This is a genomic window from Microcoleus sp. K5-D4, assembly GCF_036704575.1.
Classification (GTDB): domain Bacteria; phylum Cyanobacteriota; class Cyanobacteriia; order Cyanobacteriales; family Microcoleaceae; genus Microcoleus.
Genome location: NZ_JAUBSD010000010.1, coordinates 1 through 57671, shown reverse-complemented (window position 1 = coordinate 57671; position 57671 = coordinate 1). Strand labels below are relative to the sequence as shown.

At 45.8% G+C, this 57671-nt stretch carries 46 protein-coding genes (1 of these 46 running past the window's edge); 25 read left to right on the top strand and 21 right to left on the bottom strand.

Annotation, left to right across the window (positions count from 1 at the left end):
* Both QUA77_RS05330 and petL read right to left on the bottom strand, forming a co-directional pair.
* A protein-coding gene (locus QUA77_RS05330) for an AAA family ATPase (protein ID WP_333449480.1) crosses the window boundary here: on the bottom strand, positions 1–1942 show its 5' portion. 3521 nt of this gene lie to the left of the window's left edge; 1942 of the gene's 5463 nt are visible here — the first part of the coding sequence; it begins with the start codon at positions 1940–1942; the stop codon falls past the left edge of the window.
* Between the two features lie 723 nt (positions 1943–2665).
* Complete coding sequence (petL, locus tag QUA77_RS05325; protein ID WP_006633742.1) at positions 2666–2767, bottom strand: cytochrome b6-f complex subunit PetL; 102 nt, start codon at positions 2765–2767, stop codon at positions 2666–2668.
* Between the two features lie 77 nt (positions 2768–2844).
* Here petL and aroB point away from each other — a divergent pair, with 77 nt between their 5' ends.
* The gene (gene aroB, locus QUA77_RS05320; RefSeq protein WP_333039501.1) at positions 2845–3939 is read left to right on the top strand and encodes a 3-dehydroquinate synthase; all 1095 of its coding nucleotides are present in this window, start codon (positions 2845–2847) and stop codon (positions 3937–3939) included.
* 96 nt (positions 3940–4035) lie between these two features.
* Here the strand turns inward: aroB and QUA77_RS05315 are convergent, their stop codons facing one another.
* Positions 4036–4806, bottom strand: coding sequence for a tetratricopeptide repeat protein (locus tag QUA77_RS05315; RefSeq protein WP_333039503.1), 771 nt, complete (start codon positions 4804–4806; stop codon positions 4036–4038).
* A 191-nt stretch (positions 4807–4997) separates the two neighbouring features.
* Here QUA77_RS05315 and QUA77_RS05310 point away from each other — a divergent pair, with 191 nt between their 5' ends.
* Positions 4998–5837, top strand: a complete 840-nt coding sequence (locus QUA77_RS05310) for a stomatin-like protein (RefSeq protein WP_333039505.1) — start codon at positions 4998–5000, stop codon at positions 5835–5837.
* Here QUA77_RS05310 and folP read toward each other — a convergent pair.
* From folP to QUA77_RS05285, 5 genes are all read right to left on the bottom strand, one after another.
* Complete coding sequence (folP, locus tag QUA77_RS05305) at positions 5828–6697, bottom strand: dihydropteroate synthase (RefSeq protein ID WP_333039508.1); 870 nt, start codon at positions 6695–6697, stop codon at positions 5828–5830. The two genes, QUA77_RS05310 and folP, sit on opposite strands and share 10 nt — an antisense overlap.
* 177 nt (positions 6698–6874) lie before the next feature.
* Positions 6875–7393 carry a Uma2 family endonuclease gene (locus QUA77_RS05300; RefSeq protein WP_333449479.1) on the bottom strand — a complete coding sequence of 173 codons (519 nt, stop codon included), beginning with the start codon at positions 7391–7393 and terminating at the stop codon, positions 6875–6877.
* A gap of 115 nt (positions 7394–7508) precedes the next feature.
* Positions 7509–8234, bottom strand: a complete 726-nt coding sequence (tpiA, locus tag QUA77_RS05295; RefSeq protein WP_333039556.1) for a triose-phosphate isomerase — start codon at positions 8232–8234, stop codon at positions 7509–7511.
* A 75-nt stretch (positions 8235–8309) separates the two neighbouring features.
* On the bottom strand, positions 8310–8495 hold the full coding sequence (locus QUA77_RS05290) for a PCP reductase family protein (RefSeq protein WP_006633749.1): 186 nt from the start codon (positions 8493–8495) through the stop codon (positions 8310–8312).
* Between the two features lie 100 nt (positions 8496–8595).
* Positions 8596–9564, bottom strand: coding sequence for a hypothetical protein (locus tag QUA77_RS05285; RefSeq protein WP_333449478.1), 969 nt, complete (start codon positions 9562–9564; stop codon positions 8596–8598).
* An 850-nt stretch (positions 9565–10414) separates the two neighbouring features.
* Here QUA77_RS05285 and QUA77_RS05280 point away from each other — a divergent pair.
* Both QUA77_RS05280 and QUA77_RS05275 read left to right on the top strand, forming a co-directional pair.
* Positions 10415–11419, top strand: a complete 1005-nt coding sequence (locus QUA77_RS05280) for a PleD family two-component system response regulator (RefSeq protein ID WP_333039517.1) — start codon at positions 10415–10417, stop codon at positions 11417–11419.
* A 252-nt stretch (positions 11420–11671) separates the two neighbouring features.
* The gene (locus tag QUA77_RS05275) at positions 11672–17686 is read left to right on the top strand and encodes a response regulator (protein WP_333449477.1); all 6015 of its coding nucleotides are present in this window, start codon (positions 11672–11674) and stop codon (positions 17684–17686) included.
* Between the two features lie 312 nt (positions 17687–17998).
* Here the strand turns inward: QUA77_RS05275 and QUA77_RS05270 are convergent, their stop codons facing one another.
* From QUA77_RS05270 to psbD, 3 genes are all read right to left on the bottom strand, one after another.
* Positions 17999–21856 carry a GAF domain-containing protein gene (locus QUA77_RS05270; RefSeq protein ID WP_333449476.1) on the bottom strand — a complete coding sequence of 1286 codons (3858 nt, stop codon included), beginning with the start codon at positions 21854–21856 and terminating at the stop codon, positions 17999–18001.
* A 568-nt stretch (positions 21857–22424) separates the two neighbouring features.
* Positions 22425–23804, bottom strand: coding sequence for a photosystem II reaction center protein CP43 (psbC, locus tag QUA77_RS05265; RefSeq protein WP_333039523.1), 1380 nt, complete (start codon positions 23802–23804; stop codon positions 22425–22427).
* 156 nt (positions 23805–23960) lie between these two features.
* Entirely contained in the window at positions 23961–25019 is a 1059-nt protein-coding gene (gene psbD / locus QUA77_RS05260) for a photosystem II D2 protein (photosystem q(a) protein) (RefSeq protein ID WP_333040788.1), read from the bottom strand.
* Between the two features lie 89 nt (positions 25020–25108).
* Here psbD and QUA77_RS05255 point away from each other — a divergent pair, with 89 nt between their 5' ends.
* From QUA77_RS05255 to QUA77_RS05240, 4 genes are all read left to right on the top strand, one after another.
* The gene (locus QUA77_RS05255) at positions 25109–25288 is read left to right on the top strand and encodes a hypothetical protein (protein WP_333449475.1); all 180 of its coding nucleotides are present in this window, start codon (positions 25109–25111) and stop codon (positions 25286–25288) included.
* Positions 25289–25438: 150 nt separating this feature from the next.
* On the top strand, positions 25439–25708 hold the full coding sequence (locus QUA77_RS05250; RefSeq protein ID WP_190663726.1) for a hypothetical protein: 270 nt from the start codon (positions 25439–25441) through the stop codon (positions 25706–25708).
* A 23-nt stretch (positions 25709–25731) separates the two neighbouring features.
* Entirely contained in the window at positions 25732–26403 is a 672-nt protein-coding gene (locus tag QUA77_RS05245) for an energy-coupling factor ABC transporter ATP-binding protein (protein WP_281363590.1), read from the top strand.
* A gap of 152 nt (positions 26404–26555) precedes the next feature.
* A complete protein-coding gene (locus tag QUA77_RS05240; protein WP_333449474.1) occupies positions 26556–28310 on the top strand; it encodes a serine/threonine-protein kinase in 1755 nt (584 codons plus the stop codon).
* A 157-nt stretch (positions 28311–28467) separates the two neighbouring features.
* Here QUA77_RS05240 and QUA77_RS05235 read toward each other — a convergent pair whose 3' ends face one another.
* Together QUA77_RS05235 and QUA77_RS05230 are read right to left on the bottom strand one after the other, a co-directional pair.
* Entirely contained in the window at positions 28468–29256 is a 789-nt protein-coding gene (locus QUA77_RS05235; protein ID WP_333449473.1) for a DUF4058 family protein, read from the bottom strand.
* A gap of 129 nt (positions 29257–29385) precedes the next feature.
* Complete coding sequence (locus QUA77_RS05230; protein ID WP_333449472.1) at positions 29386–29628, bottom strand: hypothetical protein; 243 nt, start codon at positions 29626–29628, stop codon at positions 29386–29388.
* Between the two features lie 130 nt (positions 29629–29758).
* Between QUA77_RS05230 and QUA77_RS05225 the strand changes: the two genes are divergently transcribed.
* Genes QUA77_RS05225 through QUA77_RS05215 form a run of 3 tightly spaced genes read left to right on the top strand, consistent with a single transcriptional unit; the run spans position 29759 to position 30437 of the window.
* Positions 29759–29971 carry a helix-turn-helix domain-containing protein gene (locus QUA77_RS05225; protein ID WP_006635455.1) on the top strand — a complete coding sequence of 71 codons (213 nt, stop codon included), beginning with the start codon at positions 29759–29761 and terminating at the stop codon, positions 29969–29971.
* Between the two features lie 20 nt (positions 29972–29991).
* Complete coding sequence (locus QUA77_RS05220) at positions 29992–30204, top strand: helix-turn-helix transcriptional regulator (RefSeq protein ID WP_333449471.1); 213 nt, start codon at positions 29992–29994, stop codon at positions 30202–30204.
* 20 nt (positions 30205–30224) lie between these two features.
* Positions 30225–30437, top strand: a complete 213-nt coding sequence (locus QUA77_RS05215) for a helix-turn-helix transcriptional regulator (protein WP_333449470.1) — start codon at positions 30225–30227, stop codon at positions 30435–30437.
* A gap of 277 nt (positions 30438–30714) precedes the next feature.
* On the opposite strand, the gene QUA77_RS05210 is transcribed toward QUA77_RS05215, so the two are convergent.
* The 3 genes from QUA77_RS05210 to QUA77_RS05200 all read right to left on the bottom strand — a co-directional run bounded on the left by QUA77_RS05210 (position 30715) and on the right by QUA77_RS05200 (position 33035).
* Entirely contained in the window at positions 30715–31197 is a 483-nt protein-coding gene (locus tag QUA77_RS05210) for a DUF6887 family protein (protein WP_333449469.1), read from the bottom strand.
* A complete protein-coding gene (locus QUA77_RS05205) occupies positions 31181–31462 on the bottom strand; it encodes a DUF6888 family protein (protein WP_333449467.1) in 282 nt (93 codons plus the stop codon). Before QUA77_RS05205 ends, QUA77_RS05210 begins: the two co-directional genes overlap by 17 nt.
* Positions 31463–31526: 64 nt before the next feature.
* Positions 31527–33035 (bottom strand): UbiD family decarboxylase, encoded by a 1509-nt coding sequence (locus tag QUA77_RS05200; RefSeq protein WP_333449466.1) that lies wholly within the window; start codon positions 33033–33035, stop codon positions 31527–31529.
* A gap of 337 nt (positions 33036–33372) precedes the next feature.
* On the opposite strand from QUA77_RS05200, the gene pstS reads away from it, so the two are divergent.
* The 8 genes from pstS (at position 33373) to hppD (ending at position 42853) form a co-directional block, all read left to right on the top strand.
* Positions 33373–34401, top strand: coding sequence for a phosphate ABC transporter substrate-binding protein PstS (pstS, locus tag QUA77_RS05195; protein WP_333449465.1), 1029 nt, complete (start codon positions 33373–33375; stop codon positions 34399–34401).
* 201 nt (positions 34402–34602) lie between these two features.
* Positions 34603–35604 (top strand): phosphate ABC transporter permease subunit PstC, encoded by a 1002-nt coding sequence (pstC, locus tag QUA77_RS05190; RefSeq protein WP_333449464.1) that lies wholly within the window; start codon positions 34603–34605, stop codon positions 35602–35604.
* A 2-nt stretch (positions 35605–35606) separates the two neighbouring features.
* Positions 35607–36587, top strand: coding sequence for a phosphate ABC transporter permease PstA (pstA, locus tag QUA77_RS05185; RefSeq protein WP_333449463.1), 981 nt, complete (start codon positions 35607–35609; stop codon positions 36585–36587).
* Positions 36588–36642: 55 nt separating this feature from the next.
* A complete protein-coding gene (pstB, locus tag QUA77_RS05180) occupies positions 36643–37494 on the top strand; it encodes a phosphate ABC transporter ATP-binding protein PstB (protein ID WP_333449462.1) in 852 nt (283 codons plus the stop codon).
* A gap of 382 nt (positions 37495–37876) precedes the next feature.
* A complete protein-coding gene (locus tag QUA77_RS05175) occupies positions 37877–39148 on the top strand; it encodes an APC family permease (RefSeq protein WP_333449461.1) in 1272 nt (423 codons plus the stop codon).
* Positions 39149–39190: 42 nt separating this feature from the next.
* Entirely contained in the window at positions 39191–40600 is a 1410-nt protein-coding gene (locus QUA77_RS05170) for an NYN domain-containing protein (protein ID WP_333449460.1), read from the top strand.
* A gap of 83 nt (positions 40601–40683) precedes the next feature.
* Positions 40684–41391: an SDR family oxidoreductase gene (locus QUA77_RS05165; protein WP_333449459.1), complete on the top strand. Its 708-nt coding sequence runs from the start codon at positions 40684–40686 to the stop codon at positions 41389–41391.
* A 400-nt stretch (positions 41392–41791) separates the two neighbouring features.
* The gene (hppD, locus tag QUA77_RS05160) at positions 41792–42853 is read left to right on the top strand and encodes a 4-hydroxyphenylpyruvate dioxygenase (RefSeq protein WP_333040749.1); all 1062 of its coding nucleotides are present in this window, start codon (positions 41792–41794) and stop codon (positions 42851–42853) included.
* 20 nt (positions 42854–42873) lie between these two features.
* Here the strand turns inward: hppD and QUA77_RS05155 are convergent, their stop codons facing one another.
* Entirely contained in the window at positions 42874–43407 is a 534-nt protein-coding gene (locus QUA77_RS05155; RefSeq protein WP_333040748.1) for a GNAT family N-acetyltransferase, read from the bottom strand.
* The gene (locus QUA77_RS05150; RefSeq protein ID WP_333040747.1) at positions 43388–45517 is read right to left on the bottom strand and encodes a diguanylate cyclase domain-containing protein; all 2130 of its coding nucleotides are present in this window, start codon (positions 45515–45517) and stop codon (positions 43388–43390) included. The genes QUA77_RS05155 and QUA77_RS05150 overlap by 20 nt, the downstream gene beginning before the upstream one ends.
* Positions 45518–46017: 500 nt before the next feature.
* Between QUA77_RS05150 and QUA77_RS05145 the strand changes: the two genes are divergently transcribed.
* On the top strand, positions 46018–46704 hold the full coding sequence (locus tag QUA77_RS05145; protein ID WP_333040745.1) for an HAD family hydrolase: 687 nt from the start codon (positions 46018–46020) through the stop codon (positions 46702–46704).
* A 177-nt stretch (positions 46705–46881) separates the two neighbouring features.
* Here QUA77_RS05145 and QUA77_RS05140 read toward each other — a convergent pair whose 3' ends face one another.
* Both QUA77_RS05140 and pgeF read right to left on the bottom strand, forming a co-directional pair.
* Positions 46882–47493 carry a CPP1-like family protein gene (locus tag QUA77_RS05140; RefSeq protein WP_333040744.1) on the bottom strand — a complete coding sequence of 204 codons (612 nt, stop codon included), beginning with the start codon at positions 47491–47493 and terminating at the stop codon, positions 46882–46884.
* Positions 47494–47736: 243 nt separating this feature from the next.
* Positions 47737–48615: a peptidoglycan editing factor PgeF gene (gene pgeF / locus QUA77_RS05135; RefSeq protein WP_333040742.1), complete on the bottom strand. Its 879-nt coding sequence runs from the start codon at positions 48613–48615 to the stop codon at positions 47737–47739.
* A gap of 430 nt (positions 48616–49045) precedes the next feature.
* Here pgeF and QUA77_RS05130 point away from each other — a divergent pair, with 430 nt between their 5' ends.
* The 3 genes from QUA77_RS05130 (at position 49046) to QUA77_RS05120 (ending at position 54289) form a co-directional block, all read left to right on the top strand.
* Positions 49046–50821 carry a peptidoglycan DD-metalloendopeptidase family protein gene (locus tag QUA77_RS05130; protein WP_333040740.1) on the top strand — a complete coding sequence of 592 codons (1776 nt, stop codon included), beginning with the start codon at positions 49046–49048 and terminating at the stop codon, positions 50819–50821.
* Between the two features lie 167 nt (positions 50822–50988).
* Positions 50989–53268 carry a hypothetical protein gene (locus QUA77_RS05125; protein ID WP_333449458.1) on the top strand — a complete coding sequence of 760 codons (2280 nt, stop codon included), beginning with the start codon at positions 50989–50991 and terminating at the stop codon, positions 53266–53268.
* Between the two features lie 133 nt (positions 53269–53401).
* Positions 53402–54289, top strand: a complete 888-nt coding sequence (locus tag QUA77_RS05120; RefSeq protein WP_333449457.1) for a glycosyltransferase — start codon at positions 53402–53404, stop codon at positions 54287–54289.
* A 361-nt stretch (positions 54290–54650) separates the two neighbouring features.
* On the opposite strand, the gene ribE is transcribed toward QUA77_RS05120, so the two are convergent.
* Entirely contained in the window at positions 54651–55364 is a 714-nt protein-coding gene (ribE, locus tag QUA77_RS05115; protein WP_333449456.1) for a riboflavin synthase, read from the bottom strand.
* Between the two features lie 228 nt (positions 55365–55592).
* Here ribE and QUA77_RS05110 point away from each other — a divergent pair, with 228 nt between their 5' ends.
* Together QUA77_RS05110 and QUA77_RS05105 are read left to right on the top strand one after the other, a co-directional pair.
* Positions 55593–56099, top strand: a complete 507-nt coding sequence (locus tag QUA77_RS05110) for a bifunctional nuclease family protein (protein WP_333026715.1) — start codon at positions 55593–55595, stop codon at positions 56097–56099.
* Between the two features lie 5 nt (positions 56100–56104).
* The gene (locus tag QUA77_RS05105; protein WP_333040733.1) at positions 56105–57235 is read left to right on the top strand and encodes an aldo/keto reductase; all 1131 of its coding nucleotides are present in this window, start codon (positions 56105–56107) and stop codon (positions 57233–57235) included.
* Positions 57236–57671 lie beyond the last annotated feature (436 nt).

Below are 57671 nucleotides of genomic sequence, written 5' to 3'. Positions count from 1 at the left end.
GTTGTGAAACTATTGCCAAATTATGCAAATCGAACTGCGCCCCTATACAAGCAGCCAACTTTAAGACATCCTGAGTTGGAATTGGTAATTTCTGCAATTGCAACGCCATGAATTCAACAACATCATCAGTAATTGCCAAGGCTTTGATTTGGGCAATATCGCACTGCCAATGCTGGATATCCCAATTAAAGGTAATTAAGTTGTCATCGTGTAAAGCTTTGAGGAACTGAGTTGCAAAGAAAGGATTTCCCTGGGTTTTTTGATAGACTAATTTTGTCAAAGGCTGGGCAAGAGATAGTTCGCAATTTAGCGTATCTGCTACCAATCGATTAATATCCGATTCTCTTAACGGCGGTAATGTAATCGTATTTACCGTTGCCCCAGTTTTGAGCAGTTCATCTACGGTTAAGATAAATGGATGCACAGGGGAAACTTCATTATCTCGATAAGCACCTAATATCAATAGATGTCCTGTATCTTGTTGCGTCAATAATGAGAGCAAATTCAGTGATGCAGAATCAGCCCATTGCCAGTCATCTAAAAACATCACTAAGGGATGTTCTTTACTGGTAAAGACTTTGAGAAATTTTTGAAATAATAAATTAAATCGATTTTGGGCGGCTGTTCCTGATAACTCTAGGGATGGTGGCTGCTTATCGATGATATTTTCTAACTCAGGAATTACATCAATTAATACTTGCCCATTGTCTCCCACTGCTGCGATAATATTAGTTTTCCATGTTTGCAATTGTTCTTCTGATTCTGATAATAGTTGCCCCATCAAATCGCGAAAAGCTTCCACGAAAGCCGAAAAGGGGATATTCCGTTGAAATTGGTCATATTTCCCTTTAATAAAATAGCCCCGTTGCCGAACAATGGGTTTATGTACTTCATTAACTACTGCGGTTTTCCCAATCCCAGAAAAACCCGCTACTAGGACCATTTCTGTTGTGCCATTGGCGACGCGATCGAAGGAATTTAATAGTTGATTAACTTCGGCTTCTCTTCCGTAGAGTTTTTCGGGAAATAGGAAGCGATCGCTGATATCTCGCTTTCCTATTTCAAAAGGTTCTATTGTGCCTGTAGTTTGTAGTTGAGCTAGACAGATTTCTAAATCTTGCTTAATTCCCAAGGCACTCTGATAACGATCTTCGGCATTTTTTGCGATCAGCTTACTGACAATTTCTGACAAAGCTAGGGGAATTTCTGAATGAACTTGATGAATGGGTATCGGCTGTTTTGCCAGGTGACAATGTACCAATTCCATTGCATCTTCCGAACTAAATGGTAATGTTCCAGTCAATAATTCATAAAATGTGATTCCCAGAGAATAAAAGTCAGTGCGGTAGTCTATGCCTCGATTCATTCGACCAGTTTGTTCAGGAGAAAGATAGGCTAATGTGCCTTCTAAATTATTAGTATTCTGAATCTCTTGGGTTTCTCTTGGTAGGAGAGAAGCAATACTAAAATCAATTAATTTAATTTCTTTTGTTGCGGGATCGATCAGAATATTCGCGGGTTTTATGTCTTTATGTATGACTCTATTTTGGTATAAATAGTGCAAACTTTCTGTTATATTAAGAGAGATACTGAGAAATTCACCTAAAGGTAAATATTCATATTGGGGCTTTTCATCCGTGGCTGTTTGGAGATAATCAGATAGGGAAATTCCACCAAAGTCTTCCATAACTAAGGCATAGCCATTGCCATATACTTCTAGGGTTAAGGGTTTGATAATACTAGGAAAGTCGAGATTTTTGGCAATGGTATATTGGTTGCGGAATTGAACGAGTTCGTTAAAGTTTGGGTATTCATTTCGTAGTAATTTGATGGCGACGGGTTGTTGGTCGCTGGTACGGATGCCTCGATAGACAAGGGTGCGCGTACCTGTGTATAATTGCTCTGTGATTTGATAATCGGGTAAGTTGGCGATCGCATTCATAATTTTTTAAGCTAATCTTAAGTTATTTTGTATTGCTGCCCAAGTAGCAGGATTTACTTGTCTGGGATAAATTTCTAAAGAAGCTCGATCGTAGCTAACTACTCGGCAAATATTATCAGAGCGTTTGTTAAAACGCCCGCTTTGCAATAATTGTGACCTTATGTAAGTAGGTGCAGATATTTAAACAGAACTTACGCGACGGTGGCTGAGGATGGATAAACTGGCGACTACTCCCCGTACCTGCTCTGGTTTGACTTCTTTGTAGCGTCGCTTTGTTATTATTTGATTTGAGCGATTGCTTTATGGCAAACATAGTTGGATATTCCAATTAATTCAGATGCCAGGGTGAGAGTTTTCACCTATAACTTGTTGCAACCAATAGGTTTAGGTAAATTTAGTAACATATTTGAGTATCGGAGTCTTGCTCTTTTGATTCGCAACAACTTCCAGCCTTACTTTCGTTTCATTTTAGAAGATTTTTCGGGTCTGTTGCTTTGTGCCGAGAAGTATCTTCGGGGTTAGATTAATTAGTGTTCGTCCAGGAATTGTCAGTCAGCCAAGAGTCTCATTAAGCTAATTTAACTCTCAGGTTGTATCGACCGAAGCATTTGCGCGCAAAATCTCCTAGTTTAATCAGAGATTTTTGGGGCGCAAAGACTTCGGACGATCAATACTTTTACCAGAGGTTTCAATCTCTGAGTTCCAAGTCACAAAGCAGGCGAATTAGATGAGTTTCACAGCCCGCAAACCAAACATCAGCACTGTCGCCAAGCCGATCATGCCGCCGAAAATCCCAAAATAAGTTATTGCTCCGCTAAGAGTCATTGCAATTTCTCCAAAACAATCAATAAAAAGACCTATAAGAACTATAATCTAAAATCTAATATCTAAATTAGATAAATATGCAATCCATAATTAAAGTTGACTTGGGGCCACAATCTTACAATGTTTGCGTGCGATCGGGCGGTTTAGACGAACTCGGCAGTCTGATGGGCGATCTAAGTTTGGGCAAAAAAGTGCTGCTGGTGTCGAATCAGTCGATTTTTCGGCAGTACGGCGAAAGAGCAACAGCAGCCCTCGAATCGGCCGGTCTGGAAGTCAGTAGCTGCATTTTACCACCGGGAGAACAGTACAAAACTTTAAATTCGGTGCAGAAAATTTACGGTGCGGCTTTAGCAAACCGTTTAGAACGTTCCTCGACAATGGTGGCTTTGGGCGGCGGGGTGGTGGGCGATATGACAGGTTTTGCTGCGGCGACTTGGCTGCGGGGAATTAATGTCGTGCAAGTTCCGACTTCGCTGCTGGCGATGGTTGATGCTTCAATTGGCGGCAAAACGGGGGTAAATCATCCTTTAGGGAAGAATTTAATCGGGGCTTTTCACCAGCCGCGTTTGGTGTTAATTGACCCGGATGTACTCAAAACTCTGCCGGCGAGGGAGTTTCGTTCGGCGATGGCGGAAGTCATCAAGTACGGGGTGATTTGGGATGCTGAACTTTTTGGGAAGTTGGAGAATTGCAAGCGTTTGGATCAAATGCGCTATGTGAAGGCGGATTTGTTGGCTGAAATTTTGAGTAGGTCTTGCCAAGCTAAGGCTGAGGTGGTCAGCAAAGACGAGAAGGAATCGGGTTTGCGGGCGATTTTGAATTACGGACACACCATCGGTCATGCTGTGGAAAGTTTGACCAATTACAAGGTGATCAATCACGGGGAAGGAGTGGCAATCGGCATGGCTGCATCAAGCCGGTTGGCTGTGGAGTTGGGAATGTGGGATGCTGAGTGCGATCGCCGCCAGTCTGCTTTGATTGAAAAAGCGGGTTTACCTGCCAAATTGCCGGCGGGTGTCGATGTTGAGGAAATTTTGCATACTTTGCAACTAGATAAAAAGGTGCAGGATGGCAAGGTGCGGTTTGTGTTGCCGGTGCGCTTGGGTGAGGCTGCTGTGAGCGATCGAGTGGATGGGGATTTGATTATACAAGTTTTGAAGGAAATGCTTTAGATTCTCGTTTTTGGGGGTGTTTAACCGTCGCTGAACCCCCATTAACGCCGATCGCCAAAGATGTTTTTTCTTTCAATGGGCGATCGGCGGTTGAGTTTAGGAACCGCTCGACTGCGAATTAATTTCCTCCAAAATTTTATCTACTCTGTTAGCCGCTTGAGTTCTACCTTGCTTGATAAATAACTCCTTAGCTTTTGTCAGGCTGGCTACGGCCTCCGCTTGGTTTTCCTTGTCTCCTTGCTGGTACAAACCGACTCCTAAATTGTTTAAAGCATCGGGATATCGATCGTTAATTTTAACGGCTTGTCTCCACTGAACAATTGCCTCGGGCAACTGCCCCTGACTTGCCATCGCCACGCCTAAATCGTTGTGAGCTTTGGCGTGCTGCGGGTTGACTTCAATTGCTTTTTGGAAGAGAACGATCGCATCGCTCATTTTACCTTGCCCCGACAGCATACTTCCCAACTTGTAATAAGCATCCGCTTCTTTGGGATAGCGAGCGATTAGTTGCCGGTACAAAGCTTCGGCATTGACAGCATTTCCTTGACCGTAAAGGTCGTTGGCAGTTCTCAAACCCATCGTGTAGCCTTTACCTACAACTTGGCACTTTTTCTCGGAGTTGCCTTCCTGCTTGCAAATCCTGAGTTCGTCTCCCTTCATCTCGTAGGACAGAACTTCTCGAACAGCAGGGCCTCGGCGCGGTGGCTGCAAGTTCTGCGACTGCAAGTTTTGCGAGAGTTGCAGGGCGATTGGCTCAGCTTGTGCCGGTTGCGCCGCTGCGACACTGCAGATTCCTGCACCCACCAAAATGCTTGGGGCCATCCACCTCAAAGGTTTGAACCAGCGAAACTCTCGATCGTTTTTCATGTCTTTTGTGGAAACGTGTTGTTGATATGCTGGGTTTCACTAGCGCCGTAAGAGTCGGAGCCGATGAGGCCCACCCGATGAAATAGTTAGTTATTAACAGTCGAGATATTTTAGCACTGTGTGGCCGAGTTTGAGTTAAATTAGAGTAGAATTCCGATCGATTCTCAGTCAACCTTAGCAGGAAAATAGAAATGGGGCAGTCTATTCTTACCATGCTCTTTGCGCTCATCCTCGGCTACGCTGTTAACTCAAGCGTCAAAATAGTCAGCGGTGGCGACGAAGCTTTAGTGGAACGTTTGGGTCAATACAAGCGCACCCTCAAGCCAGGATTCCACTTTATCAGCCCCCTGGTCGAAAAAGTCGTCTGCGTGGACACAAGCCGTGAAAGAGTTTTAGACATTAAACCTCAGTCAGCGATCACGGGAGATAATGTGGCTCTCGAAGTCGATGCCGTTGTGTATTGGCGGGTTGTGAATTTACAGAAAGCTTATTATGGAATAGATCAAATTGAAAATGCGATCGCCAACTTAGTGTTAACGACGTTTCGCGCTGAAATTGGTCGATTGCCCATGCAAGACATCTTGGGTTCCCGAGATGACATGAATAAAAAGTTACTCAAAAAGTTGGACGAAGCTACCGAAACTTGGGGTGTCAAAGTAATTCGGGTGGAAATTCAAAGCATAACACCTCCGAAAAGGGTGCAAGAAGCTATGGAATTGGAGCGCGCCACCAAGAGCGAGTGGCAAGCAATGGTCAATAAGGCGATCGGCACTAAGGAGTACATGAGGCTCTTAGTTGAAGCTTTAGACTCTCATCCGAATAGCAAGCAAGTTTTGAATTACTTAGTAACCGAAAAATACTTAGACGCTCAACAAAAATTGGGCGAAAGCGACAACGCCAAAATTCTGTTTATGGACCCGAGGAGCATGAGCGAAGCTCTGGGCGAGCTGATGGGTTCTATGCCCGATGTGACGCCTCCTTCTGAGGGCAGGGAAATAACAGTTATCGAGACTAACACTTCTCAAGACTGATTCCTGAAGATAGCGTCGGCTACCTGAGAGACATCGCCCATTTCTCTGACATCGTGAACGCGCAAGATATCTGCCGAATTTGCGATCGCACCTGTACAAGCCGCCGCTGTCCCCCAAATTCTTTGTTTCGCTTCTGGCTGATTCAAAATGTGACCGATGAAGCTTTTGCGCGATACTCCTACTAAAATCGGACAGTTTAAAACACTGAATTTTCGCAACTCGCGCAGGATTTCTAAGTTTTGACTGTAAGTCTTGGCAAAGCCAATACCAGGGTCGATAATTATTTGAGATTTGTCAATCCCCGCAGCAACTGCCGCCGCAATTCGACTCTCTAAAAATTCCTTAATTTCCCCAATTAAATCCTGATAATCCGTGAGTTTTTGCATTGTCTGGGGAGTTCCCCGAATGTGCATTAAAATTATTGGCACTTTTAACTTAGCAACGGTTGACAGCATTTCTGAGTCAAAAGTTGCTCCCGAAATATCGTTAATTATATCCGCTCCGACCTCAACCGCAGCTTTGGCAACCTGCGCTCTGGTAGTATCGACAGAAATAGGAACTGAGCCAAAAATCTCGGCTTTTTGCCGCAGTATTTGTACGAGAGGTATAACGCGATCGATCTCCTCTGCTAAGGATATTTCCACTGCACCGGGCCGAGTAGATTGACCGCCAATATCAATAATATCAACTCCCGATTTTACCATGTTTTCCGCTTGCGCCAAAGCAGATTCTATGGTATAGAAATCTCCGCCGTCGCTAAAACTGTCAGGGGTAACATTTAAAACGCCCATTAAATAAGTACGTTTTCCCCACTCGAAAACTTTATTTCTAATAATAATTTTTTCTGGGTTATTTGTCATGGCGATCGGGGGATTTGAGATTTGACTGGACGCACGGGTAGCCAGAAACCGGGTTTTTCACTACAATATTTCGTTGCAACCCACAGATTCTGTAAAAAACCCGGTTTCTTTGATTATTAATGCGTTCAGGACTGTTCAACCAAAACTTAACCAGCTAAAAACAGTGTCAACTGTCAATTATAATTCGATTTTATCAATGATTGGCAACAGAGCTGCACGTTTATACAGTTCTACTTTTTGTCCTGGAAATACTGCCAAAATACTCTCTTCTTCTGGGTCTAATAACCATCCCAACTCAGTTCCGTGTCGCGAACAGTGGAGTAAGTTACTCAGCACTTTTGTTTGGCTTTGGTTTGGAGAGAGAATTTCTATCGACCAGTCGGGATTAATGTCAAAGCGGTTAGCAATTCTACCCGACGGCAAAAAAGGAATTCTTTCCCATCGGAATACTGCTACATCTGGCACGATTGATGCGGCGCCAAAACTGCAGCGTAACTCGGGAAAAGCATTGGCAATTTTCCGAGTTTTCGCTACTTGATTGATAGTCTTGCAGAGTTCACCTTGAAGTACGCTGTGTTCACCTTCAGGCATGGGCTTCTGAATGATTTGTCCCTCAAGAAATTCTGAGGCCGGTTCAGTTTCAGGAAGTTTGAGGAACTCGTCTAAGGCTGGTTTGGGTTTAACGATCGCAGTCATAGGTTAATTCTCCCGATCCGAGAAACACTGAACGGCACATCACAATTGTAGGCGATCGCTGTTTAATTCCCGCCGCCCTTGTTCCAATTACCAATTAGCAATTACCAATTAGCAATTACTGATAATTGACAATTCGATCGAAGCTAGCAGCTTCCAAACTCGCCCCGCCTACCAGAACCCCGTCAATCTCAGGCATCGCCATAACTTCATCAATATTCTCCGGTTTAACAGAGCCGCCGTACTGAATTGGCACGTCAGGATTAGTCAATTTACTGCGAATCAAACCAATAACTCGGTTAGCTTCCTTCGTTTCGCAAGTATCGCCAGTGCCGATCGCCCAAATAGGCTCATAAGCAATGACTAACTTATTTTGGTCAACATCAACCAAATCTTTTTCCAATTGAGAAAAAATGTGAGCTTCAGTTTCGCCTGCATCTCGCTGCTGCTTGGTTTCCCCAACGCACAGAATCGGAATTAAATCGTATTTCTGAGCAGCTTTCAGCCGCAAATTCACCGTTTCGTCAGTTTCCCCAAAATATTGGCGTCGCTCGCTGTGGCCGATGATGACATAACGGACACCAAGTTCACTCAGCATTGGCCCGGAAATTTCCCCAGTAAAAGCTCCAGACTCTTGCCAGTGGACGTTCTGAGCACCGAGTCTGATCCGGCTGCCGTGCAAATTTTTCGACAGGACAGCCAAGGAAGTGAAGGGAACGCAAAGCACGACTTCCCGTTCCTCTGGGGTTTCCGTCAGGCAGGACATGAATCCTTGAAGAAACTCTAGGGATTCTGCCCTAGTTTTGTACATTTTCCAGTTGCCAGCAATAACTATTTTCCGCACGGGTGACTCAGTAGCTCTGTGAACATCAAAATCAGGCAAATTATAGTGTAAAGCTTTAGGGTACCTTTCGAGCCCTTATTGCCCAAACTCGATGCGAGCTTGCTCAACTAAGTCAACGGTGACGACTTCGGTTTCGGCTTCGCGGGCCAACTGCTCGATGCGGACGCGAGCTTGTCCCCGGACAAAATAGGGAATATTTTTCAGCTTCGCCTTGGCTTCTGGCGTCCATTTTAGATCATCGGAAAATTCGGAATCGGGCATGGCGTATTGAGCGATCGACTACAAGCCTGCATGGATCTGGCTTTGATGGAAAGCCTGGATGTCTTAAATTTACCACGATTTGCGATCGGGCCACATCTTCTCACTCTGCCTTAAATTTGTTGCCTAAAATCGCCGACGCTTCTTGTAAAAGCTGATTCTGCTCTTGTCGAATTGCCTCCAACCTTGTCAAAATATTAGCAAGTCGTTCTTGAGACTCCAAACTGTTTGATTCAACTCCCCTCAATTGTTGTAAACCTGAATTATTTTGGTATTCGGGATTCTTTGAAACCAAGGAGTTTACAGCCACTGCACCGAAATTACTTACAGATTTAGAGCCGAAACTCAAAACCCCTTGCATAAATTTTCCAGGACTTTGCAGAATAAATAACCAGCCTTCTGCAAAAAAGCTACCTAAAGCCTGAAAAAAGCCCAATATAATGAATATAAATATCAGCAACATTGCTAAAGATATCAGCGGATGACTCACCAACCAGAAGACTACAGGGTGAGCGTCAATCCAATCTTTGACAGTACCATTGATAGCACTTTTGATGGCATCTGAAGCGGCACCGCTCATATTTCCCGCCTTGTTAATGCTATCTTCTAATGAAGCCTTAGCCTTTTCTGTAGCTTGATTTACACTCTCTACAGCTTGGCTAGTGCTTTGATTCAGAGTATTGACCGCAGAGTTAGTAGTTTGATTAATAGTTTCTTTAGCAGTTGCCACAGAGTGAGAAACAGCATCAACAGCTTTGTTGGTACTTTCACTGACGCGACTAACTGCTTGATTCGCGACTTCAGATATAGAAATTCTCGCTTTTTCTGTTTTATCCGCTACAGTACCTAAAGCATTGTTCGTAGCTTGATTCACAGTATTAACGGCAGAATTCGTAGTTTGAGTCAGAGATTCTTTTGCGTGATACGCAGTTTCGGAGAGAGAAGATTTAGCTTGTGCTGTTGCTTCTGAAACAGAATTCACTGCTTTTCCGACTTTTTCAGTCCAAACTTCTTTCGTTTTTTGAACGCTTTGAGAAAAATTTTGAGAAAAATCAGGTCGTGCTACTTCCATAGTAAGTTACCTCCATCAAGTTAATTTACTCTTTCCCAGTGATTATAGTAGAGCTTCTATTTTTAATAGGGGGACTTTAGCAAAAAATTGAGTGAGAAATAAAGCTAAGATATATAGAGTCAACTTTTGAGCTTAGTCTCTTTCCTGATGGAATCTGATGAGATCAACAGTTGGGACATCCATGCTCCCAGGCTTTGAAAGATGATGCCAAGGCTTTGACGATGTGTTCCCTAATCAAGCCCAAAGACAGGAGTTTAGACACTATCTGGGGGATTATGGGGAGAAAAAAGAGAAAAAACCTATCCCAGCTCGCGCAGAACTCTGTAAAGGTTTCTTAACAAAGCTTACGCTTTTTTGCAGTCAGAGCTTCCTGGTGCTAACAAACGCTCAACCAAGGGGGAAGCGATACGTGATAGTGTGACCATCAGAGGTATTCCCCAAAAATAGCTCGGACGATCCCTCAAAGATGAGGGAGGAATTTGATGCACCTGAAAAAGTTTGAATTAATTTAAAAAATATAGCATATTATCCGATCGACGATAGTGGGATAACAGGTGATCGTTCGTCAAAGATCGCTTGACGTTGTAAAAACAGTTTAATGCCCCCAAGAATAATTACATATTTACAAATATTAGCGCAAGTTACCGGACTTTATATCTCCGAAAAAAAGCGATAAATTTTAAGTAGACTGTGGCTGTTGGTTTAACCAACCCGACGCTGTCTAGGATGTTGTTGCGGAAGCTGATATGGTGTATAATTTATGACATATTTTCCCCATTTTAACTTTCCATCCCAAGCTCAAAATATGCTAGGCTAGAATGTTTCCAAAGCTTGAGATACACAATGACGTATGTATCAATCATTAGAAGAGTCAGCCATTTCGAGTAACGCATCTACGGAACCGTCCTCTCTAATTCTCATTGTGGATGACGATGCCTTGATGCGTTTGCAACTTCGACTGTATTTACAGAAGGAAAAATACCGAGTGGCCGAAGCTAATGATGGGTTGACAGGGCTAGCAGCTTATGAGGAATCAAATCCAGACCTGATCCTGCTAGATGCAGTGATGCCTACTATGGATGGTTTTGCTTGTTGTCAAAAATTATCTGAAGTGCCTGAGAGCGATCGCCCACCTATTTTGATGATTACTAGCTTAGAAGACAAAGAATCTGTCGATCGAGCGTTTGCAGCGGGAGCGGCTGACTATATCACTAAGCCGATTCACTGGGCTGTTCTGCGACAGAGAGTGCGACGGTTGATTCAGCAATTCCACTTGCAACAGCAACAAACCCTACTTTACAAACAGCTAGAAGCCGCCAATCGGCAATTAAAATACCTCGCGTCAATTGACGGCTTGACTCAGATTGCCAATCGCCGTCAGTTTGACCAACAGCTAGAGGAGGAGTGGCGACGCATGACGAGGCAGCAAACTCCTTTGTCACTGATTTTGTGTGATATCGATTTGTTCAAGCCTTACAACGATACTTATGGACACCAAGCAGGGGATCTATGTTTAAAGCAAGTTGCGGCAGCTCTCAATTGCAGTATTAATCGAGCTGGAGATTTAGTAGCACGTTATGGAGGTGAAGAATTTGTAGTGATTTTGCCCGAAACAGAGCTGGAGGGAGCCGTCAAAATAGTTAAAAAAATTCAGGCTCGCGTCCAAGCTTTAGCAATAGTCCATAAGAGTTCTCCGAATCATTGCATTACCCTCAGCTTCGGTATTACCACTGTGATTCCCACGCAAGAGAGCCTGCCAGAAACTTTAATTACTGCTGCCGATGCAGCACTTTATCAAGCCAAAGACCAAGGTCGTAATACTTTTTGTACCAAGACTCATACAGTTAATGAGTGAACTCATTAAATCATAAGAGTAAAAACTAAGCCTCTCGTAATTTGGAATAATTTTTTCTTAAAAGTTGAGCGAAATATCAAGTCCTGCATGAGTAAGTCTTGATTGTAGTCTTAAAGCCTAAATAATCGGTGGTGCGATCTTCATGGAAACTGTCAGGTAAATAACAGATAGGCTCTCTGGCGCTTTTTTTATCGGAATCAGGTCATATTAAGCAACTAGCGAGTATAAAAGTTTATGGGAAGGGCTAGCTCAGTGCGTAATAAAAGATGGTTAGGTGCGATCGCCCTTCTCACTGGAGCGGGTTTTCTGGGCAACTATTTCAATTTGTCTCTTTTCTTTGGGGTTGATTTCCTCTTTGGCAGTATTGCAATACTGATTATTACTTACTACTTCGGCTGGGGTTGGGGAGGTTTTGCCAGTCTAATAGCAGGCAGCTATACTTATCTGCTTTGGAATCATCCATACGCCACCATCATTTTGGTAATTGAGGCACTGTTTGTAGGGTTTCTTTGCCAGCGCAAACATCCGAACCTCCTTTTATTTGATGGGATGTACTGGTTCTTAATTGGAATGCCTCTCGTTTGGCTTTTCTACGGTCAAATGCTGCACATGGAGGCGGCTCAAGTCTTGCTAGTTATGTGCAAACAAGCAGTCAACGGCATTTTTAATGCCTTAGTTGCCAGCTTAATCATTTCTTATGCGCCGAGTCATCTGTGGGTTAGGCATTCAAAGCATTTCCATATCTTCTCATTAAAACAAACTATTTTTCATCTGTTGGTTGCTTTTGTCTTTTTTCCAGGACTGCTCCTATTAGTTATTGATGGTAGATACTTAGTCGCTCAAATTCAGACGACTGTGCAAACTGAGTTACAAACAAACGGGATAAATCTCAGTAGCGATCTATCTAGATGGAATCAGCGACATCTCTTAGCGTTGAATACATTAGCGGAAAAATCGCTCATTCCTGAAGCCGCCACTGCTGCTAATCAAGCGATTCAATCATCCGATAAACTGCAACAAGACATTAGCCTGATTGAGCAGTGGTTTACAGATTTCGACAACATTTATGTTGCCGATTCATCGGGAACAGTTTTAGCGGCTTCTTCTCCTTTAAATCAAACCCGTCGGTGGTTGATTGAACAAAGCACCGAACATAAATCTCTAATTACCCTGGCTCAAGAGCGGTTGAGGCCTTGGATGGCTCCTATCCACAACGATTTATTAATTGATGAACCTCATGTAGGATTGAATTTTCCCCTGCAAGTTCAAGGTAATTTCCTTGGCCTGATCCACGCTTCATTAGCATTAAGCAAGATCCAAGCTCTATACATTTTTCAGCAAGAAAATCACCAATTACGCATTACATTGTTCGATCAAAACAACCGACAGATTGCCAGTAATCAATCCGACCAAAATCTTTTGAACACTGTTGATAAGTCAAAAGATGGCAGCACTCGCACCTTAGAGGGAACCTTGCAACAATGGGTTCCTAGCAAGGGCAACTATCCGATGATCCGTTGGAAAAACTCTCTCTATATACAGGAATTTATTATTAGCTCCGATCTGGACTGGAGATTACGCTTAGAAATTCCAGCAGCTCCCTATGTAGAAAATTTACAAAACCGCTACAGGATAGATCTGATTATTCTTCTCGTCATCACAATGTTGGCATTTTTGTCTGCAACGGTGGTTAGCGAACGACTGGTCAAGCCGTTATCCTTTTTAGCTCTCGCCACTACTGACTTACCCAACAAGCTTTCAGAAAAAACATTTGAATGGAAACATAGTTCTGTTACTGAAATCAATGAGCTTGCTAGCAATTTTCAAGTGATGGCGATCGCGCTAAATCAAAAGTTTAGGGAGATTAAACAGGCCAACGCTACATTAGAACAGCGGGTTCAAGAACGAACGCAAAGATTATCCAAAATCAATCGCTCTCTGAAAGCTGAAATTAAGAGACGTAAACAAGCCGAAGCTGAACTAAGAACAAGAGAGGCGGCGATACGAGCTTTATATGAAGTCACTGCTACCCAAAATCTCAATTTTGAGCAGCGTATCCAAGCGTTGATTGACATGGGATGTCAGAATTTTGGGCTTGCAAGTGGCATCTTGGCTCGTGTGCAAGATAATACTTATGAGGTGATGGTTGCACGATCGCCCGATCAACTCCTGAAAGCAGGTGATGTCTTTGATATTAAGCAAACTTTGTGCTGTGAAGCTTTAGACACAAATGAACCCCTAACCATCGAACATATAGGCACATCAAAATGGCGTTGCCATCCTGCCTATCTTGCCCTTGGCATAGAAGCTTATATTGGAACACGAGTGTTAGTTGCAGGCAAAGTCTACAGTACCCTCAGCTTTTCTAGTAAATCTCCCCGTGCAGAAAGCTTTAAATCTGCCCATGTAGAATTACTGAAACTGATGGCTCAATGGATTGGTAGTGAAATTGAACGGCATCAGGCAGAAGTCGCTCTGCAAGCGAGTGAAGAGCGGTGGGAACTCGCCCTACGTGGTAGTAATGATGGGGTATGGGATTGGCACGTCAACACCAATGAAGTATTCTTCTCCGCTCGCTGGAAAGAGATGTTGGGCTACGAAGATCATGAAATCCCTAATCACCTGGATGAATGGAGCAAGCGGGTGCATCCCAATGATCTCGATTGGGTGATGCAAGTAATTCAAGATCACTTTGAGGGCAAAACTCCCTTTTATATTACAGAACATCGATTGCTTTGCAAGGATGGGAGCTACAAATGGATTTTAGCTCGAGGGCAAGCGCTTTTGGATGAAGCGGGCACAGTTGTCCGTATGACTGGTTCTCACAGCGATACTACCGAGCGCAAAAAGTTGGAGCAGGAAATTCAAGCCAGAGAGCAATTATTAAATGCTTTCTTTAACGGAGCTTCCCTAGCAGGGGTGGGGCTGTGTATCTACGATCGGCAGTTTCGATTTTTACAAATCAATGAGGCACTAGCTGAAATTAATGGCCACTCTGTCGAGGCTCACTTAGGTAAGACAACCGATGAGATTTTGGGAGAATTTGCTCCTGGTGTAAATGCACTGTTACAACAGGTTTTAACGACAGGAAAACCTTCCATCAACTTGGAAATTAGCACAGAAGTATCCAGTCAAACTGCTGCCCAGCGCTACTGGCTAACTTCTCATTTCCCCATTTTCAAGGATGCAGAGCAGCCTGTAGCAGTGGGTTGCATTCTGATTGAAATTAGCGATCGCAAACGAGCCGAAGCGGAACTGCAACAAATGAGTGCGGCGCTAGAAAATGCTGTGGCAGGCATTTCTCGCCTGGACTCTCAAGGACGCTATATGTCTGTCAATATGACTTATGCTGCCATCTGTGGATATGGGCATGAGGAAATGCTAGGGATGGAATGGCAAAGAACCGTTCATCCTGAAGATGTTGAGAAGATGGTGGCTGCTTATCAGCAAATGTTGAGGGACGGCAGAGTCGAAGCGGAAGCTAGGGGAAGGCGAAAAAATGGCTCTAGCTTCTATAAACAAGTGGTGATGGTCTCTGCTTATGACGAGCAAAATGTGTTGGTCGGGCATCACTGCTTCATGAAGGATATTACCGATCGCAAGCAGGCAGAAGAAGCACTACAACGACAATTGGAAAAAGCCCTACTGCTGAAGCAAATTACCCAAGAAATTCGTCAAAGCCTCAATGCCCAGCAGATATTTGAAACGGCCGCTGTTCAGATTGGGCAAGCTTTTGGGGCCAGTCGCTGCTTAATTCGCACATACCTGGACAACCCACAGCCTCAGTTTCCTGTCGTTGCAGAGTATTTAGGAGTGGGATATGCACCCAGCGGGGAGAATGACATTCTGGCCGCGAGTCATGCTTATACCCAACAGTTGATGGCTCAAGATAAAGCTATCGCCTCCCCGGATGTCTACTGCGATTCATTCCTCACCTGTGCTCATTCAATTTGTACCAGTCTCAATTTGAGATCGACATTAGCAGTGCGAACCTCTTACCAAGGAGAACCGAATGGTGCCATTTGTTTGCACCAGTGCGATCGTTACCGTCAGTGGACCGCCGATCAAGTGGAGTTGCTAGAATCAGTGGCCGCTCAAGTAGGAATTGCCCTAGCTCAAGCCAAATTACTAGAGCAAGAAACTCGACAACGAGAAGAATTAACTCTGAAAAACTTTGCCCTGGAGCAAACTAGACGGGAAGCAGAAGCAGCGAGCCGAGCCAAAAGTGAGTTTCTAGCGATGATGAGCCATGAAATTCGCACTCCCATGAATGCGGTTATTGGTATGACGGGACTACTGCTCGATACAGAACTCAAGGCTCAACAGCGAGACTTTATCGAGACGATTCGTAATAGTGGGGATACCCTTCTGAGTATCATCAACGACATCCTTGACTTCTCCAAAATTGAGTCGGGCAAGCTGGAGTTAGAAAAGCATCCTTTGAGCTTGAGAGATTGCATAGAAAATGCGATCGACCAACTTGCAGTTAAAGCAGATGAGAAGGATATTGAGTTGGGCTACCTCATCCAGCCTCAGACTCCTAAGTTGATTTTGGGTGATGTCACCCGTCTCCGTCAGATTCTAGTTAACTTGCTCAACAATGCGATTAAGTTTACTGAAGCTGGGGAAGTTACCATTTCCGTGGAAGCCTCTCTAGTTGATTCTGACAAAACAATTTCTGAGCCAGGGAACTTGTCAGAAAGCTTGTATGAAATCCAGTTTGCTATTCAAGACACAGGCATTGGTATTCCAGCCAACCGGCTCGATCGACTGTTTAAGTCTTTTAGTCAAGTAGATGCTTCGACGACTCGGCAGTATGGAGGGACTGGTTTAGGTCTGGCGATTAGTAAGCGACTTACTGAAACGATGAACGGCATGATGTGGGTTGAGAGTTCCGGCCACGTCGGAGGAACCCCTTCACCCAAATGGCAAGCCGCTAAGCCTCATCGAGTCTCAATGGGTTCGACCTTCTACTTCACGATTGTGGCATCCTCTGTTGCTACTGAGTTAGCCGAACAGATTGAAATGCTACCAGAACTATCTGGCAAGCATTTATTAATCGTGGATGATCTGGCCACTAACCGACAAATTCTGACATTGCAAGCTGAGACTTGGGGGATGCAGATTCGCGCTGCCCAATCGGCGGTGGAAGCGCTCAACTGGCTTGAGAATGGAGAAACGTTTGATGTCGCTATTTTAGATATGCAAATGCCACAAATCGACGGCTTCACACTCGCCTCAGCCATCCACCAGCATCCTAAGTGCCACCGTTTACCCCTGGTGATGCTGACTTCAATGGGCAAACCAGAAGTGAGTTCTTCAGAACTCTCCACCCACTTTGCGGCTTGTTTAAGCAAACCCATCAAACAATCCCAACTTTATGAAGTCCTGACCCAGGTGCTACAAGCCCAACCGACGAAAGTTCAACAGCGCCCCCCTAGCTCTGTTCAGGATGAGATTAAACTTGCCCAGAGACTTCCACTGCGAATTCTGTTAGCAGAGGATCATCTAGTGAATCAGAAGGTGGCACTGCTGCTGTTAGAGCGTTTGGGATACCGGGCCGATGTTGCTGCCAATGGATTGGAAGTTTTGGAAGCCCTGAATCGCCAGCCTTATGATGTAGTGCTGATGGATGTACAAATGCCAGAGATGGATGGACTAGAAGCCAGCCGTCGTATTTGCCAGGAGTGGCCGGCTCATGCTCGTCCCTGGATTGTTGCAATGACGGCAAATGCAATGCAGGGCGATCGCCAGGTTTGTCTTGATGCTGGCATGAATGACTATATCAGTAAACCAATTCGAGTAGATGCTCTCATCCAAGCGCTGAGTCAGTGTCCACCCAACCCGGAACCGCAGCAGGCCCAAAAGGAGGAATCAGATAGCCACAAGCCAGAAATTGATATGCCAGCGGTTAACCTCACTGAACTGCAAGCCTTCTGTAGCAGCATCGATCAAGATTCAACCCAGATTTTGAGCTTGCTGGCGAACTGCTACTTTGAGGAATCTCTAAAGTTGCTACAAGCTATGAAATTAGCGATCGCCCAAGCGGATACTCAAACCCTAAACCGAGTGGCTCATACCCTCAAAGGCAGTAGTGCGAATCTAAGCGCGGCTCCTCTGGCCAAGCTTTGTGCCACGCTAGAAGTTATGAGTACATCTGGTGAACTCGATCAAGCCTCAACGCTTTTGGCTCAAATCGAGGGTGAGTACGATCGTGTCAAGAATACTCTCCAAAAAGAGCTACAAAAGAGCGAAACTAATCTATGAAAGTCAATTAAATAGGCATCTTTTTGCATCAGGACTTAGGCAACTGTCACCCGCGATGCCGCAAGGTGGCTATGCGATTTCATACCCACGATCAAGCCTGATTCCAAATCTGTCAGCATCGAAATTATTCATATATTTCTTCTCGACCTCTGTGTAAATCAGCGTCAGTCCCTTGTCATCTGTGGCCAGAGAAATTCTCTTTTTTTTACCGCCGATGAGGGCAGATAAACATAGATTAACACAGATGAATTGTATCAATTTCGGCTGCACCCTGCGTGATTGTTGACTGTTGACTGGATTTTACAATAATGATTAATGACTAATGACTGCTGGCTGCTGTCGAAGCGGAATCTCGATCACAAACTCAGTACCCTTCCCCAATTCCGAATTGCATTTTAAAATGCCACCGTGTTTCTCTACCACAATTTGGTAACTAATTGACAGTCCCAATCCTGTACCTTTCCCTACCGACTTAGTGGTGAAAAAAGGGTCAAATATGCGTTTTCTCATAGATTCCGAAATTCCCGTGCCGTTGTCAGAAATCCGAATCACCGCGCTCGGAACAGTATCATTAAGTTGACCGATAGCAGTAGATATTTTAATTTGAGGAATTACAGATTGACCCGCGAGCAACTTGTGCGATTCCAAAGCATCGATCGCATTTCCAATGACATTCATAAATACCTGATTCAACTGTCCCGCATAACACTCAACTCGAGGCAAAATGCCGTATTCTTTGACTAGCACAATGTTTGGACTGTCCGCATTAGATTTCAGCCTGTGCTGTAAAATTAACAGCGTGCTGTCAATGCCCTCGTGAATATCAACCGCCTTCATTTGACTTTCGTCAAGACGAGAGAAATTCCTTAAAGACAGAACTATTTGACGGATGCGATCGGCTCCCACCTTCATTGAGGATAGCAATTTTGGCAAATCTTCTAGCAGAAATTCCAAGTCAATATCTTCACTCAATTTGTCTATTTCAGGACTAGACGCTGGATATTGCTGCTGGTAAAGTTCCAGCAAACTCAGTAAGCTAGCAGTATATTCACTAGCGTGATTGAGATTGCCGTAAATAAAATTAACCGGATTGTTGATTTCGTGAGCAATCCCGGCTACCAGTTGCCCCAAACCAGACATTTTTTCAGTTTGAATCAATTGAGCTTGAGTGTGCTGCAAATCCTTTAAACTTTGAGCGATTTGTTCTGCTTGGCGTCTGGTTTGAGCCAGCAAATCGGCTTGTTGGATAGCAACGCCTAATTGATTAGCAATCTGAGCTAAAAAGTTAACTTCTGAACTTTCCCAACAGCGGGGCTCAGAATGTTGATACGCTGTCAGCAAACCCCAAAGTCCTTGTCCTACAAAAATCGGCGCGATCGCATAAGCCTTCACCTGAAATTTCTCTAAAATACCGACAACACACTCCGAGTGGCCAACTTGATAGATATCGTCTACGGCTAGAGTTTCATTATTGGCATATCTGCCGCCTCGGTTTTCCTGCAAATAAGTATCTTGCCAAACTGTACTAATACCTTCCCCTACCAATTTTATCCAGCCATTTTTCACAAACTCGGCCACATAATAGCCACTCCAATCAGGATTAAATTGATAGACAGCAATTCTATCAACTTGCATAAACTGACAAACTTCTTGGGTTGCAGTCTTAAAAATCGCGTTGATATCGAGAGATTGTCGAATCTTAGCCACCACTTCAAACAGTATTCGCTGTTGCTCGGCTGCCCACTGCAAATCAACTGATTGCTGCCGCGTTTTAGCCAACAAATCTGCTTGTTCTAATCCTACACTCAACTGAATTCCAACTTGCCTAGCAAACTGAATTTCCGAAGTGTTCCAATGGCGCAAACCGCTGCACTGGTGCACGCACAGCAAACCCCAAAGTTCGCTGCCATTCATCAGCGGCATAATCACCTGAGCTCTAATTTGAAATTGAGCTAAAAGAGCAGCATGGCAGTCTGAGAGTCCAGCATTTTCGACATCTGATAGCACTTGAATCTGTCCCTGACTATATTTTTTGGCATAGTTTTCGCTAAAGAAATGATCGCGAACTTTGACATTCATTGCCGAAGAAAAACCAGGCAAAACATCTTCGATAATAAATTCGCCTTCATTAAAGTTTAAACTAGGATCAAAGCGATAAATGCCAACTCTATCTGCCTTTAAGATCCGCCGCAATTCTGTAGTTGTAGTACGAAAAATTGTATCTAAATCGAGAGATTGTCGAATCTTAGCAACTACCTCAAACAGTATTCGCTCCTGCTCTGCTGCCCGGTGCAACTCAACTGCTTGCTGCTGAGTTTGAGCTAGCAAATCTGCTTGTTCTAAAGCGATGCTTAGCTGAGCGGAAATTTGGGTAGCAAATTTAATTTCAGAAGATTCCCAGTTGCGGGGAGCCGAACATTGGTGTACGCACAGCAACCCCCAAAGGTGGTTGCCTTTCATAATCGGTGCAACTAAAGTAGCTTTGACCTGAAATTGCTCCAAGACTTTGTGAAAGCAATCTTGCAGTCCGGCCTGCCTGATGTCGGACATGGCGTGAACTCGCCCCGGAGAGTAGAGATTGGCGTAGTTTTCTCCAAAGCAGCGATCGTGCACTTTGACTGCCATTGCTGACACAAAATCTGGCAAAACATCTTCGGAAACGAATTCGCCGTCGTTAAATTGTGATGCGGAATCGAAGCGGTAAACCGCAACTCTATCGGCATTTAAAGCCCGCCGCACTTCCTGGGACATCGTGCTAAAAATTTTGTTCAAGTCGAGGGATTTCCGCATTTTTGCCACCACCTCAAACAGCACTCGTTGCTGTTGGGTCAACTGCTGTAGTTGAGCGGTGCGCTTTTGAACTTGATTTTCTAAGTTTGTGTTAAGTTCATCTATTTGTTGATCTAGTTGGTAGTGGTTAATAGCATTAGAAAAGTGCGTGCCAAAAATTAGGAGCAATTCAATTTCTTCAGCCTTCCATTCGCGAATTTGGGCAGTTTTTGACTCTTTCCACGCTTCAAAAGATATCCGAGATTGGGCGAGGCGCTCGTCGCTATCAAACTGTCTAGCCCAGAGAGTTTCGGTGTCAAATTCTTCTCGAAAAATGGTTAAGTAACCGAATATGTGCTGGCGGGTTCTGAGCGGTACGATTAAAATGCTGCGAATTTTGGTCGATCGAAATGCAGGTTGCAGGCTTCTCAAACTGCTAATTTGGTACAAGTCGGAAATTGCCCAAACCTGTTGCTCGCCGGATTTAAAATATTCGTGCCAGACGCTGTATTGCTCAACCTGCGGGTATCTTGCCGAAATTTGCATCTTCGGCCCTGAGCCGCAAGTGTAGACTGTGAGTTCCCGATTCGAGTTATCCGAATAGGGAACTAGATTCGTCACCTTGCTGCTGTCGGAAATGAATGGCGTGGCAAAAATGCACAGCCTGCCGCCGGCGGCGTCTAGTGCTGCTACCGATTCTACCAAAGCTGTTTGGAGTTCAATCGCCGGCTGGGAGTTAAGGGCTGCGGCGACGCGGTTGACGGCAGCTTCCCGTTGAGCTTTCGCCCTCGCTTGGGCGAGGAGGGTTGATTGGGCTATGGCAACGCCGAGCTGATCTGCCACCATCTGAACGCCTTGGAGTTCGTTTTCTCCCACACTCCTGGACTCGGAGTGATGAGATACTAACAACCCCCAGAATTCTTCGCCGTGAAAAATTGGTACTACCAAGCAAGCCTTGACGCCCAGTGCAGTCAAGTATTCAGCGTGGCAGGGGTCAACCGCACGAAAGCGCATTTCGTCGGGCAGCTGTTGGCCGGAAACTGCCTCGCGGCGGGGACTTTGGCCTAGCTGCCCGGAATCTATATCGACGATCGATCGCACCTGTAGTTGGGCGAACAGTTCGCGGGCGTGAGGGGGAATATCGTCTGCTGGAAAATGCAGACCCAATAGGGATGGCAAGCGGTTGCCGTTAATTGATTCAGCAATAACTTCACCGCTACCGTCGCTATGAAATTTGTAGATTTTTACTCTGTCTGTTCCCAAGAAGGATTGAACTTCCGCTGCTGTTGCGCTCAGAATTTCGGGTAGTTCTAGAGAGCGGCGAATGCGGTTGGCGATGCGTTCGAGCAAATTTGCTCGATCGAACCTCACCTTGACATTTTCGATCTTTAATGAGTCCATTATTAATCTTTTGCTTTCCTAGCAATAATAGTAAGCCGCCCAAAAGTTTTGTGCCTGTTAAAAAATTCGGCAAGCACAGCCATTTAATAAAATATAAATATCCTGATGGCGATCGTCGATTAGTTTTGCACCTGTAGCAATCTGCCTTAAAATTGCAAGTTTTCAGTGCAACTTTCCATTGTGTGGGATTAAAACTTTTGTACTTTAAATATAAACTTTGTCGAGCCTGCCTTGCAAGGCATATACCCCAACGGATTAAAATTGTCAAGTTTCAAGACTTGTAGAGTCATTCACCGCCAGCGATGAAGGTCGCACCGAAATATCTCAGCCCTAGATGCAAAAGATCGCTCAGGAACGAGCTGACGGAAAGAAACAGGATTGAATTCAACAGCTTAACTCAGAAACCGGGTTTCTACGTCTTGGATTGTATCTGCTGCTAGCGGGTTCGGAGAACAGTCGATGGACAATCCGCAGCTTTTTTAGATATTATTTGCTCAAAAAAAAGCTCCTGCCGTTAAGCAGGAGCCTTTTTCAACTAGACAATCAAATCAGAAATAAGTTCGATCGATTAGTCTAAGTCTGGCATAGAAAGTACCGCTTCATTTTCGCGATCGATACCCTTCTCAAAGCCAGCGACAGCCGCGCGAGCGCGACCAGCGTGCCACAAGTGGCCGACCAAGAAGAAGAAACCCATCACAAAGTGGAAACAGGACAGCCAAGAACGAGGAGAAGTGAAGTTAAACGAGTTAACTTCAGTCGCCACACCGCCCACAGAGTTCAAAGAACCCAGAGGAGCGTGAGTCATGTACTCAGCCGCGCGGCGAGCTTGCCAAGGCTGAATGTCATTCTTGATTTTGTTCAAGTCCAAACCGTTAGTACCGCGCAAGGGTTCCAACCAAGGGCCTTGGAAATCCCAGAAACGCATCGTTTCACCGCCGAAAATGATTTCGCCAGTAGGAGAGCGCATCAGGTATTTACCCAGACCGGTGGGGCCTTGTGCAGAACCGACGTTAGCACCCAAGCGTTGGTCGCGGATCAGGAAGGTCAAAGCTTGCGCTTGAGAAGCTTCCGGGCCTGTCGGACCGTAGAATTCGCTGGGGTAAGCAGTGTTGTTGAACCAGACAAAGCAGCAAGCGATGAAGCCCATCAGGGACAAAGCGCCCAAGCTGTAAGACAGGTAAGCTTCGCCAGACCAGATTAAGGCGCGGCGAGCCCAGCCGAAAGGCTTGGTCAAAATGTGCCAAACACCGCCAGCGATACAAATCAGGCCGAGCCAGATGTGACCGCCGATGATGTCTTCCATGTTGTTGACGCTGACAATCCAGCCTTCGCCACCAAAAGGAGAGCGTACCAAGTAGCCAAAAATCACAGCCGGATTCAGAGTGGGGTTCGTGATAATACGCACGTCGCCGCCGCCCGGAGCCCAAGTGTCATAGACACCGCCGAAGAACATGGCCTTAGCTACCAGCAGCAGAGCGCCGCATCCCAACAGAATCAGGTGGTAGCCGATGATATTGGTCATCTGGTTCTTATCTTTCCAGTCGTAGCCGAAGAACGAAGAGTATTCTTCGAGAACTTCTGGGCCGCGAACGGCGTGATAAATGCCGCCCAAACCGAGAACAGCAGATGAAATCAAGTGAAGAACGCCGACTACGAAGAACGGGAAGATATCCGTAACTTCACCGCCGGGGCCGACGCCCCAACCCAAAGTAGCGATGTGGGGCATCAAGATTAAGCCCTGTTCGTACATGGGCTTTTCTGGGATAAAGTGAGCGACTTCAAACAAAGTCATTGCACCGGCCCAGAACACGATCAAGCCAGCGTGAGCGACGTGTGCGCCCAGCAGTTTGCCGGAGAGATTGATCAAACGAGCGTTGCCAGACCACCAAGCGAACCCGGAGGATTCTTGGTCGCGACCGCTTGCGTAGGAATTAGAGAGCGTTACCACCCGGTAGAACCTCCAACGATTTTAGATTTTGGATTTTGGGTTTTTTTGTTCCCTAGTAGGGCACGGTATCACCGCGCCTGCGCCGGGGAATAGGGATTTGGATTTCAGATTAGTTTAAAAAAATTAAATTAATCTGAAATCCAAATCCTGATTTTTTTAAAGTGCGTTACCGCGAGGCAGAACTTCTTCAGGGAAGATGAAGTTTTCGTGGGGTTGGTCCGTAGGAGCCATCCAAGCACGAATGCCTTCGTTAAGCAGAATGTTCTTAGTGTAGAACGTTTCAAACTCAGGATCTTCAGCAGCGCGTAATTCTTGGGATACGAAGTCATAGGCGCGCAGGTTTAATGCCAAACCGACGATGCCAATGGAGCTCATCCACAAGCCTGTGACAGGTACGAACAGCATGAAGAAGTGCAACCAGCGTTTGTTGGAGAAGGCAATTCCGAAGATTTGCGACCAAAAACGGTTGGCTGTCACCATCGAGTAGGTTTCTTCTGACTGAGTTGGGTTGAAGGCGCGGAAGGTGTTTGCGCCTTCGCCGTCTTCAAACAAGGTGTTTTCTACGGTTGCACCGTGGATGGCGCACAACAGCGCACCGCCCAAGATGCCTGCAACGCCCATCATGTGGAAGGGGTTGAGCGTCCAGTTGTGGAAGCCTTGCAGGAATAACAAAAAGCGGAAAATTGCTGCGACGCCGAAACTGGGGGCGAAGAACCAGCCTGATTGACCCAAGGGGTAAAGCAGGAACACCGACACAAACACGGCGATGGGGCCGGTGAATGCTAGGGCGTTGTAGGGACGGATGCCTACCAAACGGGCGATTTCAATCTGACGCAGGCAAAAGCCGATCAGTGCGAAGGCGCCGTGGAGGGCGACGAATGTCCACAGCCCACCGAGTTGGAACCAGCGGGTGAAGTCCCACTGTGCTTCGGGGCCCCACAGGAACAGCAGGGAGTGTCCGAGGCTGTTGGCTGGGGTGGAGACTGCTACGGTGAGGAAGTTGGCTCCTTCGAGGTAGGAGCTTGCCAAACCGTGGGTGTACCAGGATGTGACGAAGGTGGTGCCTGTTAACCAGCCACCGATGGCTAGGTAGGCGCAGGGGAATAGCAGGATGCCAGACCAGCCTACGAAGACGAAGCGATCGCGTTTGAGCCAGTCGTCGAGGACATCAAAGATGCCTCTTTCGGTCTGGGCGCGTCCGACTGCGATTGTCATTTACGCAAATCTCCAAATGAATATAATTACAACGGATCTGTCTCTAGTCATGAGTCTTCCACCGTTGCCTCTGCTTAGCAGAAAACAAGTTGGATTATGAACAGAGTTTACTTTTCTTTACCGTATTGACGATTATAGAGGTAATTCTTTACAAGAGCAAGTTTTTCTTAAAAAACTTCCGACTTTTGACTTTTGACTTGTGCGAAGTCCCCGAAGCCCTCGAAGTCCCCGAAGTCTTTGCCCTGCATTGGGGAACTTCTACTATATAGATAGGAGTCTCTGCGCTTTGCGTCAGAAGCCCGGTGGCTTGGTAGATATATCGCCCTCAACCTCTTATTTTTCTAAGAAACAGGGTTTCCGTGGGTAAGTCCTATATATATACTGAGGATAGAGCTCCAAACTTAGGTTTTTAAGACTATATGTTCAGCATTGACATCATTGTGAAGAATACGCCCGTCTCGCTGTCGGTGCAGCGGAAGTTGGAGGAGGACGCTGAGACTGTTTACCAGCAGGTACTGGCGGCGATTCGCAACTCCCAACCGCAAATTTTGGAACTCACCTGCGAGAAAAATCCTGAGAAAAAGGTGGCTGTACTCAGCAGCGAGATTTCTGGGGTGGTGGTTTCTCAGAAATCGGGGGCATCATCTACAGGCAGATCCCCTGGCTTTGTCTCGATGACAGCAGAATGAGGGCTGGGGGTGTTGGTGCCGATATGAGCCAGTCAGCCGTTGCTGTGCGGGATTTGGGTTTTTGCTGGCCGTCGGGCGATCGAGTGTTGCAAGGTTGCTCTCTGGATGTACCGAAGGGCGAGTTTTGGATGCTTTTGGGCACTAACGGCAGCGGCAAGTCTACGCTGTTGAGGCTGATGGCTGGGCTGCTGCACCCCCAGTCGGGGGAAATTGACCTCGGCGGGCGGGTGGGTTTTGTGTTCCAAAACCCGGATCACCAATTGGTGATGCCGACGGTGGGTGCGGATGTGGCTTTTGGTTTGGTGGAGGAAAAGCTTTCTAACGTTCAGGTGCGGGAGAGGGTGGCGGAGGCTTTGGAGGCTGTGAATTTGCTGGATTTGCAGCGGCGGCCGATTTATGCTTTGAGTGGCGGTCAGAAGCAGCGAATTGCCCTGGCTGGGGCGATCGCCCGTCACTGCGAAATTCTCCTGTTGGATGAACCGACGGCTTTGTTAGATCCTGATTCTCAGTTGGATTTGGTGGCGGCGGTGCAGCGGTTGGTGAAAAATCGCGGGATTACGGCTTTGTGGGTGACTCACCGTTTGGATGAGTTGAATTATTGTGATGGGGCTTTTTTGTTGGAAAAGGGCCAAGTTGTCGATCGGGGAGATCCGGCGCGTTTGAAGCAGCGGTTGATGCAAAGCCAAGATGTTTAGCTGTTAAGTAGCGGTTGAAAGCTATTTGTTAATATCAACCATTAAGTTACTAGGAAGCCTGCAGAGGAATCGTCCGCAAATAATTAGACTTTTGTTACTTATTCCAATAACATTCAGGAATAAATAGTGTTTTGATTATTTAGGAAATACTGATGAACAATTATCCTGACTTATCTTGCCAAGGATATGAGGTAATCCGCGAACTAGGACGTAATCGAGAAGGGGGACGAATTACCTGGCTTGCCTCAAATATTGATACTACTGATATAAAACAGCAAGTGGTTGTCAAGCAGTTTTGTTTTGCTCAATTTGGTTCTGACTGGTCAGCTTTTAGTGTTCATGAACGAGAGATTCAGGTTTTGCAAGGACTCAACCATCCTGGTATTCCTCGCTACTTAGGAGGGTTTTCCACGTCGGATGGTTTCTGTATGGTGCAGGAGTATATCGATGCACCATCTTTAGGAGTGTTACGCAGTTTTGAACCAGAAGAAATCAAGCAAATTGCTGTATCCGTGCTAGAGATTTTAGTTTATTTGCAAAATCGAATTCCGCCAGTCATCCATCGAGATATTAAACCAGAAAATATACTGGTGGACGATCTACTCAGGGTTTATCTGATCGATTTTGGGTTTGCACGAATTGGCAGTCAGGAAGTATCTGGCAGTAGCGTTTTCAAGGGAACGCCCGGTTTTATTCCCCCCGAACAGTTACGGAAACCTACAGAAGCCTCTGACTTATATGGGTTGGGAGCAACCTTGATTTGTTTGCTTACAGGTACGCCCTCGACCGCACTTCAGGACTTAACGGACGAGGATGACCCCTATCTTATTCGGTTCAGCCAGCTAATTCCACGGCTAAGTTTACCATTTGTTAGCTGGTTGGAAAAGATGGTGCAACCGAGGCTAAGAGATCGCTATCCAAATGCTGTTACAGCTTTGGAAGACCTTAAATCGTTGTATGTCTTTCGAGTACCCGAAGTCAGCTTAAATACAAATTCTCTAGTTTTCCAAGCAACTCGGCTAGGTGAAAAAATCACACAAAAAATTCACTTTCGCAACTTAATGCCTGATACTTTGCTAGAGGGAAGTTGGGAAGTAGCTCCTCATCTTCAAGATCCGCCACATACTCCTGATTCCCATGCTTGGATTTCCTTCTCACCTGCTAGTTTTAAGGAGAATTTAGTAAAATGTGAAATCACGGTAGACACTTCCCTCCTTGCCGCAAATAAACATTACGAGCGTCATCTTCTTTTACATACAAATGCCTCGCCAGAAATACATGATGTAACTATCAGGGTTCAGACAGCACCTTTGCCAATTGATGTTAAGAAACCTCCCTACAAAAGCATGGCAGTATTGTTCATATTTTCAACAGTAATAACAACTATAGTCATCGGTAGTTTAGGTTGGTCTCAAACAGCTATAGGAATTATTGCTCTAGCTGTTGCCACAGTAGCAACTATTTGGGGGACAGGAGCAAACCTTGGAGTTAAAGCATGGGCTTGGATAGGGGGCGGTATAGGCCTGACTATTACGGGACTGGCGATACAGATGGCTCAAGGTTTCTCTAGTGCCTTGTTCGCGCTGATTTTTGGCGCGATCTCAGGTGCGATGCTTGGAGCGGCGTTTGGAGTTTGGGTTGATATAATTGTTATTCATCTTCTGGATCGTGACTTTGTGAGAGAAATCACACTCGATCGCTTTGTGTTAACGCTGTCAGCACTAAGCACTGTGCTGGGAATTGCTTTAGGTATGGGATTTGTAGTTGGCTTTATAAATGTCTATACTTTGCTAACCTTGGGGGGATCAGGACTCCCTCTTGCAGCTATGTTGTTGTATCCATCCCTTAAACATCGCTGGTTGATTGCCCGCTACCGTAAGTCGGAACAAAACTTGATTCAGCCATGAGATATAGGCGACGGCATAACAATTTCACAGAACACTATTCTAACAAAAATTCATAAAGCGTGAAGTTCTCTCTAAAAGTTTCTTGGAAATTAAAATTAATTCATCGGACAATCATGATGAGTTATACAACAGCGGTGTAGCAGTGTTTGATACCCAATCAATCTCGCAATCCTCGATCGCGCAACCAAGCATCTGCCCAAAGTGTATCGGCTTCTGACAGCGGTGGTATGACTTCCCAGTTGCGATAATCTATCTTCAGGTCGTAACTTGCTATGTCGTAAATTTGAGTGAATAATTCCTGCAAATTGATTATAGGTTCGGTATCGCCCGATCGCAGTGGCAAAGGAAAGGCAGGCAGCGGGTTCTGCACGTTAAAAGCGTACAAATCTGCTCGGGGACGGCGATTTCCCCGACACACCAAAACGCTATAGTGGCTTTCAATGTCATTGCCAATAACTGGCATTTTTTGACCGCGCCGCAATAAATCTATTTCAATTAAATGAGTGCGGCTACCTAAAATTTCTTCTCGCTTTTCTTCGTAAATTTGTCGCCCTTTGCCAGTTCGCTTATTCGTAGGCGATAGGATTTCAATCAGGGTGATTAATTCTTGGTTTCCTCTTTCTCTAATTTCTAAATAGCCTTCCCGAACCTGGTAGGGCATGGGAATATTTACTGTCAAAGGTTGTGTTGGTGGCGCTGCTACGGCTACGTTTGATGTGATTAATTCGGTTGTGGTTCTTGGCTGAATTACGTTTACATCAGGAATGCCAATTGATAAATTGTCGTCAGCGGTTTCATAGATTCTCACTTCCAGCGAAACTAAATACTTAGGACGAAGTTGAGGAGACAAAAATCTAAAAATTTCACTAATTAACAAGTGATGTAGGGCCGGCCAGAGTTCGGGATGCTCTAAATACGGGTCCATACCGGGAAAGGGAGATGGCATTGATGTGACTCCTTGACTTAAGTCTATTTACAGTTTAGCAATGTTGTTTTGGGAAATTTAGGAGCGATCGCACTTCCGGTCAAATAGAATAATTCCTATTTGTGGAAGGTCGATCGCACTTTTCAACAATTAAACTTCGATCGGCAATTGTGTTTGAATTGGAACGCTGTTTTCATCCAACACAGACACCGCATTTACGAACACAATTGTATGCGGGACTGCGGGCATTAAACCGCGCAGTGCATTTAGGTAAGATTCGGCATCGGGGCGGCGGCTGAAACGGGCGACTGTTAACCGCTGACAGTTGGGGAGGTGGCGAATTAGATGCCAAGGTTGAAGTCGATCGCGATATGTCGGTTGTTTTGGTATCATAGGAAAATCCTTCCCACTTTTGTGGGTGGTGAATGAAAGGCGATCGCTCTAGATTTCTCAGGTCAGGGGGCGATCGCTAATTTGATAATATTAATCTTATGATACGTTCGTATCGACTGTCAAGTGCAAGATGGGTCTAATTCGGTTGCGGGTTCGAGAACTAGCTGAGGAAAAGGGTTGGACGCTTAAAGAAGTTTCTGAGCGATCGGGCATTCCTTACAGTACGGTTAGAAGCTATGCCCATTCTCCCAAGCTGGCAACGGTAGATTACACAGCTTTAAACAAAATGGCTCGCGTGTTTGATATTGCGATCGAAGATTTAGTTGAGATTTTGGAAGAGTAGGCTGATTTATCGTTGGGAATATGGGACGAATTAGACTGCGAGTTCGAGAATTTGCTCAAGAGAAGGGTTGGACTCTCAGGGAAGTCTCCAACAGAACAGGTATTCCATATACCACGATCGCCACCTATGCTAATTCTCCAGGTATGGCAACTGTAGATTACACAGCTTTGGACAAGATGGCCCGTGCGTTCGATATTGCGATCGAAGATTTAGTTGAGATTTTGGAACAATAAACTGATTTGTCAGCGGGAAGATGGGGTTAATTCGGTTGCGAGTTCGAGAACTAGCCCAGGAAAAGGGTTGGACGCTGAAAGAAGTCTCTGACAGAACGGGAATTCCCTACATCACGGTTAAAAAATACGCCCAAGCCCCCAAAATGGCAACGGTGGACTACACGGCTTTGCAGAAACTTGCTGAAGTCTTTGATGTGATGGTGGAAGACTTGATTGAGGTTTTGGAACGGTAAACTGATTTGTGATTTAGTTTTTGCACTTCTTGCAACAGTCCGTCGGGGGTTGAAACCCCCGCCTCAAAGCTCAAGTCGTCTAAAGACGACTGAAAAGGCGATAGATCTCCGCTTCAATCCTTTTTTTGAAATTTTGAGGATTTACGCACGGGTGGTCAGAAACCTGGTTTTTGCGGGAATACTTCGTTACAGCCTGCAGATTTGGCAAAAAACCCGGTTTCTATGACGAAGCGCATAAGTTTCGATCACACTCAATTCGATCGCCCGATCGCCCATTCTAAAAATCGCCAAAATCTTCAATCCCTTGCTTCATTGCAAAAAGTGCGATCGACCCTGCCAGTTTTGATGAAAACCCGCTAGTTGCTGCTAAAAATTGGGCGATCGCACTTATCAGAGCCTCAATTTCTTTTTCTAAGTTTTCCTGCAACTTCTGTTCGACTTCTAATTCAATTTTTGCTCTAAGTTTTTGCTCAATTTCCCGTTCTAATTTTTGGCGTAATCCATCCTCCTGTGCTTTTTCCCGTTGTTGTTGTTTTTCGCGATCGATCTCAACTCTTTTCTTAATTGCTTCCTCAGCGATGCGAATATTTTCTGCAATGGGTGCACCTTCAGCATTACACATCGGCCCGTACCATGTCGCTTTTGAGTCTGGGGGATTGCGGCGACCAAAAAATATCCGAATCGCTTCATCATCATCCCGATGCGATAAGACGTAAGCTTTTAATTCGGATCTGCTCATTTCCTCAAAGTTCGGTTTCATCCAAAAACCTCCAAAGTCCATTACTAGATACGATTACTTGCAGCTCATCACTCACGAAAATATATACTTCTCTGGTTTGAGCATTAAAACGGAATAGTTGAATATCTCGGTAGTAGCTAGAGAACATCTGGCAGACGCGCAGACAGGCTTGGGCTTGTTCGTCAGTGGGATTAATCGTTCGTTCCTCAATTCTGCCACAAACTCTAAAATATAATATAAATCCCGCAGTTTCGCTGCTAATTCCAATAAGAAGAAGGGCGGGCACGGGGGCACCGCCCCTACAAGATTACGGTAGAACAGGCGTCCCGCCTCTGCATTTCTGCGCTTCCCTACCTCATCTCATATCCAAACAAATTCGGATCGACTTCTCCCAAATTCAAATCGGCCAAACCATACTCAGCCCAACGCCTTTCTACCATCGCCGCCACATCCGGATCTGACTCCAAAACTTCCCCCCACTCGTGATCGCTTTCCGGCGGCATTTTCGTAGTAGCATCAATCCCCATTCTGCCTCCCAAACCAATCTTTTCACTGGCAAAATCTAAGGTATCAAAAGGCGTATTCGGCAGAATAAATACATCCCGAACCGGATCGACTTTAGAACTAATTGCCCAAACTACTTGACGCGGGTCGCGAATGTTGATACTTTTATCGACAACAATCACAAACTTAGTGTACGTAAACTGCGGTAATGCACTCCAAAATGCTAAAGCAGCCCTGCGCGCTTGACCGGGATATGCTTTATCGATCGAGATAATTGCAGCTTTGTAACTCAGCGCTTCCATCGGTAAGAAGAAATCGACAATTTCCGATACTTGCTGCCGCAAAATAGGGGTATAAATACGGTTAAGCGCGATCGCCATCATTGCTTCTTCTTTCGGCGGCCGCCCGCTAAATGTGGTCAGATAAATCGGGTCTTTGCGGTGCGTCATGCAGTTGAATCGCACCAACGGCGAATCTTCCACGCCCCCGTAATAACCCATGTGATCGCCGAAGGGCCCGTCGGGCAGAACTTCACCGGGGGTAATCGTTCCTTCTAACACAATTTCCGAGTCCGCCGGTACTTCCAAATCTACGGTTTTGCACTTGGCCAACTGCACGCCGGAACCGCCGTAAAGTCCGGCAAATAACCATTCCGATAAATCTACAGGAATTGGAGTTGCTGCAGCGAGAATAATCAGGGGATCGACTCCAAGGGCGATCGCAACTTCCAACTTTTTACCAGCCTGCGCCGCTTTCCGCAAGTGCCGCGCCCCGCCCCGCACCGATAACCAGTGTACAGTCATAGTGTTTTTTGACTGCAACTGCAACCGATAAACCCCCACATTCGGCGTACCGGTTTCGCAATCTTTGGTAATTACCAAACCCAGGGTGATAATTTTGCCCGCATCTCCCGGATAAGGGCGAATCATGGGGATTTTGTTCAAATCCAGCCCTTCTCCCTCAATTACCACTTGCTGACAAGCGGGGAAAAAGTCGCGGCCGGGTTTGGCTTTCACTACGTCAAACAGCACTTTCCCGAATTCTATCGCTTGGGAAATCTTTTTCGGCGGTTTTGGCTGTTGCAGCATTCCCAGTTTTTTGCCGAGCTCTTCTAGTTCGATCGGCTTTTCCATGTTCATCGCCCAGCAAACGCGCTGTTCCGTGCCCAACAGGTTAATCGCTACGGGGAAATCTGCCCCTTTGACGTTTTCAAACAGCAATCCAGGGCCGCCTTTTTGCAGCATTTGGTTGGAAATTTCGGCAATTTCGAGGTCGGAATCGACTAAGGCGCTAATCCGGCGCAGTTGTCCCCGTTCTTCTAGCAGTTTTAGGAATCCCCGCAAGTCTCTTGCCATTGTTGTTAAAGAAATGTTAAGTGTCCCTACTATTATGCGGCGATCGGGGGATGGAGTGCGGGGTAGGGGCGATCGGGCGATCGCTAAATAAATTTCTATTGTTATCGTTACTCTATGATTTGGTATTTCTCTGATTCATCAAAAATTGACTTTAGCTAATTTTTCTTTGCAATACTCTTAACCATAACTTAAACAAAGCTTATTCTATTGTTAGTTAATCTACTATTAACCAAAATTTAAAACAAGCTTATTCTATTAAATCCCTTTCTTTGTGGATTTCAGTCTATCCTATGGAGGAGATTTGCAAAGCCTGCTATCAATATTGAGGACGAAAATTATGACTTTCTTCACAGCACGTTGGCGGCGTGCTTTTATAGTTACGCTAGCGGTAGCAGCATTTTCGCTCTCGTTGATTACTTCTGCTGTAGCTGCTGTCACACTAAACGGTTCGGGAGCAACTTTCCCTAAACCTCTTTACGATCGCTACTTCTCTCAGATGAGAAGTGCAAATCAAATTACTGTAAACTACGAAGGAACCGGCAGCGGTGCTGGCATCAAAGCATTAATTTCAGGCAATGTTGATTTCGCAGGCAGCGACGCACTGATGACTGCTGCACAAATAGCCGAAGTAAAGCGGGGTGTAATAGCTGTTCCCACGGCTGGCGGCGCTGTTGCAGTTGTTTACAACTTGCCCGGAGTGACGAATCTGAGGCTAAATAACGATGCTATTAAAGGCATCTTTGAAGGCAAGATTACCCGCTGGAATGATGCGAAAATAGCCGGAATTTCTGGACAAGCTAAAGGCTTGCCAAATACTGCGATTCGAGTAGCTGTACGGGCAGACAGCAGCGGTACTAGCTTTATTTTTGCTAATCACTTGCAGGCGATCGGCAGCAGCATCAAAGCTGCCGCTCAGCCGAAGTGGCCAGACACCGCTGTCAGGGGTCAAGGAAACCCCGGCGTAGCTGCTTTGGTGAAAAATACAGCGGGTGCGATCGGCTACGTTCAAGATACTTATGCGCGGCAAAACAATCTCCAAACAGCATTTCTTCAAAATAAAGCTGGCCGGTTTGTAGATCCTAGTTTGGCTGAAGCAGAGAAAGCTTTAGCAGGGGAAACATTCCCTGCAGACTTCCGTTTAGTAGAAGGAAATCCTAACGACGGTTATCCGATTGTTGGCTTGACTTGGCTGTTAATCTACAAACAGTATCCTGCTGCGAAAGCAGAGGCTATTAAAAAGATGGTTAATTGGGTGATGACTACCGGTCAAGGTATCAACAAACAGTTAGAGTTTACTACAATTCCTTCAGCTACAGCTCAAAAAGTGGTTCAAACAGTTAATCAGACTGTGGTTGCCAGAGGTTAATGGGGGCGATCGCACGAGGTGATGAGTTCATGAGTTAAATGTATGACTCAAAACTCATAAATCATCAGGTTAATGTGCGCTAAATTTACTATGTAAGGTGCGCGCTACACCCCTAACAACCGGGTATCCAGCGCGCACCCAGTCCATTAGAATGACTCGAATTTCAAGCCAATATTTCACTTTTTACGCAATAATTCTGGTATGACCAAGCCTTTAAAACAATCGAAAAATTTAACTCGAAAATCGGCAGAAATAAACACAGAAGTAGATTTAACAGATACTGCTGGTGAAGGTCTATTGATGGAGTCAGGATTTACACTCTTTGTATGGGTTTTTGCCCTAGCGACAGCGGGTACGCTGTTTTGGATGAGTGCGGTAATTTTTAAAGATGCTTGGCCAGCTATTAGCCATTTTGGACTCTCCTTCTTGTGGAATCCCAAGTGGGATATCGGCGAGTTGCAGTTTGGGGCATTGCCGTTTATTTACGGCACTGTGATTAGTTCTGCGATCGGCATAATTATCGCACTTCCTTTAGGGCTGTCAGTAGCTATAGTTACTAGCGAGAACTTCTTACCCGTTTGGGTGCGATCGCCCTTGGGATTCATGGTTGAATTAATCTCGGCTATTCCCAGCGTAATAGTTGGCCTTTGGGGCATCTTTGTTTTGATTCCCTTTTTGTTGCCATTGCAGCAGTCATTGTTCGATAATTTCAGTTGGTTTCCCTTGTTCAGCAGCGAACCTTTAGGCCCCGGAATGCTGCCCGCTGGGATACTTTTATCGATTATGATTTTGCCCACAGTAGCCGCCATCAGCCGCGATGTCTTGCTGTCAGTTCCAGTCGATTTGCGAAGTGCTTCGATGTCTCTCGGTGCCACCCGCTGGGAAACAATATTTAAGCTGTTATTACCAGCAGCTAGTTCAGGAATTATCGGCGCTACAATCTTGGCCTTGGGACGCGCTTTAGGCGAAACAATGGCCGTCACAATGGTGATTGGCAACTCGATTCAAATTAACCAATCTCTCCTAGCTCCCAGCTACTCAATTCCTGCTGTTTTGGCAAGTCAATTTCGGGAAGCTCTCGAACCGCTGCACATCGGCGCTTTGATGTATTTAGCCTTGATTCTATTTGTCATCACTCTGTTGGTGAATGCAGTGGCAGTATTGCTGGTTAAGCTAATGAGCGTTAAGGGAGCTAAAAATTAAAAATGACTCAAGCACAAAAATCAAACAGTATTCTGGATGCCGAAATCTACAACCCCTTGTCACTGAGCAGAACTTTGTTCAGTCGGGGAATAACACTTATTGCCTGCGTTCTCACAGCTCTTGCCGTGCTACCTTTATTCGCTATTTTGTACAAAATCTTGGGGGAAGGGCTTACACATTTGAGCTGGGAAGTGTTAGTATCTTTGCCCGCACCCGTCGGAGTTGAAGACCAGGCTAACGGCTTTGCCAATGCCATTCTCGGCACTGTTATAATGGTGGGAATTGCGACATTGATCAGCGTGCCTATCGGCGTAATGACGGGAATATTTTTGTCTGAGTTTGGTCGAGAAAACAAAGCGATAGCCAATGGTATTCGCTTTATCACCGTCATTCTCAGCAGCGTTCCCTCGATCGTCGTTGGCGTCTTTTCCTACGCCCTAATTGTCGTTACCACCAAAGCATTTTCATCATTAGCAGGCGGTTTTGCCCTCGGCATCATCATGCTTCCAATTGTTGCTCTGACAACAGAACAAGCATTAAAATTAGTGCCTACTTCTTACCGTCTCGCTTCTGCGGGTTTGGGAGGCGGACGTTTTCAAACTATTTTTCGGATTATTATTCCCTCAGCACTCCCAACTATTACCACAGGTATTTTACTGGCTGCTTCCCGGGCCGCAGGCGAAACCGCGCCGTTGATTGTAACGGCTTTGTCGAGTCAGTTTTGGCCTCCTTTAGTTGATAAATTGGGCGAGATAATGCAGTCTCCGATAGGTGCAGAAACTATCTCAAAACTCAAAGAAATTCCCGAGACACTGCTGACTCCGACTCCTTCTATGTCGGTATTAATATATAGCTACGCCAGCTCTCCTTACAAGGAGCAGAACGAATTGGCGTGGACTGCTGCCTCTGTCCTTTTGGGTATGGTTTTAATTGCTAGCGTCGCATCCCGTACAGTAACTCGGAAACGCTTGCAAAACCGATAAATCAATAACTCAAGTGCATCTTTCAGTCAAATATTAACAATATAACCCGCAAATAATGAAACCTAAAGCTAACTTAAAAGCAGAAAACTATACAGATCAATTCCTAGACGATGTTACCCCGGAAATTGACCCCAATGCAATGCCAGCACTGCGGATTCAGGACTTGAGTTTTTATTACGGAACTCACAAAGTCTTAGAAAATTTATCGATGAATATCCCTCACCCGCAAATTACGGCGATTATTGGCCCTTCAGGTTGCGGCAAATCTACCTTTCTCAAAGCTCTCAACCGGATTGGTGAATTGGAAGGAAAGGTTCAAATTAAAGGAAGAGTCGAGTTTTTTGGACAGGATATTTACAGCCCGAAAGTAAACATTAATAGTTTGCGCCGCCAAATTGGAATGGTGTTTCAAAGACCGAATCCTTTCCCGCTGAGTATCTACGATAATATTGCTTACGGAGTGAGAATTTTTGGTCGCCAAAGCAAATCAGAATTAGATGAAATTGTGGAATCTGCCCTCAAAAGTGCGGCGCTTTGGGATGAGGTGAAAGACGATTTGAATAAATCGGCTCAGGGGATTTCGGGCGGACAGCAGCAGCGACTTTGTATTGCTCGCGCTTTGGCGGTGAAGCCGAAAATTTTGTTGATGGATGAACCTTGTTCTGCTCTCGATCCGATTTCAACGATGAAGATTGAGGAGTTATTTCAGACTCTGCGGCAGCAGTTAACTGTTGTGATTGTGACGCACAATATGCAGCAGGCGGCTCGTGTTTCTGATTACACGGCATTTTTTAATACTGATGAAAGTCGCATCGGCCGGCTGGTGGAATTTGGGCCGACAAGTAAGATTTTTACTTCTGCGGGCAATTCGAGTACGAGAGATTACATTCAAGGCCGTTTCGGTTAATACCAGGATTCTTTCCTTTATTTCGGTCGCTATATTCCGACAGGGGCTTAAGTCCCTGTCTCACAGTTAAATTCCTCTTAAGAACACTATGAAATAGTAATAGTATTTGAGTTATATCAAATCCGTTAGCATCAGAATTATTCATCTCTCTGTTATCTTCCTCTGCGTTCTCTGCGTACTCTGTGGTTTAATCATTCCAATGCAAGCGGAATTGATATTAGTGTTGACTCAGATTGGGCAACATTGTCAATAAGTATTTCAGTCCTCCTAGCTGGGGACTTGATTCTTGAGGCGGGGGTTTAGACCCCTGCCGAAATTATTGCAAATATTACTACATGTAACCTAATATCAGTATGGCAATGAACAGAAAACCGCTATATTTATGTCTTCACCGCTTCTGAAGCGAGAGTTGGGTATTTTCGGCGCAACTCTCATGGGCCTGGGCTCGATTCTTGGCACGGGAGTATTTGTGAGTATCGGGATTGCAGCGGAAGTTGCTGGGCCGGGAGTGATTTTGGCTGTAGGTATTGCGGCTTTAGTTGCTGTTTGCAATGGCCTTAGCAGCGCTCAATTAGCGGCAAATCATCCTGTTAGCGGCGGTACTTATGAATATGGCTACAAATATCTCAATCCTTGGCTGGGTTTTACTGCCGGCTGGATGTTTCTGTTGGCGAAAACGGCTTCTGCGGCTACTGCTGCTTTAGGTTTTGCAGGGTATTTTTTAAATGCAGTTGGTGTAGCCGATCGCACTTACCTGATCCTAACAGCTTTAGTCGCCCTCGCCACCCTCACTTTAATTGTATTGACGGGAATTAGGCGATCGAATATTGCCAATACTGCCATAGTCTCCGTTACACTTCTATCCTTAGCGGTGTTTGTTGCTGTCGGTTTGCCAGAGGTAAAGTGGGAAATGCCCGCCCTACAGAATCATAGCTCGATCGGCTCCATCCTCCAAGCCACCGCCCTGATGTTTGTCGCTTATAGCGGTTACGCCCGCATCGCCACAATGAGCGAAGAAGTGCGGGAACCGAGGGAAACCATTCCCAAAGCCATAATTTTCACTTTGGTGCTGACAATGCTGCTTTACGTGGGGGTAGCAGTAGTTGTCGCAGGTGTGGGGGGAGCCGATAAATTGTCTTTACAACCAGGCGGCACGACTGCACCCCTGGAAGTCATCGCCCGCAGTTTCCCAATTCCAGGAGTTTCTCAACTGCTAGCCGTCGGCGCAATTACCGCTATGTTGGGAGTCTTGCTGAACTTAATTTTAGGGCTGTCGCGCATCTGGCTGGCTATGGGGCGGCGCTTGGATATGCCGAGAGTCTTGGCGCGGCTGAATCCTTCGGGGACAACTCCCTACGTGGCTGTGGTGGTTGTCGAAGTTACGATCGCACTTTTAATCCTCGTCGGCGATGTCAAAACCACTTGGTCATTTAGCGCTTTTAGCGTTTTGATATATTACGCTATCACCAACCTCGCAGCGCTGCAACTTTCCCCCGCCGAAAGGCTTTATCCGCAGTGGTTGGCTTGGGTGGGTTTGGGAAATTGTCTGTTTCTGGCTTTCTGGGTTGAAAGGGAAATTTGGCTGACAGGATTGGCATTAATTGCCGCCGGTTTAATTTGGCGGGCGATCGTCCGACTCCCGGCCAGAAACTAGAATTGTGATAAATTGAAACAGCATCCCGCATTGTAGAGGGCCATGCCCGATCGAACCCCCTTGCTGGCGACTCAAGAATCTCTCGCATTCAGCGCCATCAGTCGCTATATAGCTCAAACCCTAATTACCATTCAGGAACAGCATCCCGAATGGATAACTGAAAAATACAGGAAAACCCCCTGGGCCAAACCTGATTTTCAGTCAGTTTTGATTGGAAAATTGACAAAAAGTTTCACAGTAGCCAGCGATACAGATTCCCTGCTGCTGACTGCGAAAAAGTACCTACAAATTCTGCTGGTTCCAGAATTCGTTAATTCACCTCAATTCAGCAAATTATCGGTCAAAATTCAGCAGCTAGCCCAATCTCAAACAGCACCACCTAAATCACAAAACTCAGTTTCGTCCAAGCCTCCCACTCCCACCACCCATCAAACAAATTCGCTTCCTATCGGCATTGCTATCTTGCTGCTAGATGTCGAAAACTTGCAACTCACCATCGAAACCGAAAAATTCCTAGAGGGAATTTGCCACTATCCAATCCAAATCAAAGTTGCCTTTGCCAACTGGCGCAGCATGGGCAAAAAAGATGCCGAATTTCACCAGCGCGGCTATCAACTAATTCATGTCCCCCCCGGCAAAGACAGCGCCGATTTAAAAATGGCTACAGTCGGCGCATCGATTTTCGTACATTATCCCACAGCCAAAGAGATTTTTGTCTGTTCGTCCGATCGCGCCCTCACTCACCTCAGCAATACACTGCAAGCCCACGGACTAACCGTATTTCAAGTCCGCAAACAAATAGATAAAATCATAGTTTTAAACAGCAAAACCGGACAAATGGAAACCCATTCCCTTGTAACCGTACCGGAAATTACACCCCTAGAACAATTAGTTGTTCAACTAAAAGAATTAATCAAAAAAGAGCAAAAACGCACCTCAACTCAGTGGATCAAAGTTTCTACTGTTTCAGCTTTATTTAGGGAAAATTACGGCTTAGTCCTCAATCAAGTTGTTGCCCATCATTTGCTCGGTACTAAAACCCGGGATATCTTTCTTAAATATCCCACCGATTTTGTCCTCCACAAACCCTCAGAAGTTTCTCAAACTTATGTCACTCTTTTTGAAGTAAGATTATCGCCCCCACCGCCAATACTTAGCCAAGAAATTCTGAATAACCACCAGACAGCACCTGCGACTTTGACAGATATTAATTCTCTGGAAGACTTGGAAAGAGCTCTTGTCAAAATCGTTGGCGACTTAACCGGCAACTCTCGTGAAAATTCTGTATTTCTCTCCAATGTAGGCAGCGAATTTCACCGACAATACGGCAAACAAATTACCCAAATAATTAAAGATTTTAATCTCGGTAGAAAATTTACTAAGTTTTTGCAATCCTGCACTTCTCTCCAGCTAAAAAAAGCCGAAAAAGGCTGGCAAGTTTCCCTCAATTAATTAAAAATTAAAATATATCAACCTCCCCATTACTAGCAACTTGAGTTATCATACAATCGAGACGTAAAGAAATGTAAAGGGATATGCAGGACAAAGTTGTGGTTGTGGTGGGTGCGACTGGCGGCATCGGTTCAGCGGTGGCCCGCAAACTCGCTGATGCGGGTGCGAGGCTAGTGCTCGCCGCCAGAGACAGCAGTAAATTAGACGCTTTAGCTAGCGAACTTTCGGCAACAGAGGTACTGTGCGTACCCACAGATATCACCGATTTGCCCCAAGTCGAGACGCTGATGCACAAAGCTGGGGCGCATTTCGGACAAATTGATGCCCTCGTAAACGCCGCCGGTGCCGGAATTCTCAAGCAGTGGAACAAGTTAGAACCCGCTGATTTAGATGCCATGCTTGACTTGAACTTGAAAGGCAGTTTTTACACCTCTCAAGCAGCGGCGAATGTGATGAAAGAGCGCAAATCCGGCCACATTTGCAATGTCATCGGGATTTTGGGCAAGCATTCGATGGCGATGGGAACGGCTTATTGCGCTTCAAAATTTGGGGTAGTTGGTTTCAGCAAGTGCATGGCAGATGAACTGCGGCGCTACGGCATTAAGTTTACGCTATTCTATTTTGGCGGGGTGGATTCTCCGTTTTGGGATAATGTGAGTTTGAAGGTAGACAGGTCAAAAATGCTGACTACCGACACTGCCGCCAATGCGATTATGTTTGCTCTTTCGGCTGACCCGCAAGCTGTGCCGATGGAGATTAATATTCAGCCGGAAAGTCATTTGTTCTTTTAGCTATTGAGGAGTGATTTGAAGGCAGAACGCAGCGGAAGCTGAAGGCAAGAAAAATTATGATATTTTTAGGTTTGAGAACTTGTACAGCCGTTAATTATGTAGGTGCATGGGCTCGCGCACCTTACCCCTATAAATAGCACGTCAAACCATTTTTTTGCCTTAGTCCTATTGGTGAAGGCCTAGCGGTCAAACCTAAGTTATCGCACACACCGGGTTTCTTTTAAGGGCCGACTTATTTCTACCTTCAGAGGGAGCTAGGATATTCAATCTTTAGGTTATTATTAAGTGGGCGCGCAATAAAAACTATGAAAAATATCCATTACTCAATTCCTCCCTTGCAATTTCGCCTTGAAAATCAGCAGATTTTCCATTTTTCAGTTTCCATTTTCAATTATTGATTATGGAGTTCGATCGCATTCAATTTTACGTTGAAAACGCTAAAGTATCCCGCGACTGGTTTGTCAGCCAGTTAGGCTTTCAATCAATAGCAGGTTATGCAGACAGCCACACTCACACGGAAGTTGTCATCAGTGGCAATGTATGTTTTGTTTTATCTTCGCCCCTGACACCCGCTAGTCCCGCTGCTAGTTGGTTGAAGTTTCATCCTCCAGGGATTGCCGATGTGGGTTTTCGGGTAAAAGACATTGAATTAGCGGTAGCTAGAGCGGCTGCTGAAGGCGCTAAAATCCTGGAACCGATTCAAGAAGACCTAAACGCAGGAGGCTATTTTAAGCGGGCAAAAATTTCGGGCTGGGGAGATTTAAGCCATACGCTGGTGGAGCGAATTGGCAGCCATTCACTGCTATCGGCTTCGGATAAGCGGTCGTTGTTTACCCGGATTGACCACGTAGTGTTAAATGTTGAATCGGGCGATTTGTCAGGTGCGGTGAGTTGGTATCAAAAAATATTAGGTTTTCAACCGCAGCAAAATTTTGATATTCAGACTGAGAAATCAGCTTTGCGGAGCCAAGTTATGGTACACGCTGAAGGTGGGGTGCAATTCCCGATTAATGAACCCGCATCAGCTAATTCTCAAATTCAAGAGTTTTTGAGCGCAAATCGGGGGCCGGGAATTCAGCACATGGCTTTGCAAACTAATAATATTGTGGGTGTTGTTGCCGATTTGCGATCGTGCGGTTTGCCTTTTCTACCAGTTCCTCCAACATACTACTCGGAATTGCAGGAGCGGCAAAACTATTTGCCTGCTGATTGGCAAGAAATTGCAGCTTGTCAAGTTTTAGCCGATTGGCAAGAAGATACTCCCGCAGCGATGCTGCTGCAAATCTTTACCCAGCCAATTTTTGCAGAACCGACTTTCTTTTTCGAGATTATTGAGCGCCGAGTTAGTTTAGTTAACGGCAAACAGGTGCAAGCAGGAGGTTTTGGGGCGGGGAATTTTCGAGCTTTGTTTGAGGCAATTGAACGCGAACAAATGAAGAGGGGAAGTTTGATAGATGATTGACAAAACTTCCACTTTTTAGATCATACAGGGGTGTTAATCAGCACTGCGATATCTTTCCAGCCGTAGGCAATTTCTTTGAGTGCAACTCCTGCTCTACTTGTTTGCTGTTCGTCTACTTTTTCACCTCCTAAAAATTCATAAAACCTATAGGCTGAATTGTCTCCTAGTACCCAAACTAGCATCGAGTTCAAACTTAACTCTGCCAATTTTGTGGCAACTGTTCTCACGAGTTGCCGTCCGATTCCTTGACGCTGATATTCCTCCAAAATATAGATGGCAAATAATTCTCCTTTATATACATATTTGCCGGTGCGCTCGCAACCACCCGCAGCAAAACCCACAATTTGTCCCGACTCATTCTCAGCAACGCAGACAAAAACCCCAGTATTTTTGACGTTGGCAAGGATTTCTTGCCAACGGCTTTCTGCTTTTTCATAGGACAGTTGCGCGAAGTAATCTGTGGGTACAATTTTTCGGTAAGCTGTCCGCCAAGTATCTAGATTAACCCGTGCGATTGCAGGTGCGTCAGCGATTTTAGCTTCTCTCACAATCATCAGAAAATACTCCTTTCGGGCCCGGAAATTCTATTTTCAAGTCTAGGCTAACTATATGATCGCGCCCTTCTAGTTTAGCTCTATACAGGGCTCGATCGGCCTGTCCAATTAACTCCTCAATCGATAAACCAGCAGCAGGCACAGTAGTAGCGATCCCCATACTGAGAGTTATAAACTTACTTACCTTGGAAGCAGCATGAAAAATTGCCGCTGCTTTCAAATCGCTGCGAATTGCTTCAGCTACCTGCTTTGCTCCTTGCACATCAGTTCGCGACAAAATTACCGCAAATTCTTCGCCGCCGTAGCGGGCGGCTAAATCTCCTGCCCGCTGAGCGTGGCTAGCTAAAATCCGGGCTACTTGTTTTAAACATTCGTCGCCTCCTTGATGCCCGTAATGATCGTTGTAAAGTTTAAAAAAATCGATATCGCACAGAATTAAAGACAGCGACTCTTTTTCTCGCTCCATCAACTGCCATTCTAACTCCAATTTTTTGTCAAAACAGCGGCGGTTGGGAATTTGAGTCAATCCATCCACCGAAGCGAGCCGCTGCAATTCCATGTTAGCTGCTTGTAATTCTAATTTGGCTTGTTCTAAAGCTACATTTTGCCGAGCTAATTCTTCACTTTGGCGTTTTTCTTGTTCGTACAAAAATCGGATTGAAGCTTCAGCTTCTTGCAATTCTTGCTCTGCATATTTGCGCTTGACAAATTCCCCTAATTGAGAACTTACCACAGCTATGATCTGAAGTAAATCTTGATCCGGTGGCAGTTCTTCCCGGCAAAAAAAAGTCATTACTCCTACAACTTGGCTCCTAGCGTGAATGGGGAAACCGAATCCCGATCGCAGTCCCGCTTCCTCGGCCAAGCGCGATCGCACGAAATTGCGATCGCCCACAAGATCGGTAATCCACTGCGTAGAACCGCTTCTGGAAACCGCTCCCGGCAAACCCTCACCCGCAGCGAAAGTAATCTGCTGGTGGTTTTCGGCAAACTCGCTAACTTCCTCCGCCGCCTGCCAAACAGCCACCCGCCGCCAACCAGGAGCTTCCTCGATCGGACAGCAAAGTGGCAGGCACAAAAGCGGCTGTTTTTCGCGTTTTATTTCCGCACCAAATCTAGTTTCTTTCTCCCCCTCTGTGGGCGTCCAAAGTTCGCCAATATCCCACCCAAAACTTTGGCAAATAGCTTGCAAAATTCTCGGAGTTGCGCTATCTAGAGAAGTTGATTCTGACAGGATATGAGTAACAGCATACTGTGCTTCTTGACAATTTTTTATGCGCTGTTGCTTGGTAATGTCTTTGCCGATATAAACAAAATTTTGTATAACCTCGCTATCTGCATACTTGCTTCCTGTGCTTGTCTCGAAAGTAGAGCATGAAAACGCAACAATCAGCTTTAAACCTATTTTCGTTTGGCAAGCTACTTTTACTTGAGGCCAATATTCGCTTTTAAGTGCAGGAGGTAGCTGGCTGACTTTGCGTAACAATTCCTCCTCAGCGGTAATCATGGATATGGATTGGCCGATTAATTCCGATTCGGTATATCCAAATAATTGCTGTGCGGCTTGATTCACTTTTTTGATTTTTCCCGAGTTTGCTGTTACTAACAAAACATCGCCTAGGGAATTAATGATTTTGTCAATATAATCGCCAGCCGCAGCTAAGTAATCGACTTTAATACTGTTTTCGTTGGCAGCCTGAACCATTCTTTGCTGAGCTGCAATGCTATCGGTCACATCTTCGCATAAAATAATCAATCTGTCAGCATTGGCTTCTCCATGATAACCAAAGATGTACAAATCTAGATACAAATAAGAGCCGTCTTTTAGAACTCTGGTAATTGATTTTAACTGAAAGTCTTGCTCTCGTTGTTCAATAATACCTTCAAGAATTTGTTCAATTCCAATCAGTTCGGGAAAACTATCGCGCACGTCTTTTCCTTCGCCTACTTCCTCATGAATGTCGGCAAACTCTTGCACTTTTAAAGATATTTCTTGAATTTTAAGTTCCCGATCGACTGTGAGGTATTCAATCCTGCGTAAGGATAAAAGCTTATAAAGAAGAATATTAATACTTCTTGTGCTGCTCTCTACAGTTAATATTGGAAGCATCTCGTTATTGTTGTAGAGCATCAATCTCAAAAATTAGCAGGTAAAGTTAGTTGTTTTTTGGCTGCTATTTCTCATATAAATTTTTATACTGGCAGATGTCACCCTCTGGTACCGCTGGCTAATTTATGCAAACAGTACACTTTGGATTCTCCAAGCAGTTTTTTGCTTATTTTAAAAATGAGGCAAAATATTAATTTTACCAACTTTTTTTTGAGAAAGCGCAGTCACAATCATCCTCTATTGAGGTTGAGATTTATGAACAATACGTAGCGGTTTGCACTATTTGTGCGGCATATTTTAATTTTAAATTCAGCGATATGGCTGACAACCGCTAAAGTTAAGAAGTAGCACAGTTTAATTCAAATGTTCCCTTTAATTAGCACTATTCCTATAGACCTTACCTCCCCTGGTTATTTGTGTCAATTTTTGTAAAGAAAGTGTTACCTGTAAATGATATAGTATCGAAGTATTTGTATAAAAGCTTAAAAATACTCTGCTAAATGCTGAGACTTATTACCGACTTTGACGGCCCGATCATGGACGTGTCCGATCGCTACTACCGAGTTTACCAGTATTGTCTTGCCGAGACTAAGCGTTCGGACCAACCAGTGCGCGAACTCCCCAAAGCCGAGTTTTGGGACATGAAGCGCGCGCGGGTTCCCGAAACCGAAATTGCCATGCTCTCAGGATTAGATGCAGATCAAGCCCGCGATTTTGCTCAGAAACGCCGTCAAACCGTTCACACGCTCCCTTACATGATTTACGATCGACCAGCGCCCGGCGCTCTGGAAACGCTCGAAAAGGTGCAGCGCGCTGGAGTAGACTTAGCGGTCCTGACCATGCGCCGCGTCAGGGAACTAGACGAAGCCTTCAACCGCTGTAATTTAGGGCAATTTTTCCCTGAAAACCGCTGCTATTGCCTCCCCAACGATTACGTCAAAACCGGGGATGTCAAAGATAAGCCCCTGTTGATGGCAAAAGCTCTCGCCGAACTGCCGCCGGCTTCTGACGTTTGGATGGTTGGGGATACGGAGGCGGACATTGTAGCAGCAAAAACGCACGGTGTCAAGGTAATTGGTGTTTTGTGCGGAATTCGCGATCGCACCCAACTAGAAATGCACCAACCGGATTTAATTGCCAACAATTTGAGCGAAGCAGTTGAGATTATTTTAGGTCGCAAAAATTAGTCATTAGTCATTAGTTATTAGTCATTAGTTATTAGTTATTAGTCATTAGTTATTAATTGTTAGGTGATGTTATTTGTCAGAGGTCTTGATTCCACAGTAGTTATTAGTGGTTGGCTGGTGACTAATAACTGCTGACTAATAACTGCTGACTAATAACTGCTGACTAATAACTGCTGACTATCGCAGAAAACCGCTGACCAGCCACAGAATTAAAAACGTAAACAAAGCGATAAATTTCTCTGTTGTTATAAATGCCGGACTGACCAAAGAACCCAAAAAGCCTCCTAGCAATAAGCCTATAACCAAGCCAGCCACAGTCAGCAGCACAGCCCGACCAAATTTTTGTTCCTTGCGATTAACAAAATAAAGACAAGAGCCGACCCCAAGAGCCAGAGTCAACTGTAGTAAACCATCATTAGCTGCCGGATAAATACTCAGTCCGCCTAACCCCACATACACCCCAGCCGGCCACAAAATGTCCGATCGACTAGGAGTATCGATTAGCCGCTGCAACCAAGCTGGGCTGCCACTAGGAGGAGAGGGAGTAAAGCTTGGGGGTGGCGGAGTCAGCCGTTCGGGAAAGCGGATGCGTTCGGGTACTTTAATTTTCCCTTCCTGTCGCTGCCGCAGGCGATCCATGAGGATCGCATCGTAAGCTGCTTCGATCAATTCCAAACGTTTCTTGTCACCGCTGTACTGCTCGCCTAGGCGCGTGCGGGCCTCTTGCACTTCATCAAAGGAAGCATCTTCATCGACTTCAAGCAGTTGATAGGGAGTTGGCTCACTCATGGTAATAACCCGCTGAAGACTCTCGTTATAGAGCAATCTTAACAAGAGAGGAAAGCGGGGCGGGAGCTCTGCCGCTTTCCCAAGAGTTTTGCTGCTAGTTTTTGGTGCTTTAAAACAGGAACCAGCAAACCTTACGAAAATAGAAACTAGAAGGCATTTGGCATTCGTAAATAAAAAATAATGAATCCAAAGATTGTTATTTTTATCTGGGCCGTCTAAAATTTTACCTTCTGCCAAATGCCCTCAGAAGGGACTTTTCCCGCAGGCACTCACAATTCCCGACCACTGGACTTTTTTAAGTTGATCGCGGCGGTACGAAAAAAAGCGAGCCGAGTCAGAATAAGTACAGAAAGGAGCGATCGCCACTTGAGAAAGATCGATTCCCAACTGCTGCAATTGCAGAGCATTGCAGAGGCGAACATCCAAGCGTACTTTTCCCGGTTCTGGATCGGCTAAGACAGGCGTTTCCGGCAGTTGGTGCAAAAACTCTAAAATGCCGTCGGCTGTCGCACTAGCGGCACTCTTAGGAGCAATAGTGGCTCCCAGTTCCGCTGCTACTTCCACAGATACCTGGTAAACCTCTCCAGCGATCGCCGGCCCCATAGCAATCTTCAGATTTTCTAGTTGACTGCCTTGTGCCACAAGTTGAGCGATCGCCTCTGGTAATATCTTAGCAGCAGTCCCGCGCCAACCCGCGTGAACTGCCGCAACCAGTCCCGTGCGATCGTCAGCAATCAGCACCGGCACGCAGTCGGCCGAGCAAACCCACAGCGCCTCCAATTCTCGATCTGCCACCAAGCCATCAGCCTCAGCATAGCTTGGGGCAGCGGTTTCCGGGGCCGGAGCCACAACCGGGGACAACTCACTCGTTTTGAGTACCGCATTGCCGTGTACCTGTTGGAGTCGGTAAACCTTAGCTCCAGGTTCGAGAACTGCCGTCAGATCGATCGGCCCCTGGGGCGAGAAATCGCGAGTAAAAAAGCCGTGAGACCAGCGAGAAAGCAAGCTGCAAGTCAGATAGGGCAAGCCTTCAGAACTCTGCCAGTCCCAACTGATACCGTCAGACCTTCCGACGCACTCATAGTCAGGAAAATTTGTCAAGCGATCGCCAGCTACAGTCATGAAACCTATCCTTACCCAAGCGAATCATTTAGCTTGTATTCTAAACAATCAAAAATTTTGTCCGCGAAGTTTAAAGGCAGGGCCAGGTTTCAGGAAAAAATCGGGATGAGTCGGCGGTTTTAGGAGAACCTACTGCGCCGAAATTTTGCATAACCCGAGAAATATAGGCAACTAATTAACATATACGAACACCAAAGCGCTATCATCAGTGTGGCCGTCACAGACTTCTAGGCAAGTGCCATCGGGATCAAAAAAACCGGATATCGATCGCGAGAGAATGCGTAAGGCATTTGAGCTTGTTCTATGTGCAAAAAAAATTGCCTCAAGCCCGGTAAAATCAGTTAGGCCTGTATATAAAGACAAGGATTGCCATACATTCGATCCTGACTTCGAGATCCTTGTGCCCCCTGTTGAGTTGGGAAAAAAAATCGTGAAACCAGTTCCAGACAAGCAAATAACAGCCCCTTTGAACACCAAACAGCAAAAAAAGAACCCTACAGGCGCCCGGACTCGATCGCGCCTTTTGTCCGATCGCTCACTGCTGGTGGGACTGGGTTGCCTTGCCAGTCTGGGACTGCTCAGCAAAGGCTTAGTTTGGGCCCAAGCCGAAACTCCGCCAGCAGAACAAGCCGTCCCCGGCGCGGCAGACCTCCAGCCATTATTTGAAGCTCCTCTCCCGCCCCCGGAACCAGAATTCAGCCAAGGATCGCCCGAACCATACCCTGAACCGCAGGCAGAAGTTCCGCCCTCCGAGCCTTTCGATGCCGCACCGCCGTCAGAGCCTGAGTACGCCAGCGAACCACCTCCCACCGAATATTATCTGCCGGAACCCGCGCTGATTCCCCTGCCAGAAGCGACGGCCCAAGAGCCGCCTTTTGAAGCGCCAGTTAACCCAGCCCACGCTGAAATCGACCAAACAGACTACAGTGTTGGTGCTACCAGCGAGTACGAAGCGCCAACCAGAATAGAGTTTGCAGAACGATCGACCGGCTGCGAAGGAGGTGGCGATTTGTGCGCGCCTCCTCCTGTTTCCGAGCCGGTGACGGCAGATGCAGGAGAACCCAGCTACAGCCCGGAAACTCCGATCGCAGGCGACGGCTATATTGCAGCCCCTCCTCCTCGAAATCTGCCAGAAAGCCTTCCGGGCGAGGTTGGGGGAACTGTAGCAGGAAATAGTAGCGCGAATCCTGTCAGTAAACTCGGTCAAGCCGTTCAACAAATAGGCAGCCAGGTTTGGAAGGGTTCAAATCCGCCGGAATCTGCCTACGCACCCCCGCGCTACCCAGCAAACATCGGCTACTCGGCAGACGCAGGATACTCGGCAGACACTGGATACTCCGCAAACATCGGCTACTCGGCAGACACTGGATACTCCGCAGACGCTGGGTATTATGCCGGATCTGCATCTTACGGCGGCGCTCCAGCGCCCAGCATGGGACTCGGGCCGGTTCAAGTCGGTGCGGTTAGTGTCAGCAGCGGCAGCAATACCGGTTTTGCTTACTACAATCTCACGCCGCGTCCCGCAGGTCTGCCCGGAAATGGCAACACCAGCTTGCTGTTTCCGCTATCTATTGCTTCGGCAATTACTTCGCCGTTTGGGTGGCGGACTCATCCGGTTATGGGCTACGGCAGGTTTCACACCGGAACTGACTTGGGGGCTCCGATGGGAACGCCCGTACTGGCAGCCTATGCGGGTCAAGTGGCAATCGCAGATTGGTTGGGTGGTTACGGTTTGACGGTGGTTCTCAACCACAACAAAAAGTCTCAGGAAACTCTCTACGCTCACCTTTCGGAACTGTTTGTGAAACCGGGAGAGTGGGTGAAACAGGGAGAGACTATCGGCCGCGTCGGCAGTACGGGAATGTCTACAGGGCCTCACCTCCACTTTGAGGTTCGCCAAATGACTGACCAGGGTTGGGTGGCGATCGACCCGGGATCTCAACTAGAATTCGCTCTGGCAAAAATGATCGGCAGTTTGGAAACCGCCAAAGTACCGCAAATGCCGAAAATGGTGGAAATACAAACCGCTAGCGGACTCAAGGATTTGGAAAACGATCTGCCCCAGCTTCCACCTCTGCCGCTGGGAATGGACATCGAAGTTCACAACCTCCAGCCGCCATTCCCGGAACTGTTAAAAGCTGACACTTCTAAGCCCAAAGGTACTGAAGCCGTCAAACCCAAACCTCAGAAGCAAGCTAACAGGTAAAAATTGGGGACTGGCTAGATTAAATTTCTTGTGGAACGGTCGAAAAGCCCACCCCACAAGAAGATTTATGTTTTGTGCAACGAGTTCGCGTGTTCGTTGCTTTTCCTCGTTACCAGGCTCTTTGGGGTAACGAGGAAAAACTGATAAAAAATGGTAACTTGCAGCTTATGCTAATAGCGCAGCATTTGTGGGAATTAATTTTATTTCTGATTATTCTAGTCGGGCCGATTCCCTTAAGCTTGTCTCTTGCCTTCGAGAATCAGAAAGAAAACAATAACTATTCATTTCCCCATTTTCTCCTCGTACTCCTGACGGGATGGAGCATTGCACAAGTTTGTATCGGCTTGATTTTAGGAAGTGCAGATCGACTAAATATTGCTGCGGTGATTATAGCAGAAATTTTGATTTGTGCGATCGGCTTCATCCTGATTTATACAAAAAACCACAAAACTTTTACCTTCTCCGAGTGGCCGATTCCCCGACTTAAGCAACCTCTGAGCAAATCAGAATATCTAATTATTGTTGCCACCGCTGTTGCAGGATTTTTGCTGTTACAAACTCTCGCAAGCAAACCCACAACCAATTATGATTCATTGTGGTTTCACCTGCCTGCGATCGCCCGATGGTATCAAACCAATTCATTTAAATTATTAGATGCTGCGGGTAATTGGATTTTTGAGCAAGAACAAGCCCGAGTATATCCCTACAATTGGCACGTTTTATCTGCTTTGTGTGTACTCCCCTTCGGAGAAGATTTTCTAGCAGCTTTTCCCCTGCTAATTGCGTGGGGACTTGAGGGAATTGCAGTCTATCTATTAAGCGTAAAATTTGGAGCAACGCGACTTCACGGTATGGCAGCAGCATCTTTAGTCTTGACAGTACCGATGATGCTCAACCAAGTTAACACCATTCACCCAGACTTACCGCTAGCTGCAATATTTACAGTCGGTTTGTATCTAGGTTTATCATATCATAGCAGCCGATCGCAATCCGAACTCTCCCTATTTTTGGCTGCCGCAGGAATGCTAGCCGGAATAAAAATCACTGGGATAGTCTATGCTGCCTCACTTTTAGGAGGATTAGCAATATTAGAACTTAAAAGATTCGCGGTTAATAAAAAATCCACACCAGCTAATTTTAGAATTCGCCACTTTATCAAACCAGTGTTACTGTGCGGCGTAGCTTGTTGCTTGCTTTTAGGAGGTTTTTGGTATGCAAGAAACTTGCTGCAAATTAATTACCCTGTCAGCGAAGTCGGCGATATTAAAATTCCCTTAGAACCTGTTTCCTTACCGTCTCCCGTACCTGGGCCAACACCTCCGGTACAGCAGCAGCCCGCTTTCCCACTTCTAAAGATTTGGCAAAGCACTTTAGCAGCTCAATTTAATCCCAGCAATTTTTCCCACTGGCAAACTGTCGGCTTACAAATTATCATTAGATTGCAACTGCCCTTTCTGGCGATCGCACTTCAGGTATTGGCAGCGCCTCTGGCTTTTATCCACAGTAAAACCAGAAGAATTAATCAAAATAATATTATTTTAATTGTACTTCTCGCCAGCACAGGAATTCTGTATTTAATTACACCTTACACCTCCGGTACTGTGGGAGAGTCGATCGGTAAACTCAGCCCTATACTCGGTTTTAACCTCAGATACGGATTTCCCTTTTTAAGCGTACTCGCCGTCGCTGCAGCAGCTACAGCAACTCTCTTGAAAACTCCAAATCTAGTTGTTATGGCAGTGGTTTTGGTTAGTGGTTTGTTCGGAATTACTAGCAACACAATTTTTGATTATATTAAAAATGCTTCTTTCACCGGAGATAGCATTGTTTGGGGGAGTTTGTTGATTGACAATTTGAAGTCTAACCCAGTAGAAGCTATTAATAGTATCTGGAAAATATTAGCTCCGAGTTGGCAATATATATTACCATATCCGATATTTTATATTGTGTCAGTGACTGTGGCTGCGGTCTTGTTGAAAATAAATCCTGGCTTCGGATGGCTGAATCATGTATTTCCAAGCCGAAGAAAATCAATTTACATAGTGATAATTGGTGTCTGTATAGGATTGATAGTAATTGGTCATTGGAGGGAAAAGCGAGATTTCGCACGCACCGAGCTGTATCGCGGCATTTACGAATATATTGATAAAAATACAGTGCCAGATGAAAGAATAGGCTTCTTTTTAAGTTCGCGCAGCTACCTGTTTTACGGGAGAAATTTGGACAGACAAGTTTTATATGTGCCGTTTAGAGCCGATCGACTTTCGGCATGGATTGACAACCTGCGGCAAAATAAAATTAGGACTGTGGGATTCGGGCCCCTGACTGAGACAAACGCAGCTACCAGAAAAGCTTTATCTTGGCTGACAAGTCCCCAGGGCCCGCTGCAACCCGTTTTCGGGAAAGATTTTAATACTGAGTCGGTGCTATATCGCTTGAAAAATTAAAATATATCAGTTATAATTAGGGCTTACGAAGGGGTGTTCAGAAACCGGGTTTTTCAACCCAAATACTTGCTTAGAACCCTCAATCTCGGTTAAAAAACCCGGTTTCTTTGTTCGGATTGCGTAAGTCATAATCATGAACCAAGCTAAAACTCTATTTTCAATTATTGTTCCGACTTACAATCGCCCCGATAAATTAGCGGCGTGTCTCCAGTCTTTTGTGAACCTGGAATATCCGCGCGATAAATTTCAAGTCATTGTCGTTAACGACAGCACCGAAATATCTCTACAATCAACAATTTCTCCCTTTCAAAACCAGCTAAATCTCATCCTTTTAACACAACCGAATTCAGGTCCAGCAATAGCAAGAAATACTGGCTCTTTTGCAGCCACAGGCAAATTTTTAGTATTTACAGACGATGACTGTACTGTGGCCACAGACTGGCTGCAAACTCTAGAAACTCGATTTTCCAAAACACCAGACTGCTTAATAGGAGGTCGAATTATTAACGCACTTCCTGATAACATATATTCTACGGCCAGCCAGCAATTGATCGATTACCTTTACAGTTACTATAATGCTATTCCCGAACGCGCAAAATATTTCACTTCCAACAATTTTGCCCTTCCCGCTGACTCCTTCCAAAAAATCGGCGGCTTTGGCACAACTTTTTCCTTCGCTGGAGAAGATCGGGAATTTTGCCATCGGTGGCTAAATTCCGGCTGTGGCGCGGTTTACGCTCCCGAAGTTATAGTCTATCATGCCCACAAAATGACATTGCACAAATTTTGGCAACAGCAATTCAAATACGGTAAAGGTGCTTATTTGTTTCAGCAAATTACTTCTAAAAGCGCTGAGAATTCCACACTGCAACATCCATCCTTTTATTTCAAATTGCTCGCTTATCCATTGGCACACACACCGGGTATTAAAAAGCTATTAATTGCAGCATTGTTTTTATTGTCACAGGCGGCAATTGCAGCGGGATTGTTCTGGGAAAAGAACAATTCTGCTGATAAGTAATCCTAAATTGGCTTTAAGCTGGACTTCCCCTCGTACAAATGTACTAAAATCTCTAAAACCTTTACTAATTAAAGCCTTCAATTGTTGAGTTTAAAAAAACTGTAGCCAGGTATGAGCAATAGCTGTTGAGCGCGATCGCGCAGAACGCTTTCAATTCAATACGATCGCTCCGATCGCTTGTAGGCGTTCTTCATAGCTCTGGCTACAGAAATCTTACTCAACAATTGAAGCTCTTGCCACGAAAGGCTTTTGAGACTATGTAAGTATATTTGCTGGGGTAAGTCCAGTTTAAGAGTCGGCGGTTGAAACCGCTACTACATAAACTTTCGTCCCTCTCTAAAAGACTAATAAATCAAGTTGATTAAATAAATCCGTGTTCGGCTAAGAATTCTGGTGTGATGCCTCCCAAACTGTTGATTGCCTGGGTTTCTTCCCACGGTTCGGAATGGGATTTTGAGCCGCTGCGGAGAAATTTGCCGACATATTTGCCCAGAATATCTGCTTCTAAATTAACTAAACTTCCGGGTTGCAAATATCTGAGGTTTGTCTCACCAAAACTGTGGGGAATAACAGCAACTTCAAACCAATTGCCGTCAGCATCGCAATCTGCCACGGTTAAGCTGATGCCGTTGACGGCGATACTGCCCTTGGAAACGATGTAAGGTGCGATTTGACGCTGCCATCCCGAATTGGTTGCTGGTGGGGCAGTAAACCGCATCTCCCAAGCGTTGGCGGTTTGGGTTGATGTCGCTAAAGTGCCGATCGCATCTACGTGCCCCGTCACAAAATGTCCCCCCAATTTGCTACCGGCCCGCAGGGAGGTTTCTAGGTTCACCAAAGCATCGGGGAATGATCCCAGAGTAGTGCGGCGGAGAGTTTCAGGGGAAGCGACGGCGACAAAACCTTGAGGCAGAACTTCCACTACCGTCAAACAGACTCCATCCACGGCTACGCTGTCCCCAATGGCTAAATCTTGTAAAATCTGGTAGGAGTTGTTTGATGTGCAGGAAATTTGGAAATAATCGTTGCCTAGCGACTTCAGCTTTCCCAGAGATTGAATTAGTCCTGTAAACATAAGTATTTTTCCGTAGTCGATCGCTTATTTACATGAAACCATAGAGACAAACCAGAGATAGGAGGTTTTGCCGTCCCCCTCTCCCCCCGAGTCAATCGAAAATCGAAAATCGATAGTCCCAGATCTGTTGCAGATTCCGGCGAAGATCAAGTCATACTGGATTTAGGTGATCTTTATGTCCAAGTTCTCTACTGCCTTACAGTTTCTTAATTCTATGAGGCCGATCGAATGATTGAAATGAAAGTCGCTGGAATTGCCTTAGATGCAGCCACGCGCAGTCCTATTGTCCTATTGAGAGACGCTACTGAGCGACGGGCTTTGCCTATTTATATCGGTCAGGAGCAAGCAAAGGCTATTATTAGCGCGATCGAAGGCCACAAGCCTCCTCGGCCCTTAACTCACGATCTGATGGTCAATTTTTTAGAGGCCTGGAGTCTTACCTTGGAGCGCATAGTTATTCACTCGCTGCAAGATAACACGTTCTATGCCGTGCTGATCGTCCGTCAGGGAGAAGTTAAAAAAGAGATCGATGCCCGACCTAGCGACGCTATCGCTCTAGCCCTGCGTACGAATAGCCCCATCTGGGTGATGGAAGAAGTCGTCGCCGATGCTTCGATACCGGTCGATCGAGATGCTGATGAGGCAGAACGCCGGGCCTTCCGGGAATTTATCTCAAACCTCCGTCCAGAGGATTTGATTAAGAGAAGCGGCTTCAGCCCGGGCGAAACTTCCTAAACTTTATGCGCTATCGACGGTTTGGCAAAACGGAGTTGCACCTGTCTGTATTTTCCTTGGGAACCATGCGCTATTTGGCTTCTGAGGAAACTGCCTGTCAGACTGTACAGCAGGCAGTGTCTCAGGGAATCAATCACCTGGAAACGGCGGCGGGTTACGGTTGCAGTGAGGAATATCTTGGCGCGGCCCTTTCGGCTGGTTTGTGTGTCGATCGATCGCGCCTCCACGTCACTACAAAAATTTCCCCAACCGAGGATGCAGCAGCAATGGAACGCTGCATCGACGCATCCCTCAAACGCCTGAATTTAGACTATATCGATTGTCTGGCAATTCACGGTTTGAATACTTGGGAACATTTGGCTTGGGTGCGATCGCCCACAGGCTGCATGGAATCTGTACGCCAAGCCCTGGCTGATGGTCGGATTCGGCACGTCGGCTTTTCGACTCACGGGCCTCTGGATCTGATTTTGGCTGCAATCAATACAGATTGGTTTGAATTTGTCAATCTGCATTATTACTATTTTTTTCAGCGCAACGCCCCGGCAATTGAACTCGCTAAAGACAAAGATATGGGCGTTTTTATCATTTCCCCGGCAGATAAAGGAGGGCAACTCTACACGCCCCCGGAAACTCTCGCAAAATTGTGCTCGCCTTTCTCGCCCTTAGAGTTAAACTATCGGTTTTTACTCAGCGATACGAGGATTGGGACTTTGAGTGTGGGCCCTGCAAATGCGACAGAATTAGAGCAACCTCTGAAATATGGCGATCGCGACTTTCCCCTCACCAACGCCGAAATCGCTGCGTTCGATCGGCTAGAATCGGCTATTGCAGACACTTTGAAAACCGACAAATGTAGCCAGTGCTATGCCTGTTTGCCTTGCCCGGAAAACATCAACATTCCCGAAGTATTGCGACTCCGCAATCTCGCCGTCGGGTGCGACATGACTGACTTTGGCAAATACCGCTACGCCATGTTTGAAAATGCCGGACACTGGTTTCCCGGCAGCAAAGGCAACCGCTGCACCGATTGTGGCGAATGTTTGCCCCGGTGTCCCGAAGAGTTAGACATCCCAACCTTGCTCAAAGATACTCACCAGCGACTCGGCGGCAAAGCAGGCAGGCGGTTGTGGGATTGAAAAAAAGGTGAAGCAGGGAAAAGCCGATCGAGCGTATCTAAGTGTTGCAATAATTACGCTAAACTTTGGTTTAACCTGAAATCTTCCACCATTCTCGCTTAACAGGCTTTCTGGCCTGTTCCACAAAAAGTGCATTTTCTTGTGGGGATGGCCCAGAACCCGCCCCTTGTATCTTAAAAGAGTCAGGCGATAGATCGCTACGTCAGTCAGTTGATCGTTACACCAAGCAGGCGATCGTACCGACTTTCAGGCGATCGAGCCGACAATGAGTCGATCGTACCGACTTTCAGGCGATCGAGCCGACAATGAGTCGATCGTACCGACTTTCAGGCGATCGAGCCGACAATGAGTCGATCGAGCCGACTTTCAGGCGATCGTACCTTATTTAAGGTAAATCTAAAGAAACAACAAAAGTTTCTGACTAAGGTGCAAGTTT

Excerpts from the sequence above, each read along its gene's own strand:
- QUA77_RS05165 (WP_333449459.1), top strand. The coding sequence starts at position 40,684 with ATGCAGGACAAAGTTGTGGTTGTGGTGGGTGCGACTGGCGGCATCGGT.
- QUA77_RS05110 (WP_333026715.1), top strand. The coding sequence starts at position 55,593 with ATGATTGAAATGAAAGTCGCTGGAATTGCCTTAGATGCAGCCACGCGC.
- psbD (WP_333040788.1), bottom strand. The coding sequence starts at position 25,019 with ATGACAATCGCAGTCGGACGCGCCCAGACCGAAAGAGGCATCTTTGAT.
- ribE (WP_333449456.1), bottom strand. The coding sequence starts at position 55,364 with ATGTTTACAGGACTAATTCAATCTCTGGGAAAGCTGAAGTCGCTAGGC.
- QUA77_RS05310 (WP_333039505.1), top strand. The coding sequence starts at position 4,998 with ATGGGGCAGTCTATTCTTACCATGCTCTTTGCGCTCATCCTCGGCTAC.
- QUA77_RS05200 (WP_333449466.1), bottom strand. The coding sequence starts at position 33,035 with ATGGCAAGAGACTTGCGGGGATTCCTAAAACTGCTAGAAGAACGGGGA.
- QUA77_RS05105 (WP_333040733.1), top strand. The coding sequence starts at position 56,105 with ATGCGCTATCGACGGTTTGGCAAAACGGAGTTGCACCTGTCTGTATTT.
- pstB (WP_333449462.1), top strand. The coding sequence starts at position 36,643 with ATGAAACCTAAAGCTAACTTAAAAGCAGAAAACTATACAGATCAATTC.
- QUA77_RS05220 (WP_333449471.1), top strand. The coding sequence starts at position 29,992 with ATGGGACGAATTAGACTGCGAGTTCGAGAATTTGCTCAAGAGAAGGGT.
- QUA77_RS05245 (WP_281363590.1), top strand. The coding sequence starts at position 25,732 with ATGAGCCAGTCAGCCGTTGCTGTGCGGGATTTGGGTTTTTGCTGGCCG.
- QUA77_RS05150 (WP_333040747.1), bottom strand. The coding sequence starts at position 45,517 with ATGCTTCCAATATTAACTGTAGAGAGCAGCACAAGAAGTATTAATATT.
- QUA77_RS05215 (WP_333449470.1), top strand. The coding sequence starts at position 30,225 with ATGGGGTTAATTCGGTTGCGAGTTCGAGAACTAGCCCAGGAAAAGGGT.
- pstA (WP_333449463.1), top strand. The coding sequence starts at position 35,607 with ATGACTCAAGCACAAAAATCAAACAGTATTCTGGATGCCGAAATCTAC.
- hppD (WP_333040749.1), top strand. The coding sequence starts at position 41,792 with ATGGAGTTCGATCGCATTCAATTTTACGTTGAAAACGCTAAAGTATCC.
- QUA77_RS05145 (WP_333040745.1), top strand. The coding sequence starts at position 46,018 with ATGCTGAGACTTATTACCGACTTTGACGGCCCGATCATGGACGTGTCC.
- QUA77_RS05300 (WP_333449479.1), bottom strand. The coding sequence starts at position 7,393 with ATGACTGCGATCGTTAAACCCAAACCAGCCTTAGACGAGTTCCTCAAA.
- QUA77_RS05285 (WP_333449478.1), bottom strand. The coding sequence starts at position 9,564 with ATGGAAGTAGCACGACCTGATTTTTCTCAAAATTTTTCTCAAAGCGTT.
- pstS (WP_333449465.1), top strand. The coding sequence starts at position 33,373 with ATGACTTTCTTCACAGCACGTTGGCGGCGTGCTTTTATAGTTACGCTA.
- QUA77_RS05235 (WP_333449473.1), bottom strand. The coding sequence starts at position 29,256 with ATGCCATCTCCCTTTCCCGGTATGGACCCGTATTTAGAGCATCCCGAA.
- QUA77_RS05250 (WP_190663726.1), top strand. The coding sequence starts at position 25,439 with ATGTTCAGCATTGACATCATTGTGAAGAATACGCCCGTCTCGCTGTCG.
- petL (WP_006633742.1), bottom strand. The coding sequence starts at position 2,767 with ATGACTCTTAGCGGAGCAATAACTTATTTTGGGATTTTCGGCGGCATG.
- QUA77_RS05230 (WP_333449472.1), bottom strand. The coding sequence starts at position 29,628 with ATGATACCAAAACAACCGACATATCGCGATCGACTTCAACCTTGGCAT.
- QUA77_RS05170 (WP_333449460.1), top strand. The coding sequence starts at position 39,191 with ATGCCCGATCGAACCCCCTTGCTGGCGACTCAAGAATCTCTCGCATTC.
- QUA77_RS05240 (WP_333449474.1), top strand. The coding sequence starts at position 26,556 with ATGAACAATTATCCTGACTTATCTTGCCAAGGATATGAGGTAATCCGC.
- QUA77_RS05155 (WP_333040748.1), bottom strand. The coding sequence starts at position 43,407 with ATGATTGTGAGAGAAGCTAAAATCGCTGACGCACCTGCAATCGCACGG.
- QUA77_RS05210 (WP_333449469.1), bottom strand. The coding sequence starts at position 31,197 with ATGAAACCGAACTTTGAGGAAATGAGCAGATCCGAATTAAAAGCTTAC.
- QUA77_RS05120 (WP_333449457.1), top strand. The coding sequence starts at position 53,402 with ATGAACCAAGCTAAAACTCTATTTTCAATTATTGTTCCGACTTACAAT.
- QUA77_RS05125 (WP_333449458.1), top strand. The coding sequence starts at position 50,989 with ATGCTAATAGCGCAGCATTTGTGGGAATTAATTTTATTTCTGATTATT.
- QUA77_RS05140 (WP_333040744.1), bottom strand. The coding sequence starts at position 47,493 with ATGAGTGAGCCAACTCCCTATCAACTGCTTGAAGTCGATGAAGATGCT.
- pgeF (WP_333040742.1), bottom strand. The coding sequence starts at position 48,615 with ATGACTGTAGCTGGCGATCGCTTGACAAATTTTCCTGACTATGAGTGC.
- pstC (WP_333449464.1), top strand. The coding sequence starts at position 34,603 with ATGACCAAGCCTTTAAAACAATCGAAAAATTTAACTCGAAAATCGGCA.
- QUA77_RS05225 (WP_006635455.1), top strand. The coding sequence starts at position 29,759 with ATGGGTCTAATTCGGTTGCGGGTTCGAGAACTAGCTGAGGAAAAGGGT.
- aroB (WP_333039501.1), top strand. The coding sequence starts at position 2,845 with ATGCAATCCATAATTAAAGTTGACTTGGGGCCACAATCTTACAATGTT.
- QUA77_RS05270 (WP_333449476.1), bottom strand. The coding sequence starts at position 21,856 with ATGGACTCATTAAAGATCGAAAATGTCAAGGTGAGGTTCGATCGAGCA.
- QUA77_RS05280 (WP_333039517.1), top strand. The coding sequence starts at position 10,415 with ATGTATCAATCATTAGAAGAGTCAGCCATTTCGAGTAACGCATCTACG.
- folP (WP_333039508.1), bottom strand. The coding sequence starts at position 6,697 with ATGACAAATAACCCAGAAAAAATTATTATTAGAAATAAAGTTTTCGAG.
- QUA77_RS05290 (WP_006633749.1), bottom strand. The coding sequence starts at position 8,495 with ATGCCCGATTCCGAATTTTCCGATGATCTAAAATGGACGCCAGAAGCC.
- QUA77_RS05315 (WP_333039503.1), bottom strand. The coding sequence starts at position 4,806 with ATGAAAAACGATCGAGAGTTTCGCTGGTTCAAACCTTTGAGGTGGATG.
- QUA77_RS05175 (WP_333449461.1), top strand. The coding sequence starts at position 37,877 with ATGTCTTCACCGCTTCTGAAGCGAGAGTTGGGTATTTTCGGCGCAACT.